Here is a 56,488-nt window from a genome sequence, read left to right as displayed (position 1 = left end):
ACCGTCTCGTCCAGCTCCGTCAAAGCGGTGAAGTCGAAGGCCGGCCCCAGCATCTCGATGAGGCGGCGGCGCTCGTCCGCGTCCAGTTCCTCGATCAGGTCGCCGAGGTCCGCCTCGTGCAGGTCGCCCGTAAGGCCCTTCAGACGGTCCACGTCGCGGGCGTCGATGGCCTCCTCTACCGCGGCGCGGAACGCCTCGGAGAGATCGCCCTCTTCGTCGCGCACCGGCAGGGCCTCGCTCTCGGCGATCGCCGTATCGGCATCCTCGCGCATGGGCTCCTCCCGGACTTGGCGGCGGGGGTCGGGCACCCGGTCTTGCGTGCAAGCCGGGCGCGGGATCGGGGAATGGCGAGAGCGGGACATCCGACCGCACCGCGGCAGATCGTCGGGACCTCCGTGCTGCCTCTAGAGGGCCTTACGGCGTTTGTGAAGCCTTGCGGCCGACTTCTTTGGAATCGCTCGCAACCTTGGCCGCAGGGCGCCGACGCGGGCCTTCCTTTTGCCGCCGGTCTGGCCTAGGCGCAGAGGCCTTGAGAAGGAGCGCGAGATGGCAGGAATGGCGAGGGGCGCACACATGCGTCAGCTGGTCGCAACGGCGGGCCTCCTGCTTGCGCTCTGCGCGCCCGCTTCCGCGGCCTGCGACGGCTCGGACGCGACGCTCGGCACGACGCGCGTGCTCGAGGTCGATCCGGCAGGGCTCCGGGTGGGCACCAAATCGTTTCCCCAGACCCTGCCTCTGGCGCCGAAGGAGGTGGTGCTGACTTTCGACGACGGCCCGTGGCCTACCACCACCGCCGCCGTTCTCGATGCGCTGAAGGCGCAATGCGTGCGCGCCACCTTCTTCCTCATCGGCGACAACGCCCGGGCCCGCCCTCAGCTGGTTCGGCGGGCGCTGGCCGAAGGCCACACCATCGCCCACCATTCCATGACCCATCCCGCGGCGACGCTGGCGAAGCTGCCGTTCGATGCGGCGGTGAAAGACATCGAGCGCGGCATCGCGGCGGACGAGATGGCGGCCTATGGCGCGACCGGGCCGGTGCCGCGCGTGCCCTTCTTTCGCTTCCCCGGCTTCGCCTCGACGCCGCAGCTGCTGGAGCATCTGGAAAAGAAGGGCATCGCCGTGTTCGGCGCCGACCTGTGGGCGAGCGACTGGAACGTGATGACGCCGGAGGCGGAGCTGGAGCTGGTGATGATGCGGCTCGACGCGGCGGGCGGCGGCATCATCCTGTTCCACGACACCAAGGGCTACACGGCGGCGATGATTCCCGCCTTCCTCGCCGCGCTGAGGGCCCACGGTTACAAGGTGGTCCACATCGTGCCAAAGGGCCAGAAGGCGTCGTAAGCGCAGGGTGCCGCGAGCCGAGTGGCCGCACCAAAACGGAAAAGGCGGCCCGAAGGCCGCCCTTTTCATGCCCGCGCCGTGAGCGCCGGGCTTTCCGATCCACTGGTGCGGACGAGAGGACTCGAACCTCCACGGGTCTCCCCACTAGCACCTCAAGCTAGCGCGTCTACCAATTCCGCCACGACCGCAGTCAGGGATGGCACCGTCCGGGGATCCGCAAGGGACCGCTCCCGGCCGGGGGCCATCGTCTAACAGATCGAATGTGCCGCCACAAGTGCCCGGCGCAGGGCGCGCGCGACCGCCCGGAGGCCTGTGGATGACCGGCCCGGCTCAAGGCGGCGCCCGATCGGTGGACATGGGCTGGACCGCCGGCGCGGATGGATTAAAGCAGAACGCCATGACAGCCACCGCCACGCGCGCCAGCCTGCAAACCGCCTTCCGCTCCGTCGCCCCCGACGCCCCGCCCGTGGAATGGCGCGTCAGCGAGGGGCTCATCCCCTACCCCGAGGCGCTTGCCGCCATGGAAGCGCGCGCCGCCGCCATCGCCGAGGGCAAGGCGGCCGAATGCGTGTGGCTGCTGGAGCATCCCCCGCTCTATACCGCCGGGACCAGCGCCAAGCCCGAGGACCTGGTGGATGGGCGATTCCCGGTGTTCGAGACCGGCCGCGGCGGACAGTTCACCTATCACGGGCCGGGCCAGCGGGTGGCCTATGTGATGCTCGACCTGAAGCGCCGCTCCCCCGACGTTCGGCGCTACGTGAGCGCGCTGGAGGCGTGGATCATCGCCACCCTGTCGGCATTCAACGTCACCGGAGAGCGGCGGGAGGACCGGGTGGGCGTGTGGGTGCGCCGCAAGGGCGGCGGCCAAGACCGCGAAGACAAAATCGCCGCCATCGGTATCCGCGTGCGCCGCTGGGTGACGTTCCACGGCATCTCGCTGAACGTGGAGCCGGACCTCAGCCATTTCGGCGGCATCGTGCCCTGCGGCGTGCGCGAGCACGGCGTCACCAGCCTCGCCGACCTCGGCCTGCCGGTGAGCATGGCCGAGGTGGACGCCGTGATGCGGGTGGCGTTCGAGGAGGTGTTCGGGCCGACGGTGCCGGGAGCGCCGATGGCCTGAGGGGGCGGTCGCCTCCGCACCGCCGTCGCCGTCCGGCCCGCCGCATCGTGACACGTGGCGGGATGGGTGCTCCGGTCAAGTCGGAGCACGACGGCGGAAAGGGAGGAGGAGCCAGGTTCGAGCGGCAGCGGCGATATCGCCGCGCCTTCGGCGGACCCTTGCGCTGGGCCCCGGCTCGCATTCCGCTATCGCTACATGCGTCCGGGGCGCGTGTGGGCTTTTCCCCCTCAGATCCCGAGCTTCGCCTTCAATATCTCGTTCAGCGCCTGGGGATTCGCCTTGCCGCCGGAGGCCTTCATGGCCTGGCCGACGAACCAGCCCAGCATGGTGGGCTTGGCCTGCACCTGGGCCACCTTGTCCGGGTTGGCGGCGATGATTTCGTCCACCACCTTCTCGATGGCGCCGGAATCCGTCACCTGCTTCATGCCGCGGGCCTCGACCACGACGCGCGGGTCGCCGCCTTCGGTAAAGACGATCTCGAACAGGTCCTTGGCGATCTTGGACGAGATGGTGCCTTCCGCGATCAGATCGAGGATGGCGCCGATCTGGTGCGGCGTCACCGGGGACGAGGTGACGTCCTTGCCTTCCTTGTTCAGGCGGCCGAACACCTCGTTGATGACGAAGTTCGCGGCGGCCTTGCCATCGCGCTTCGCGCCGCCGCCGTCCACCACCTGCTCGAAGAAGTCCGCCGTCTCGCGCTCGGCCACCAGCACGCCGGCGTCGTAGGGCGACAAGCCGTAGTCGGCGATGAAGCGGGCCTTCTTCTCGTCCGGCAGCTCGGGCAGGTCGCTCTTCAGCTCCTCCACCCACTCGCTCTTGAGCACGAGGGGCAGAAGGTCGGGATCGGGGAAATAGCGGTAGTCGTGCGCCTCTTCCTTGGAGCGCATGGAGCGCGTCTCACCCCGGTTGGGGTCGAACAGGCGCGTCTCCTGGTCGATCTTGCCGCCGTCCTCCAGGATCTCGATCTGGCGCCGGGCCTCCACCTCGATGGCCTGGCCGATGAAGCGGATGGAATTGACGTTCTTGATCTCGCAGCGGGTGCCGAAGGGCTCGCCCGGACGGCGCACGGAGACGTTCACGTCGGCGCGCAGATTGCCCTTCTCCATGTCGCCGTCGCAGGTGCCGAGGTAGCGCAGGATGGTGCGCAGCTTGGTCACGTAGGCCTTGGCCTCCTCGGAGGATCGCAGGTCGGGCCGCGACACGATCTCCATCAGCGCCACGCCGGAGCGGTTGAGGTCCACGAAGGAGAGCGTGGGCGACAGATCGTGGATGGACTTGCCGGCGTCCTGCTCCAGGTGCAGGCGCTCGATGCCCACGGTGATGCTCTCGCCTTCCGGCAGATCGACGATGACTTCGCCCTCGCCCACCACCGGCTGCTTGTACTGGCTGATCTGGTAGCCCTGCGGCAGGTCTGGATAGAAATAGTTCTTCCGGTCGAACACCGAGGTCAGGTTGATCTCCGCCTTCAGCCCGAGCCCGGTGCGCACCGCCTGCGCGACGCATTCCTTGTTGATGACCGGCAGCATGCCGGGCATGGCGGCATCCACCAGCGACACATGGTCGTTGGGCGGGCCGCCAAAGGCGGTGGAGGCGCCGGAAAACAGCTTGGCATTGGAAGCGACCTGGGCGTGCACCTCCATGCCGATCACCACTTCCCAATCGCCGGTGGCGCCGGGGATGAGCTTCTTGGCCTCTGCGGGCCGCGCGTGGACGGTCATGGTCTTCCTGTGGTCATAGGCGGCGCGGCGATCCCGCAGGGCCGCGCCGCAATTCTGGGTCTCAGGTAAACCCGAGGGACGGGCTCTGGCAACCGCCAGGGCGCCGCGGGCCGGTGCCATCCGTGCGGCGCGCCTCTTCAGCGTGATGGCGCACCAAGGCCGATGCGGGCACGTCTTTCAGATCGAGCCCCACGGCGCCGATCACCTGGCGCCCAAGCGCGTGCGCTCCGCATCCGCGGTGCGCCGTCAGCGAAAACGAGGCAAGGCCCCGCTCTCGCCTGCGCGCTGATATCAGGCCTTCCACCACAGGTCGTCGACCGGGAAGCGGCCGGCCGCCTCCTCGATCACCTCTGCGAGGGAGAACAGCGTCTCCTCCTCGAACGGCCGGCCGATGAGCTGGAGGCCCAGCGGCAGGCCATCCGCCGCAAGGCCCGCGGGCACCGAGATCCCCGGCAGGCCGGCCATGTTCACCGTCACGGTGAACACGTCGTTGAGATACATCTCCACCGGGTCGGCCTTCAGCTTCTCGCCGATGCCGAAGGCGGGCGAGGGCGTCGCCGGGGTGAGCACGGCGTCCACCCCGAGCGCGAAAGCCTGGTCGAAATCGCGCTTGATGAGGCTGCGCACCTTCTGCGCCCGCAGGTAATAGGCGTCGTAATATCCGGCGGAGAGCACGTAGGTGCCGATCATGATGCGGCGCCGCACCTCCGGCCCGAAGCCGGCAGCGCGGGTGTTCTCGTACATCTCCACCACGTCCTTGCCCGGCACGCGGGTGCCGTAGCGCACCCCGTCGTAGCGGGCGAGGTTGGACGAGGCTTCGGCCGGGGCGACGATGTAATAGGCCGGCAAGGCGTATTGCGTGTGGGGCAGCGAGATGTCGACGATTTCGGCCCCCGCCTCCTCCAGCCATTTGGCGCCCTCGCGCCACAAGGTGTCGATCTCGTCGGCCATGCCGTCCATGCGGTATTCGCGCGGAATGCCGATCTTCTTGCCCTTGATGGAGGCGCCCACGGCCTCCTCGTAGTCCGGCACGGGCCGGTTGACGCTGGTGGAATCCTTGGGGTCATAGCCCGCCATGGAGCGCAGCAGGATCGCCGCGTCGTTCACCGTGCGGGCGAAGGGACCCGCCTGGTCGAGCGAGGAGGCGAAGGCGACGATGCCCCAGCGCGAGCAGCGCCCATAGGTGGGCTTGATGCCCACGGTGCCGGTGAAGGCCGCCGGCTGGCGGATGGAGCCGCCCGTATCGGTGCCGGTCGCGCCGGCGCAGAGGAAGGCCGACACCGCCGCCGCCGAGCCGCCCGAGGAGCCGCCCGGCACCAGCGGGGTGGTGTCGCCGTCCCGGCGCCAGGGCGAGACCACCGCCCCGAAGGCCGAGGTCTCGTTGGACGAGCCCATGGCGAACTCGTCGTTGTTGAGCTTGCCCAGCATCACCGCGCCGTCGCGCCAGAGGTTGGCGGTGACGGAGGATTCGTACTCGGGCACGAAACTGTCGAGGATCTTGGAGCAGGCGGTGGTCCTGACGCCCTCGGTGCAGAACATGTCCTTGATGCCGAGGGGGATGCCTTCCAGATGGCCGGTGTCGCCGGAGGCGATGCGCTTGTCGCTCTCCTTCGCCATTTCCAGGGCGATCTCCGGCGTTTCCAGCACATAGGCATTGAGCGAGCGGGCTTCCGCCATGGCCTTCAGATAGGCCTCGGTAAGCTCGACGGAGGTGAACTCGCCCTGGGCGAGACCCTCGCGCGCCTGGGTGAGGGTGAGCTTCGTGAGCTTGGTCATTCCACCACCTTCGGCACAGTGAAGAAGCCGCCTTCGGCATCGGGCGCGTTGGCGAGCACCTTCTCGGGACAATGGCCGTCGGTGACGGCATCCTCCCGCATGGGCAGTTCCACCGGGACCACCCCGGTGAGGGGCTCGACCCCCGACACATCGAGATCGGCCAGTTGCTCGACGAACTCGAGGATGGCGTTGAGCTCGTTCTGAAGGTGGCCGAGCTCCTCCTCGCGCACCGCGATGCGCGCGAGATGGGCCACCCGGCGGACTGTCGCCTGATCGACGGACATATGACGCTCCCAAAAGCTGACCGCCGCTATAGCAAGGGGTATGCCGCGGTGGAAGGGTGGGGAGGCTCAACCAGCCCCCAGAGCTTCATCTGGCAACGTTCATACGCTGATGCAAAATGCGGACGATCCGATCCCTTCCGCTAGAGGGTGCCGATAGAACAGCTCAAGGTACCAGCGGGCAACACACCCACCGCATTTGACCTGGCCCCAAAATGCTCTAGCGAGGAGGCATGTCGGATACCCCTCCCCCCGCCCCCGTCGGCCCCCTCGCCGACATTGCCGGCCTGCTGCCGCGGCGGGGGGCGCTCATAGGGCTCGATCTCGGCACCAAGACCATCGGGGTTGCCTCCTGCGATCCGGACCGGCGCATCGCCACGGTGGTGGAGACGGTCAAGCGCACCAAGTTCACCGCCGAGGCCCTGCGCCTTGTGGCCCTCGCCGACGAGCGGCGGGCGGTGGCCTTCGTCCTCGGGCTCCCGTTGAACATGGACGGGTCGGAAGGGCCCCGCGCTCAGGCGAGCCGCGCCTTTGCCCGCAACTTCGCCCGCGTGGCCGGCCGGCCCATCGCCTTGTGGGACGAGCGCCTGTCGACGGCCGCGGTGGAACGCGCGCTGATCTCTGCCGAGATGAGCCGCGCGCGTCGCGCCGAGGTGGTGGACCAGCACGCCGCCGCCTTCATTCTGGAGGGCGCGCTGGGCTTCCTCTCGCGCCTCGCGGCGAACGCAGCCGGAACCTTGCCGGACGACTGATTCGGACCCGCCCTGTTCCCGCGCCGTTCGCGGCCCGGCTGCATCCGCCCCGGCGAGCGTCCCATTTCGGCACGCCACCTTTCCTTCCTGCGCCAGCGCGCCTAAAGGGGATGCCCGAGCGGGCGTTCGGCGCGCCGGAAGCAACAATCGCCTGCCCGCGAACGGCTGGCTCCACGCGTCTGCCCATGACCCTCATCTTCACCGCCCTCGTCCCCGTGTTCCTCACCATCGCCCTCGGCGCCCTGCTGCGCCGGATCCTGCTGAAGGACCCGGCCCATTGGGCGGCGCTGGAAAAGCTCACCTATTTCGTGCTCTTCCCGGCGCTGCTGGTGGTCTCGGCGGTGAAGGCCGACCTCAGCCAGGTGAACGTGGTGGCCGTCGCGGGCGCGCTCATCGGGTCGGTGGTGGTCCTGTCCGGCCTGATCCTCATCGCGCACCGGCCGCTCATTTCAGTGCTGGCGGCGGATGGGCCGGCCTTTACCTCTCTCTTCCAGGGGGCGGTGCGCTGGAACACCTATATCGTGCTGGCGGTGGCCGGCGGGCTCTATGGCGCGGCTGGCATCACCGTCGCAGCCATCGCGCTGGTGGCGATGATCCCGGTGGTGAACGTCATCGCGGTGCTGGTGCTCGCCGCCTTCTCCGGCCGCCACCCGCCCACGTTCGCCTATGTGATCGGCCAGCTCGCGCGAAATCCCTACATCTGGGCCTGCTCGGCCGGCGCGCTGCTCAATGCCACCGGCTTTCCGGTGCCGAAGGTGGTGGTGGAATTCGGCGACATCCTCGGGAGGGCGTCCCTCGCCCTCGGCCTGCTGGTGGTGGGCGGCGGCCTCATCCTCGATCGGCTGGCGCGGCCGCGGATGATCGTCTTCGCCAGCCTTGGGCTGAAGCTGCTGGTGAAACCCGCCATCGCTGTGGGCCTCGGCCTGCTGTTCGGGCTGGCCGGCACGGAGCTGATGGTGGTGGCGATCACCGCCTCGGTACCGTCGGCGCCCAACGGTTATGTGCTCGCCCGCCAGATGGGGGGCGACGCGCCGCTGCTGGCGGAAATCCTCACCGTGCAGATCCTCGGCGCCGCGCTCACCCTGCCGCTGGTGGTGGCGGCGACCAAGCTGCTGGCCTGAAAAACAAAGGGCGGCCGAAGCCGCCCTCTTGGGAATGCCCGTTCAGCAGGGGGAGAAATAGCCCTGGCCGCCGGGTCCGGTCTGCACCCAGCAGCTGCGCGGGCGCGGCGCGGGCTCCACATAGACCCGCGGGGCGGGCTGGTAATAAACGACCGGTGGCGGCTCGTAATAGACAACCGGCGGCGGGGGCGGCGCAGCCACCGCACCGGCCACGGCGGCGGCCCCGAGGATTCCGAGCGCGACGCCCGCACCCACCGCGGCGCCGTTGCCGCAATTGTAGCAGCCGCCATACCAGCGCCCGCGATACCAGTAGCCCACCTGAGTGACGCTGGCCGCCTCGCCCGGTGCTATCGCCAGCGCGCCCGAGCCGATGGCCGCCGCATGGCCGGCGGAGGCCGCGCCGGTCACGGCCACCGCCGCGACGCTCAGCGCCAAGAGGTTCTTCCGCAGAAGGGAGGACATGACTTGAACTCCTAACGTCGCAGGGCGGCAGGCCCGATTCCGGCGGAGGTCGCCCCGCCTTCGTCACCAAGCTCGGCGAGACTTCGTGCCAAAGTGTGGCGCCGCCGAGGCTCCCTCTGGATCGTTGTTCACAAATGATGAACGAGCTCTGAACGTCCGCGGCGCGGCGTCCCTTGCCCCGTGGGAGCGGGGGGGCTATGCCTGCCGCCTGCCATGCAAGCCGCACCCGCCTTCACCCTCACCGGCCGACACCTCATCGGCATAGAAGGCCTCTCCGCCAGCGAGATCAGTGGCCTGCTCGACCTTTCCGAGGAGTTCGTCGAACTCAACCGGCAGATCGAGAAGAAGCGCACCACGTTGCGCGGCCGCACCCAGATCAACCTGTTCTTCGAGGCCTCCACCCGCACCCAGTCCTCCTTCGAGATCGCCGGAAAGCGCCTCGGGGCGGACGTGATGAACATGTCGGTCTCCTCGTCTTCGGTGAAGAAGGGCGAGACGCTGATCGACACCGCCATCACGCTCAACGCCATGCACCCGGACATCCTGGTGGTGCGCCATCACGCATCCGGTGCGGTGGCCCTGCTGGCGCGCAAGGTGGATTGCTGCGTCGTGAACGCCGGCGACGGCGCCCACGAGCATCCGACCCAGGCGCTGCTGGACGCCCTCACGATCCGCCGCAACAAGGGCCGCATCCAGGGCCTCACGGTGGCCATCTGCGGCGACGTCCTGCATTCGCGCGTCGCCCGGTCCAACATCGCGCTGCTCAACACTTTGGGCGCCAAGGTGCGGGTGGTGGCGCCTTCCACCTTGCTGCCGTCCGGCGTCGAGACGCTGGGCGTGGAGGTGTTCCGCACCATGGAAGCGGGCCTCGACGGGGCCGACATCGTGATGATGCTGCGTCTTCAGCGTGAGCGCATGGCGGGGTCCTTCATCCCCTCTGTGAAGGAATACTACCACTACTTCGGCCTCGACGAGGCCAAGCTGAAGCGCGCGGCGCCGGATGCGCTGGTGATGCATCCCGGCCCCATGAACCGCGGCGTGGAGATCGATTCGGCCATCGCCGACGGAAGCCGCTCGCTCATCCGCGAGCAGGTGGAGATGGGCGTCGCGGTGCGCATGGCGGTGCTCGACACGCTGGCCCGGAAGCTGCCCAATGCGTAACGCCCGCACATTTCCGCACGAGCCGCGCCCGCTGCTGCTCACCCACGCCCGGGTGATCGACCCTTCCCGCGGCGCCGATTTCGTCGGCGACGTGTTCCTCGCTGACGGCGTGGTGAAGGACGCCGGCTTCGGCATCGCCGCGGCCGGCATTCCCGACGGCGCAGAGGTGGTGGACTGCGCCGGGGCCATCGTCGCGCCCGGCCTCGTGGACATGCGCGCCTTCGTCGGCGAGCCGGGCGCCGAGCACCGCGAGACGCTGGCCTCCGCGAGCCTTGCGGCAGCGGCCGGCGGCGTCACCACCATCATCTGCCAGCCCGACACCGACCCGGCGGTGGACGACCCGGCCATCGTCGACTTCATCCTGCGCCGGGCGCGGGATACGGCGGTGGTGCGGGTGCATCCCATGGCGGCCATCACCAAGGGCTTCCGCGGCGAGGAGATGACCGAGATCGGCCTGCTCCAGGCCGCCGGCGCGGTGGCCTTCACTGATGGCCACAAGTCGGTGATGAACGCCCAGGTCCTGCGCCGCGCCCTCGCCTATGCCCGCGATTTCGACGCCCTTCTGGTGCATCACACCGAGGATGCGACCATGTCGCAGGGCGCCATGAACGAGGGCGCTTTCGCCACCCGTCTCGGCCTGTCGGGCAATCCAAAAGCCGCCGAGACCATCATCCTGGAGCGCGACGTGCGCCTCGTGGGAGCGGCCCGCGGGCGCTACCACGCTGCCGCCCTGACCTGCGCCGAATCGCTTGAGGTTCTGGCACGGGCCAAGCAGGCGGGCCTGCCGGTGACCGCGTCGGTCAGCATCAACCACCTGTCGTTCAACGAGCTCGACATCGGCGGCTATCGCACCTACTTCCGCCTCGCCCCGCCGCTGCGGGCCGAGGACGACCGGCAGGCGCTGATCCACGCCCTCGCCTCGGGCCTGGTGGACGTGGTGGTCTCCGACCACCTGCCGCAGGACGTGGAAGGCAAGCGCCTGCCCTTCTCGGAGGCCGAGCCCGGCGCCATCGGGCTCGAGACCCTGCTTTCCGCCGCGCTGCGCCTCGTCCATTCCGACCAGGTGGACCTCGTGAATCTGCTCGCCGCATTGTCCACCCGGCCGGCGCAGATCCTCGGGCTCGATGCCGGCACGCTGCGCCCGGGGGCGCCGGCGGACGTGATCGTCTTCGATCCCGGCATGCCCTACGTGCTCGATCCGGGCGAGCTGAAGTCGCGCTGCCGCAACACCCCGTTCGACGAGGCGCGGCTGGAAGGCCGGGTGCTGCGGACCATCGTTGCCGGCCTTACCGTCTACGAATACGTTTGAGCTGCCCGCCCCGCGTCCGCTCCCCAGACTGAGGTCGACATGCCCGATGCCCCCTCGCCCGCGCTCGTCCTTCTGGCCGCGCTGGCGTTCGGCTATCTGCTTGGCTCCATCCCGTTCGGGCTGATCCTGACGCGGCTCGCCGGCACGCGGGACATCCGTTCCATCGGCTCCGGCAACATCGGCGCCACCAACGTGCTGCGTACCGGCCGCAAGGATCTTGCCGCCGCAACCCTCCTGCTCGATGCGCTGAAGGGCACGGCGGCGGTGCTGGTGGCCGGCCATTTCGCCGGCGAGGCGGCGGCCATGGCCGCCGCGGTCGGGGCCTTCCTCGGCCATGTGGCGCCGGTCTGGCTGCGCTTTCGCGGCGGCAAGGGCGTCGCCACCTTTCTCGGGGTGACACTCGGCCTGTTCTGGCCGGCAGCGGTGGGTTTCGCCGCGGTCTGGCTCGGTGCCGCCTGGTACACCCGCTATTCATCCCTTGCGGCGCTGATGGCGTCGGTAGGCACGGTGATCGTCGCCATGGCACTCGGCCACGACAAGCTTGCGATGCTGCTGGTGGTGCTCGCCATTGTGCTGTGGGCGAAGCACCACGAGAACATCCGCCGCCTGCTGGAAGGCACCGAGGGCAAGATCGGCGCGAAGGGCTGACGCCGATGGCGCGGGGCAAGCCTCCCGGTCCCGGACCCGCCGCACCCGAGGGAGAGGGTCCGGGCCACGGCCAGCTTCTCGGCCCGGCCCAGCGCCGCGACTGGCTGCGGCTGATCCGCACCGAGAATGTGGGACCGCGCACCTTCCGCGCGCTCATCAACCAATACGGCGGAGCCGCAGGCGCGCTGGAGGCCCTGCCCTCCCTGGCGCGCCGCGGCGGACGCCTGATGCCGCCCCATACCCCCACCATCGCCGAGGCCGAGGCGGAAATGGCCGCCCACGCCCGCATCGGCGCCCGCCTTGTGGCGCTGGGCGAGCGGGACTACCCCTCGGCTCTCGCCGCGCTCGACGATGCGCCCCCGCTCCTCTCGGTGCGCGGGCGGGGCGAGGTGCTCCGGCGCCCTATGGTGGGCATCGTCGGCGCCCGCAACGCCTCCGCCGCCGGGCGCACCTTCACCGCGCGCCTGGCCCGCGATCTGTCGGCCGCCGGCTGGGTGGTGGTCTCGGGCCTGGCCCGCGGCATCGATGCCGCCGCTCATGAGGCCAGCCTCGAAGGCGGCACGGTGGGCGTTTTCGCCGGCGGCCTCACCCGGCCCTACCCGCCGGAAAACCTCGCCCTGATCGAGAAGGTGGCGCAGGACGGCGCCGTCGTCTCCGAAATGCCCATCGCCTGGGAGCCGCGGGCGCGGGACTTTCCCCGCCGCAATCGTCTGGTCTCCGGCATGGCGCTCGGCGTCGTGGTGGTGGAGGCGGCGGAGCGCTCCGGCTCCCTCATCACCGCCCGCCTCGCACTGGAGCAGGGCCGCGAGGTGTTTGCGGTGCCAGGCTCCCCCCTCGATCCGCGCGCCGGAGGGACCAACGCGCTCATCAAGCGGGGGGCGACGCTGGTGACTCAGGCCGCCGACGTGCTGGAGGTGCTGGCGCCCGTCGCCGGGCGTCCGCCCGAGGACATCGCCGGGCCCGAGGAGCCGCCCGTGCCGCCGGAGCCGGCCCAGCCCGGCGATGATGCCCGGGCCCGCATCATCGGCCTGCTCGGCCCGGTGCCGACCTTCATAGACGATCTGGTGCGCCTCTCCGGCTGCTCGGCGGCGGAGGTTCAGATCGTGCTCCTGGAGCTGGACCTCGCCGGACGGCTCGACCGCCCCGGCACGGGGCGCGTCGCGTTGAAATAGTCCGGTCCGCGGTGCCGGCTTTCCTGGCCGCCGTCGTCCCGCTGGCTCCCGCCTATCGCTGGGGCGAGCGGCCCGGGGGGCGGCTTCCGTTCGTTTCGCGGCGGTCGCGAACATCGGTGAGGCTTTTTGCCTCCTGCCGTGCCATCTCAAGGATATAGGCCAGCGTGACGAAGCCGTGCCCGCGCGCAAGCCGAGAGAGCTCCGCGGTGATCGCGGCCACGTAGGCGGCCGTTGCGGCGGCATCGAGCGCCTGTTCCGAAGACGGGTCGGTCATGGATGATCCGTCGCCTCATTGGTATCCCGTACTGGTCTTAAAGATTGAGTTTGATATTAAAACATACTCTAGGTTGTAACTTCGCCGCATAATGGCTTTGAGGCCGGTGGGGGGCACCATTTGACAGGCGACGCCCGGCTCCCCATGTTGCGGCGCTCCGGGCGTTGCGATCCCGGCCGCTGGGGGTGTCGGATCGCGATTGAACGCCGGGCACCGGGAGCGGGAGCCCACTGCTCCACTTCCGGGCGGTCACGCGGCCACCCGGGTCCCCCCTCTATCCTTAAGGCCGCGCAATGGGGCAGCGGCCCTTGAAGAGACACGGTCGTCATGCAGGTCGTCATCGTCGAATCGCCGGCCAAGGCGAAGACGATCAACAAATATCTCGGTCCCGGCTATGAGGTCATCGCCTCCTACGGCCATGTGCGAGACCTGCCGTCCAAGGACGGCTCGGTGGATCCGGACGCCGACTTCCGCATGCTCTGGGAGGTCGATCCCAAGGCGCAGAAGCGGCTGAACGAGATCGCCGCCGCCGTGAAGGGGGCCGACGGGCTCATCCTCGCCACCGACCCGGATCGCGAGGGCGAGGCAATCTCCTGGCACGTGCTCGAGGTGCTGCGGCAGAAGAAGGCGCTCAAGAGCCAGAAGGTCGAGCGCGTCGTCTTCAATGCGATAACGAAGCAGGCCGTGCTCGACGCGATGAAGGCGCCCCGCGCCATCGACGTCGCTCTGGTGGATGCCTATCTCGCCCGCCGCGCCCTCGACTATCTGGTGGGGTTCACCCTTTCGCCGGTGCTGTGGCGCAAGCTGCCGGGCGCCCGTTCGGCCGGCCGCGTGCAGTCGGTGGCGCTGCGGCTTGTCTGCGATCGTGAGCGCGAGATCGAGACCTTCGTCGCCAAGGAATACTGGTCCATCGTCGCCCGCCTCGCGACGCCCCGCGCCGAGGAGTTCGAGGCCCGCCTCAGCGGTGCCGACGGCAAGAAGATCACCCGCCTCTCGGTGGGTACCGCGGAGGAGGCCAAGGCCTTCCGCACCGCGCTGGAGAATGCCGACTTCCGCGTCCGCTCGGTGGAGGCGAAGCCGGTCAGGCGCCACCCGCAGCCGCCGTTCACCACCTCGACCCTGCAGCAGGAGGCGAGCCGAAAGCTCGGCCTCGCCCCGGCCCGCACCATGCAGATCGCCCAGCGCCTCTACGAGGGCGTGGACGTGGGCGGCGAGACGGTGGGCCTCATCACCTACATGCGGACCGACGGCGTCGACATGGCCCCCGAGGCGGTCAGCGCCACCCGCAGCGCCATCGGCAAGCAGTTCGGTCCGAAATACCTGCCCGGCGTGCCGCGCAAATACACCACCAAGGCCAAGAATGCCCAGGAGGCCCACGAGGCCATCCGCCCGACCGATCCCTCCCGCCACCCGCGCGAGATGGCCCGCCATCTCGATGGCGAACAGGCCAAGCTCTATGAGCTGATCTGGATCCGCACCGTGGCGAGCCAGATGGAATCGGCCGAGCTGGAGCGCACCACCGCCGATATCGAGGCGAAGGCGGGAGGCCGCACGCTTGATCTCACCGCCACCGGCACGGTGGTGAAGTTCGACGGCTTCCTGACGCTTTATCGCGAAGGCAAGGACGACGAGGACGACGACGAGGAGAGCCGCCGCCTCCCCGCCATGAGCGCCAACGAGAAGCTCGACCGGCGCGCCATCCTCACCGACCAGCACTTCACCGAGCCGCCGCCGCGCTATTCGGAAGCCTCGCTGGTGAAGCGCATGGAGGAGCTGGGCATCGGCCGGCCTTCCACCTATGCCGCTGTGCTCGCCGTGCTGCGCGACCGCGAATATGTGAAGCTCGACAAGAAGCGTCTCGTCCCCGAGGACAAAGGCCGGCTCGTCACCGCCTTCCTCGAAAGCTTCTTCAAGCGCTACGTGGAATACGACTTCACTGCCGATCTCGAGGAGAAGCTCGACGAGGTCTCGGCGGCGGAACTCGACTGGAAGGAGGTGCTGCGCGCCTTCTGGCAGGACTTCTCCACCGCCATCGAGGCCACCAAGGACCTGCGCGTCTCGCAGGTGCTCGATGCGCTGGACGAGATGCTCACCGCCCACATCTTCCCGCCCACGGAGGATGGCAGCGACCCGCGCCTGTGCCCCACCTGCGGCACCGGGAGGCTGTCGCTGAAGATGGGCAAGTTCGGCGCCTTCATCGGCTGCTCGAACTATCCGGAATGCCGCCATACCCGTCCGCTCACCGGCGACGCGGCGCAGGAGGGCGACGGCACCCGCGTGCTCGGCCTTGATCCGGAGAGCGGCGAGGAAGTGACCGTGCGCTCGGGTCGGTTCGGCACCTATCTCCAGCTCGGCGAGGGCAAGGACGGCGAGAAGCCCAAGCGCTCGTCTCTCCCCAAGGGTCTCGCTCCGGCCGACGTGGACCTTGAAACTGCGCTGAAGCTTCTTGCGCTGCCGCGCGAGGTGGGTCGGCATCCCGAGGACGGCGAGCCCATCCTCGCCGGCATCGGACGCTATGGTCCCTACGTCCAGCACGGGCGCATCTACGCCAATATCGAGGACGGCGACGACATCCTCGCCCTCGGCCTCAATCGCGCGGTCACGCTCATCGCCGAAAAGCAGGCCAAGGGTCGCGGCGGACGTGGCGCGGCAACGCCTGGCCGCACGCTGGGCGACCACCCGACCCTCGGCGGTGCCGTCACCGTGCGGCCCGGCCGCTTCGGGCCTTACGTGAACCATGGCAAGGTCAACGCCACCCTGCCCAAGTCGACGGATCCCGAGGCGCTGACACTGGAAGCGGCCGTCGCGCTGATCGACGCCAAGGCCGCCGCCTCCCCCGGCAAGGCGGCCAAGGCGCCGCGCAAGGCCAAGGCCGACGGCGAGGCGCCTGCCGCGAAGGCCACGGCCAAGAAGGCACCCGCCAAGAAGGCCCCGGCCAAGAAAGCGCCGGCGAAGAAGTCCGCACCCAAGACCAAGGCCGCCGAGTAGCAGTGGCGGCGGCTCGGCCGCCGCCCGCTTCAGACGAGGCCGCCGTCGCTCTCGGCGTGATGGACCGAGGCGCGCAGCGGCCGCTCCGGCAGGAAGGAGAGCGCCAGCGCGGCGAGCGCGGTCACCAGCGCAACGGTGCCGAACACCCGCTGGAAGCCGACGGCCACCGTTGCAGGATCGGCGGTGCGCGCGAGGCTCTCCGCGTCATGCGCCCCGCTGCCTGCCCCGAGCGCCGCCAGAAGCACGGCGCCGAGCACTGCCACCACGAGCGCGCCGCCGAGCTGGCGAAAAAAGGTCATCACCCCCGTGGCCGTGCCCATGCGATATGGCGGGATGGCATTCTGGATCGAGACCGTACACACCGGCAGCACCGTTCCGATGCCCGCGCCCACAAGCGCCAGCAGCGCGCATAGCACCACGAGCGGCAGCGCCGGCGCGAGGGCGAGGATGCAAAGCCCGGTGGTGGCGATGCCCAGCCCGGCGAGGGCCGGACGCTTGTAGTGCTTGATCCGCGCCATGGCGCGTCCTGACACCACCGCTCCGCAGACCACGCCGCCCATGAGCGGGATGAGGCCGAGGCCAGACTGGCTGGCGGACAAGCCACGTCCGGTCTCGAAATAGAGCGGGACGAAGATGGAGAGCCCGACCATGGCGCCCACCGCCATGAACGCGGCGGCCATGCCGCGGCCAACCACGGGATCCGCCAGTAATTCGAGGGGGAGGAACGGCTCCCGCGCCGCCCGCATCCGCCAGACGAAGAGGGCGCTGAGGACCCCCGTCGCGCCCAGCAGGCCGAGGATGACGGGCGATGTCCAAGCATAGCGCACGCCGCCCCAGCCGAGCGCGAGCAGCAGCAGCACGCTCGCCACCACCATCAGCCCGGCGCCGAGGAAATCCATCTCGTGCTTTCGATCGTGGCGCGGCAAGCGGCGCAAGGCGCGATCGGTCATCAGGAAGGCGGCAAGGCCGATGGGCAGGTTGATCCAGAAGCTCAGCGTCCAGCTGAGATACTGGGCGAAAAACCCGCCAAGCAGCGGCCCTGCGATGCTCGCCGCCGCGAACACGCCGGCGATCTGCGCCTGATAGCGCCCACGCTCCCGCGGCGAAACCACGTCGGCGATGATGGTCTGCGCCAGCGATATGAGCGCGCCCCCGCCGAGACCCTGCAGCGCGCGGGCGATGATGAGCACGAGGAGGTTGGGCGCCAGCGCGCAGGCTGCCGACGCCAGCGAAAAGATGGCGATCGCAGTCAGCAGCATCACACGCCGGCCGTGGATGTCGCTGAGCTTGCCATAGAGCGGCGTCGCCGCCGTGGAGGCCAAGAGATAGGCGGTCACCACCCAGGAAAGGTTGGTGAAGTCGCCGAAGGCTTCGCCGATGGTGGGCAAGGCGGTGGCGACGATGGTCTGGTCCAGCGCGCCCAGCAGCATGGCGAGCATCACCCCGAAGATGATGCGCTGCACGTCCGCCTGCGCCAACGCCGCGGGGACTGCGCCTTGCGCCGGAGCTTCGGAAAGGGAATCGGCTCTCAGAGCGTCTTCGGATCGGGTCATCAATGGAGAATCTGCTCGGGCGGGGACCCCATGGGCACGCCCAGAGAGCAGGAAAGCAAGGCCGGCGGCAGGGCAAACCCTGCGTCACCGGCCGCCGCCAAGCTTCACGAACGCGTGTTGGTACCGGCGGTGGCTAGGCCACCGCCGCCTCGGGACGGCCTTCCGGTGCATCTTCTTCGTTGATGCCGCGGCCGGGCGGAATCTCCTCCACCGCCTCCGGCGGGGCCACCTCGTCCTGCTCCACCTGGCGGTGGATGAGGCGGTGGATGAAGCCGAGCTTCTCGATGACGCCCGGCCCGAGGATGAAGGGATAGGCGTCCGCCATGCCGAGGCAGCGATTGAGGCTGTTCAGGGCGAAGGACATGGGCAGCCACGAATCCACCATCTGCTGCACGGGGCAGGCCTGATAGGGATTGAAGTTCACTTCCGCTTCGAGATTGCCGGTGTTGTCGAGAGCCGGCTGCACATGGATGCCGAAGGCCGCCGCCATTTCCAGCGTGTCGACGATGTGGATGTAGTGCTTGAAAGTCTCGGCGAAATCCTCCCACGGATGGGCGGTGGCATAGGCCGACACGAAGTCCGACTGCCAGTCCGGCCGCGGCCCCGCGTCGTAATAGGCCTTCAGCGCCTCGCCATAATCCTCCCGCTCATCTCCGAACACGGCGCGATAGGCTTCCAGACGGCCGGCGTCGCGGACCAGACGGTTCCAGTAATAGTGGCCGACCTCATGGCGGAAATGGCCCAGCAGCGTGCGATAGAGCTCGCCGAGCTCGTTACGGCGCTGCTCGCGTTCGGCGTCGTCGGCCTCCACCAACGCGAGGGTGATGAGGCCTTCGTCATGGCCGGTCATCACGCGCGGTGCGGAGCCGTCAGGGGCATCGGCCAGGAACTCGAAGCACAGGCCGCCATCGCGATCCTGGACATTCTCGAGCGGCAGGTTGAGGCGGATGAGTGAATAGATCAGCCGGTGCTTGGCCACCTCCACCTTGCGCCACTTGCGCAGATTGTCGGAGAGCGTGAGGTCCGGCACCGTGCGATTGTGCCGGCAGGCGAGGCAAAACTCCTCGCTGTCCTGCTCCGGAACCAGCCAGTTGCAGGCATCGTGAACCGCATTGGCGCAGAAGCGGTAGCGTCCGCCGGTGTCGCCGATCGCGCGCCACACGCCGTCCTGCGCGTCGCCTTCGGGCTCCAGGGCGGCGAGTTCGTTGGTCTCGGGAATGTAGCCAAGGTCATGGCCGCACTTCTCGCACCGGCGATTCTCGAAATACAGAAGCTGGTCGCAGGCGGCGCAGCGGAAAAGTCGCATTTGGGTCTCCCCCGGTCGGCATGGTCTGGCCGCGTCATTGGCCGTGCATCGGCAGGTACGCGCACCCGGGCGGCTCATGAACCCTCGGGGCGCCTCAAGGTTCCCGCCCAGCCGCAAACCAGCATTCCTCTCGAGAAAATTAGCCGATGTTCGACTTAAGTCTATTGCCCTATGGGCATGCCGTAGCGTCTTCTCTTTGGGTGAGGTGGTTGACGGTGCGCCAACACCGGTCAGGCGAAAAATCGCCGGCCTGCCACCCAGGGAGGAAATCGTGAGCCAAGATTCGCACAAGCAAGACCGCGTCACCCCCGCATCCGCCGGTCCCGCCGAGGACATCCATGCGACTGCCGCGGAAAGCCGCCGGCCCAGCCGCCGTTCCATTCTGGCCGGTGTCGCCGTGGCCGGCGCTGCGGCCGTCGCAGCCCCCGCCGTCCATGCCCAGGCCTCGGTAAAGCTGAAGTTCCAGTCCACCTGGCCCAACAAGGACATCTTCCACGAATTCGCCGGCGACTTCGTCAAGACGGTGAATGCCATGTCCGGCGGCCGGGTGGAGCTGGAGCTGCTCGCCGCGGGTGCGGTGGTCCCGGCCTTCCAGGTGGCGGACGCGGTCTCCGCTGGCATCATCGACGGCGGCCACGGCGTCTCCGCTTACTGGTACGGGAAGAACAAGGCCTTCTCCCTGTTCGGCACGGCTCCAGCCTTCGGCTGGGACGCGGACGAGCTCCTGGGCTGGATCCGGTATGGCGGCGGCCAGCAGCTCTATGACGAGCTGGTGCAGAACATTCTCAAGCTGAACGTGGTCGGCCTCCTCACCGGCCCCATGCCGGGTCAGCCGCTGGGCTGGTTCAAGAGCGAGATCTCCAGCCCGGACCAGTTGAAGAACCTGAAGTACCGCACCGTGGGCCTCGCGGCCGACCTCAACAAGGAGCTGGGCGTCGCCGTCACCATCCTTCCGGGCGGCGAGATCGTGCCGGCCATGGACCGCGGGCTGATCGACGGCGCCGAGTTCAACAACCCCTCCTCCGACACGGTGCTGGGCTTCCCGGACGTATCGAAGGTCTACATGGTGAAGAGCTATCACCAGGCCCTCGAATGCTTCGAGGTGCTGTTCAACAAGACCAAGTTCGACGGCCTGCCGAAGGACGTGCAGGCGATCATCCGCGGCGCGGCGGATGCCGCCTCCTCGGACATGATGTGGAAGGCGCAGGACCGCTATTCCAAGGATCTGGAGGCGCTCAAGGCACGTGGCGTCAAGGTCATCCAGACGCCGGCGGCGGTGCTCCAGGCCCAGCTGAATGCCTGGGACAAGGTCATCGCCAACCTCTCCAGCGATCCGTTTTTCAAGAAGGTCGTGGACAGCCAGATGGCGTGGGCGAAGCGCGTGGTCGGCTTCCGTCTCGAGTACGAGCCGGACAGCGCCATGGCTTACAACCACTTCTTCAAGAAGGCCTGACGCGAGCCCAGAACCGCGCCCAAACCGGCCGCCCGGCATTGCGCCGGGCGGCCGCATGGCGCGCGACTTTTTAGGTACGACGACGCACCGGGGCAAACCCGGGCTGAAAACAACAAGACCTTCCTCAGGATTTCCCGCCCATGCAACGGTTCCTTTTGGCCGTGGACGCGGTCAATACCTTCATCGGCAAGCTGTTCGCGTGGTCGATTGTCATCCTCACGGTGGCGATCTGCTACGAGGTCTTCTGCCGCTACGTCCTGCGCGCGCCCACCTCCTGGGCCTATGACGTGTCCTACATGCTCTACGGCACGCTATTCATGATGGCGGGAGCCTACACCCTGTCGCGCAACGGCCATGTGCGGGGCGATTTCCTCTATCGCAACTGGCCGGTGAAGCGCCAGGCGACCGTGGATCTGGTGCTTTACTTCCTGTTCTTCTTCCCCGGCATCCTCGCCCTCATCTATTCCGGCTGGGGCTATTTCCGCCTCTCGTGGCTGCTCAACGAGCATTCCTCCTTCTCCCCGGACGGGCCCATCATCTGGCCGTTCAAGGGTCTGATCCCCCTCACGGGGGTATTGATGCTGCTGCAGGGCATCGTGGAGGTCATCCGCTGCACCATCGCCATCCGCACCGGCGAATGGCCGCCACGACTGAACGATGTGGAGGAGATGGAGAAGCTCATCCTGGAGCAGGCCGCCAACAAGGCGGATGCCGAGGCCATCGGTCGGGGGGCGCTGTGATGTTTCTGTCCGATCCCGCCCTCGGCATCCTGATGCTGGTGCTGTTCCTCGTGTTCCTGATGCTCGGCTTCCCCATCGCCTTCACCTTGATGGCGCTGGGCGTCGGCTTCGGCTACTTCACGCGCGGCGACACCGTCTTCCAGCTCTTCGTCCAGCGCACCTATTCGGTGATGGCGAACGACGTGCTCATCTCCATCCCGCTGTTCCTGTTCATGGGCTACGTGGTGGAGCGGGCGAACATCCTCGACCGGCTGTTCCGCGCCATCCAGCTGGCGGCGGGATGGGTGCCCGGCTCGCTGGCGGTCGCCACCCTCATCACCTGCGCCATGTTCGCCACCGCGACGGGCATCGTCGGTGCCGTGGTGACGCTCATGGGGCTTCTCGCCTTCCCCGCCATGCTGCGGGCCGGCTACGACACCCGGCTCGCCGCTGGCGTGGTCTGCGCCGGCGGCTGCCTCGGCATTCTCATCCCGCCGAGCGTGATGCTCATCCTGTACGGCGCGACGGCCGGCGTGTCGGTGGTGAAGCTCTATGCAGCGGCGTTCCTGCCCGGGCTCATGCTGGCTGGCCTCTACATGGTCTATGTGATCGTGCGGGCGACGCTCAACCCGGCCATGGCGCCAAAGCTGCCGCCGCAGATGCGCGCGAGCTCCACCGCCGAGGTCGTGTGGGCGCTGGCGTCCTCCTTCCTGCCGCTGGCGCTGCTCATCTCCGGCGTGCTCGGAGCCATCGTGTTCGGCCTGGCGACGCCCTCGGAGGCGGCAGCCGTGGGCGCGGCGGGATCGGTCATCCTCGCCCTCGCCTATCGCAGCTTCTCCATGAACAAGCTCAAGGAAAGCGTCTTCCTCACCGCCCGCGCGTCAGCCATGGTGTGCTGGCTGTTCGTGGGCTCGGCGGTCTTCTCGGCCGTGTTCGCACTGCTCGGCGGCCAGCAGGTGGTGGAGAATTTCGTGCTCTCCCTCAACCTCGGGCCCATCGGCTTCCTGCTGCTCACGCAGGCCATCATCTTCGTTCTGGGCTGGCCGCTGGAATGGACGGAGATCATCGTGATCTTCCTGCCCATCTTCCTGCCGCTTCTGGATAATTTCGGCGTCGACCCGATCTTCTTCGGGGTGCTGGTGGCGCTCAACCTGCAAACCTCCTTCCTGTCGCCGCCCGTGGCCATGGCGCCGTTCTATCTGAAGGGGGTGGCGCCAAAGCACGTCTCCATCGACGAGATCTTCTCGGGAGTCATGCCGTTCCTGTGGATCGTCATTTTCTCCATGGTGATGCTCTACGTCTTCCCGGGCATCGCGCTGTGGCTGCCGAAGGCGCTCTATGGCTAGCGGGGCGAGGAGTGGCGGGGCATGATCGGCGCATGAGCGAAGATCGTGCAGCCACCTCCCTCTTCACCATCGGCTACGAGCAGTCGACCCCGTCCGCCTTCCAGTCGGCCCTAAGCGAGGCGAAGGTGGATCTGGTGGTGGACGTGCGCGCGGTCGCGGCCTCGCGCCGTCCCGGCTTCTCGAAGACGGCGCTGGCTGCCGGCATCGCCGAGCATTCCATCGCTTACGTGCACCTGCGCGCGCTCGGCACGCCGAAGGAGGGGCGCCTTGCCGCGCGCAGCGGTGATCACGACGCACTCATGCGCATCTACGATGCCCACCTCGCCACCGCCCCGGCGCAGGCGGCGCTGGAGGAGCTCGCCGATCTCGCCAAGGGCCGCCGGCTGTGCCTTCTATGCTACGAGCGGCATGTGGAGGGCTGCCACCGCCTGCGCCTCGCCGCATGGATGTGCGAGCGGTTGGACATCGGCGTCACCCACCTGATCCCCGCGCCGTTCTGAGATCACTTAACCGGGGCGGGCGCGATGTCCTCCTCCGTCGCCGGCCCGGCGACGGCCGCGCGGGCGGCGGCAAGGAGATGGGGGGTGTCCACGTCCAGGAAGGCACCGTCACCGTCTGCCGCCACCTCGGCCACCACGTCCGCATTGGCGGCAAGGACGTGCCGCGCGCCGACGTCGCCCTCCAGTGCCGACAGATCGGCGAAATAACGCCGGGACCACAGCACCGGATGACCCCGCTGCCCGCCGTCCACCGGCACGGCGATGAGCCGGCCGGCTTCGGGGGCGTGGGCCGCCATCAGCCGGTCCAGCAATTGCGGCGCGACCAACGGCATGTCGCCCAGCACCACCAGCGCCCCGGCCGCTGTCTCCGGCACCGCGCCGATGCCCTTGCGCAGGGATGAGGCCATACCGCTGGCATAGGCGGCGTTGTGGACCAGCGTCACCTCCAGCCCTTCCAGCGCCGCGGCGACCCGCGCCGCTTCATGTCCGGTGACGACGATGACCGGCCGTGCCGCCGATTGCAGCGCCGCCTCGGCGACACGGCGGATCACCGGCCGTCCGCCCACCTCGGCAAGCAGCTTGTTGATGCCCTTGCCCATGCGCGACGACCGCCCGGCGGCGAGGATGACGGCGGCGAAGCCATCCTCCGGCGCTTCGGTCTCGGCGCGAGGCTGGGGCCGTGTCGCGATCTCGGTGAGGAGCCCGCCGGCGCCCAGCCCGGCGATCTCGCCCGCCGTCACCTCAAGTCCCGCCAGCAGCCGATTGAGGATCCAGTCGAAGCCGTTCTCCTTGGGGCTGCGGGCACAGCCCGGCGCGCCCAGCACCGGCACAGCGCCCAGATGACCGAGCATGAGGAGGTTGCCCGGGTCCACCGGCATGCCGAGACGCAGGACCGTGCCCCCGGCGGCCACCAGCGCGGCGGGGATCACGTCGTTGCGGTCGGCGATGGCGGAGGCGCCGAACACGATGACGAGCTCGGCCCCCGCCTCCACAGCTCGGCCCAGCGCTGCGCACAGGCTGGCGGAGGCGTGGGGCAGCGTCTCGTGGCGGATCACCTCGGCCCCCGCCGGGGCAAGGCGTGCGCGGGTGATCGCCAGGGTCTTCGCCACCACCTTGTCCGCAAGCCCGGGCAGGAGGGTGGAAAGGACCGCTACCCGCCGCAGGCGAAACGGCGCGATTTCAATGGCGCCACGCCCCGCCGCCGCGGCCGCCTCCACGAGCGCGGCGGGGACGGCGTAGGGAATGATCTTCACCGTGCCGACCATATCGCCGGCCGCGACGGCGCTGTAGTCGCGCAGGGTGGCGAGGGTAATGGCCTCGTGCACCCCGTTGAACGCATCGAGACCGTTGCCGGGAAGGCGCAGCACGCCGGCGGCCTGCGCATGCAGATTGGCGCGGCCAGTGAACGCCGCCTCGGCCCGCACATGGGCGCCGGCCACCGCCGCGGCGAGGCGCCGGGCAGCTTCGTCCTCGTGTATTTCGCCCGGCTCAGGCTGTGCCGCCACCACCTCGCGGATGCCGGCGGCACCGAGGCGCGCGATCTCGGCAGCACCAAGGCGGGTACCCTTCTTCAAAGTGCCCCCGGGCAGCCGCACCGAATGGGCGGCGATGGCGCCCTCGGCATCCGCCAGCGGCAGCGGGCCGAATTTCACGCCGCGGCTCCCTCGGCCGAACCGGCCGCTGCGCCGCCGAGGCGCAGCGCCCGGATCACTTCGCCGAGCACGGCCACGGCGATCTCCGCCGGGCTCGCGGCGCCGATGTCGAGGCCGATGGGGGCATGGATGCGGCCGATGGCGGCCTGGGACAGCCCCGCCCCGGCGAGGCGCTCCACCCTCCGGGCATGGGTGCGGCGCGAGCCGAGTGCGCCCACGTAGAAGCAGCCGGCGGTGAGGGCGGCCGCGATCGCCGGCTCGTCGATCTTGGGATCGTGGGTCAACGCCGCCACGGCGGTGAAGGGATCGAGCCCGTAAGCCGGGAGCGCCTCCTCGGGCCATTCGGCGATCACCGGCACATCGGGAAACCGCTCGGGCGTGGCGAAGGCGGTGCGCGGGTCGAGTATCGTGATGTCGAAGCCGGCAAGCCGCGCCATGGGCGCAAGCGCCTGTGAGATATGCACCGCGCCGACCACCAGAAGACGCGGCGGCGGAACGTCCACCGCCAGGAAGGCCCGCCCTGCGCCCTCCCCCACCATGCCGCTGCGGCCGGATGCCAGGGCCGCGCCGATGTCCCGCGCCAGCGGATCGGACGCCTGCCCGGCGGCGGTGACGAGGCGCTGGGCGCCGCTGTCCAGCTCCGTCACCACCACGGCGGCGCGGCGGGCGGCACGCTCGGCATTCAGGGCTTCAAGCAGGTCGAGACGCATGGCGGTCCTCCCTCAGGGAGCTGTCCGATCATCTTCCCCAATGAATATAACGCCGAGGGCCTGCCGTCACCGGGCGCGGCGCATTCAGTCCACGCGCTCCACATAGACGGCGATCTTGCCGCCGCAGGAGAGGCCCACCTTCCAGGCCGTCTCGTCGGCGACGCCGAACTCCAGCGTGCGCGGGGCGCCGCTGGCGATGACCTCCGCCGCCTCGCTCACCACCGCACCCTCGACGCAGCCGCCAGAGACGGAGCCGAGGAAATTGCCGTCGGCGTCGATGACGAGGCGGCTGCCCACCGGGCGCGGGGCCGAGCCCCAGGTCTCCAGTACGGTGGCGAGCGCCACGCTGCGCCCTTCGCGGCGCCAGCGCTCGGCGGCGGCCAGAACATCGCTCTCGGTTACGTCCATCGCCGGTCTCCTTCCCTTGAGGGATATTTGGCAAGGCCCCTGCGATCCCATATAGGTGTCCGGCCCGAAGATGCCCAACCTCCTGTCGAAAAACCTGGCGCGCCCCGTGCCCGAGCTTGTGTCCCGCGCCGCCCGCGATCAAGGGACCCTGCGCACCGCGGACGATCTCGTCGCCGCCGGCCTCCTCGCGCCCGAGGCGCGCACGGCGGCGGACGAGGTGGCCGCCCGCTATGCGGTGGCGCTGACGCCGACGCTGGCCCACGCCATCGACCGTGCCGATCCAGACGATCCGATCGCCCGCCAGTTCGTTCCCGATCCGTCCGAGCTCAAGATCCGGCCCGAGGAGCGGGCCGACCCCATCGGCGACGATGCGCACAGCCCCGTTCCGGGCGTCGTGCACCGCTATCCCGACAGGGTCCTGCTCAAGATCGTGGGCGTCTGCGCCGTCTATTGCCGCTTCTGCTTCCGCCGCGAGATGGTGGGGCCGGGCACCGGGTCCATGCTGTCCGCCGACGCGCTGGAGGCGGCCTTCGCCTATATCGCGCGCCGGCCGGAAATCTGGGAGGTCATCCTCACCGGCGGCGACCCCTTCATGCTGGCCCCCCGGCGCATGGCGGCGGTGGTGGAACGCCTCGCCGCCGTGCCCCATGTGCGGATCGTGCGCCATCACACCCGCGTGCCTGTTGCCGCGCCGGAGCGGGTGGACGCGGCTTTCGTGGCGGCGCTCAAGGCGCCCGGCATCACCCCCTATGTGGCCGTCCATGTGAATCACGCCCGCGAGCTGACCGCGCCCGCCCGCGCCGCGCTGGCACGCCTGGCGGATGCGGGCATCCCGCTCGTCTCCCAGTCGGTGCTGCTGAAGGGGGTGAATGACGATGCCGTCACGCTCGCGGAGCTGTTCCGCACCCTCGTGGAGTGCCGGGTGAAACCCTATTACCTTCACCACCCGGACCTCGCCCCCGGGACCGGTCATTTCCGACTGACGGTGGCGGAGGGGCAGGCGCTGATGCGCGCGCTGCGCGGCCGCCTGTCCGGCCTTGCCCTGCCGACCTACGTGCTCGACATTCCCGGCGGGGCGGGCAAGGTGCCCCTCACCCCCGGCCATCTCGCCGAGGCCGGCGACGGGCTCGCCGTCACCGACAATTGCGGCGGGGTGCATCTGTATCCGCCGGGCGCGTGAAGCCCGCGCCACATGGAGGACGACATGGGGGAGCCGCGCCGCGTGGCCCAGCCGGGGCCGGAAGCGATCGAGCGCGTGGAGAGCGCCGTCGGCACGCTGACGGTGCTGGATTTCGAGCTGGAGGCGGGCCTCACCCTGAACGAAGCGGTCTGCGGGCCGCTGCTCAGGGCCAGCATGGGCGCCGCGCAGGTGGAGCTCTCCGGCGGTGCGCTCGGTCCTTTTACCTATGTCATGCCCGCCGCGGCCACCGATGCGTTGCACGCCGCATGGTACAGCGCCGCCTTCACGCCGCCCGGCGAGACCCGCTTCGAGCGCGGCAACGTCACCTTCGGCCGCAAGGAGGGCGCTCCTTTCATCCACTGCCACGCCTTCTGGACCGAGGCCGACGGCAGCCGTCACGGCGGCCACATCATGCCCCACGACACCGTCGTTGCCGCCCCCATTCGCGCCCGCGCCTACGCCGCAGCGGAGGTGGAGACCACGGCCGATTTCGATCCCGAGACGAATTTCCCCCTCTTCACCCCCCATGCCGCCATGGCGCCGCAGGGCGCGCCCCGCATTGCCTTCGCGCGGGTGCGGCCGAACACCGACCTCTTCACCGCGGTGGAGGACATCTGCCGACGCCACGGCTTCGCGGCGGGACGGCTGCGCGGCGGGGTGGGCAGCATCATCGGCGCCCGCTTCGAGACCGCGCCGCCGGTGGATGACTACGCCACCGAGGTCTTCATCACCGACGGAACGGTGGCGAAGGATGCCGAAGGCGTACTGGTGGCGGACATCTCCCTGTCCCTGGTGGGGCTGAGCGGCGTGACGGCGGAGGGCCGGCTCGTGCGCGGCGACAATCCGGTGCTCATCACCTTCGAGCTGGCGGTGGAGGAAGCCGCCGGCTGACCGGGCCGGAGAGCGCCGAGACCAGGCTCTCCAGGCTGGCGAGATCGTGGACGGGGCGCATCTCGTCCACATGCGGGAGCATGGCCGCGACGCCGCGCGCCTTCGGTTCGAAACCGGCATAGCGCAGCAGCGGATTGAGCCAGACGAGGCGCCGGCAGGAGCGCTGCAGCCGCGCCATTTCCTCTGCGAGGCCCGCGTCCACCTCGCGCTCTAGCCCGTCGGTGAAGAGCAGGACGACAGGGTTCTGCGCCGTCACCCGGCGTGACCATAAGCGATTGAAGGCGCGCAGGGACGGCGCGATGCGGGTGCCGCCCGCCCAATCCTGCGCCGCTCGTGCCACCGCCTGCAACGCCGCATCGGGATCGCGCCGGGCGAGGGCTCGGGTGGCGTTGGTGAGCCGCGTGCCGAACAGGAAGACGGACACGCGCCGCCGGCGCGACATCGCATGGAGAAAGGCGAGGATGGGGCGCGAATAATCCGCCATCGATCCGGAGATATCCAGAAGCGCCACCACGGGTGGCGGCCGCAGCTGCGGGCCGCGCCGCTTCAGGGTGAGAAGATCGCCGCCGGTGGAGAGCGCAGCGCGCAATGAGGCGCGCAGGTCGAGGCGGCGGCCCCTCGGATCGAGCTTCAGCCTGCGGATCCGCGCTCGGTCGTCGGGCATGGCGAGCCGCGCGATGCGGCGGCGCGCGTCGGCGAGCTCGGCCGCCGACATCTGGGCGAAATCCCGCGTGCGCAGCACGTCCTCGGCGGAGGCGGCGCGGCGGGCCTCCACCTCGACGCGCTTGGGGTCCGCCGGCCGCTCGGTGCCGATGCCGGCAAACAGCGCCTCCTCCACCCGCCGCAGCACGCTCTCCCGCCGCTGCTCGCGCTCCGGCACGGCGACGGGGGAGAGCATGGCGATGAGCTTTTCCTGATGCGCCCGCCGGCGCCAGAACAGGCGGAAGGCCTGGTCGAACACCACGCTGTCTTCGTGGCGGGAAACGAAGAGGGCGTGGAGGGTCCAGTAGAATTCTTCCCGCGCGCCGATGCCGGTGGCCTCCACCGCCGCCACCGCATCGAGCACGCGGCCCGGCCCCACTGGCAGCCCGGCAGCCCGCAACGCGCGGCCGAACCAGGCGATGTTCTCGGGCAAGCGTCCGTCAGTCATGGTGAAGCAGCCTGCACGCGCACTCGGCTCGGCCATGGGCCCTCCGGTCGAGCCAGAGGGCGAAGGCGGTGAGGCGGGGGTCGGACGAAGGAGGCTGGCGAAGGCGAAAGCGAACGCGGGGCGGCATCAGAAAGCGCTCCGGCGGCGGTCTTTGCCACCACCGTCGTGCTCCGGCTTGACCGGAGCACCCATCTCTCCGCCCGCACTGCTGCCTGACCCGGCCATGGGCCCTCCGGTCGAGCCGGAGGGCGACGGCGGTTGAGAGCCCGTCGCCTCACTCCGCTGCGCGCGCGGCGTGGCGCGCCTCCTCCACGAGGCGGGCGATGCGGGGGGCGTCGGTACGGGCGATGTCGTCCTGATACTTCAGCAGCACGCCAAGCGTGTCACCCACCATCGCCGGATCGAGGGCTGCGGCGTCGAGCTCGATCAGTGCCGAAGCCCAGTCGAGGGTCTCCGCCACGCCCGGCACCTTGAACAGATCCTCCCGCCGCAACGCCTGCACGAAGGCGACGACTTCGGCCGACAGCCGCGCCGGGGCGTTCGGCAGGCGCGCCTTGAGGATGGACATCTCGCGCGCCGCGTCGGGATAGTCGACCCAGTGGTAGAGGCAGCGCCGCTTGAGCGCGTCGTGAATCTCGCGGGTGCGATTGGAGGTGAGAACGATGATGGGCGGCGCCGGTGCCCTCACGGTGCCGAGTTCCGGGATCGTCACCTGATGGTCAGCCAGCACTTCCAGCAGGAACGCCTCGAACGCCTCGTCGGTGCGGTCGAGTTCATCCACCAGCAGAACGGGAGGGCCCTCGGGCTGAGGCTCCAGCGCCTCCAGCAGCGGGCGGCGCAGCAGATAGCGTTCGGAAAAGACATCGGCGGCGATGGCCGCCTTGTCGCTCTCGCCCGCGGCTTCCGCGAGGCGGATGGCGATCATCTGCGCCGCGTGATTCCACTCGTAGACCGCGGCGGCGAGGTCCAGCCCTTCGTAGCACTGCAGGCGGATGAGACGCCGGCCAAGGGCAGCCGCGAGGGCCTTCGCCACTTCGGTCTTGCCCACCCCGGCCTCACCTTCCAGGAGAAGGGGCCGGCCCATGCGCAGGGCGAGATGGAGCACGGTGGACAGCGCCCGGTCGGCCACGTAGCCCTGGCCTTCAAGCAGGCGCTGCGTGGCGTCGATGGAGCCGGGCAAGCCGCCGTGATGTGCATCCGCGCTCATGGCGTGAGTAGAGCATGAGGGCAGCCCGCGGCCAAGGCGGGTGAGGGCAACCGGCGCGGGCAGCCCTAGTCTCCGTCCGGCTCACATGGCGCGGGCGCGCTCCACCGCGCGCTTCAGCATGACCTTGGCCAGCTGGGCGCGATACTCCGCGCTGCCGTGCAGGTCGCTCATGAGGTTGGTGGGGTCGAGCACGAGGTCCGCCACCGCTTGAGGAGAGAAGTCCGACGCCAGCACCGCGCCCGCCTCGGTCCACAGGAACACGCCGGACTGGCCCGCCCCCGTCACCGCCACCCGCACCTCAGCCGCCGTCTTGCTCACGAACACGCCGGCCATTGCGTAGCGGGAGGCAGGGTTGCGGAACTTGGCGTAGCCTGCTGCCGCGACCCGGGGGAAATCCACCCGGGTGATGATCTCGCCCTCCTCCAGCGCGGTCTCGAACAGGCCGCGGAAATAGTCGGCGGCGGCGATGGAGCGCCGGTCGGTGACCACGGTGGCGTTGAGGCCGAGCACGGCGGCAGGGTAGTCCGCTGTGGGATCGTCATTGGCGAGCGAGCCGCCGATGGTGCCCCGATTGCGCACCGCCGCGTCACCGATCACGCTCGCGAGCTCGGCAAGGGCGGGAATGGTCTCGCGCACCAGTGCGGAAGCGGCCACCTCGGCGTGGCGCGCCATCGCGCCGATGGAGACCCCCTCCGGGATCGCGGAGATGCCCGAGAGGCCGGGAATGCGCGAAAGGTCCACCAGAGCGGTCGGCTGGGCGAGCCGCTGCTTCAGGGTCGGCAGCAGGGTCTGGCCGCCGGCGAGGGCCTTCGCCTCGGGATCGGCGGACAGCGCCGCGCCGGCATCCGAAAGGGCGGTGGGGCGCTGATAGTCGAAGGCGTACATGGCGTCCTCCTATTCCGCGGCCTGCCGGGCGGCGCGCGCCTGGCAGATGGCCCAGACCTTGGCCGGAGTGGCCGGCATGGGCACATCCTCCGTGCCCAGAGCGTCGGTGAGCGCGTTGATGACGGCCGGCGGCGCGCCGATGGCGCCCGCCTCGCCGCAGCCCTTAATGCCAAGCGGGTTGGAGGGGCAGCGGGTCTGCGTGAGCCCCACGGTGAAGGACGGCAGGTCGCCCGCCCGGGGCATGGTGTAGTCCATGTAGGAGCCGGTCACGAGCTGACCGTCCGAATCGTAGGTGACACCCTCCATCAGCGCCTGCCCGATGCCCTGCCCGATGCCGCCGTGGACCTGGCCTTCCACGATCATCGGATTGATGATCATGCCGAAATCGTCGATGGCCACGAATTGCTTGATCTCGACGACGCCGGTCTCCGGGTCCACCTCGAGCTCGCAGATGTGGCAGCCGGCGGGGAAGGTGAAGTTGGTGGGGTCGTAGAACGCCCCCTCCTTCAGTCCCGGCTCGATCTCCGAGGTGGGGAATTTGTGCGCCACATAGGCGTTCAGCGCCACCTCGGCGAAGGCAAGGGAACGGTCGGTGCCGGCGACGGTGAACTTGCCGTCCTTGAACTCGATATCGCCCTCGGAGGCCTCCAGCATGTGGGCGGCGATCTTCTTCGCCTTGGCCTCCACCTTGTCGAGCGCCTTGACGATGGCGGACATGCCCACCGCGCCGGAGCGCGAGCCATAAGTGCCCATGCCGAACTGCACCTTGTCGGTGTCGCCATGGACCACGGTGATCTGGTCGATGGGGATGCCGAGCCGGGAGGAAACCAGCTGCGCAAATGTGGTCTCGTGACCCTGCCCGTGGCTGTGGGAGCCGGTGAGGACTTCCACATTGCCGGTGGGATTGACGCGCACCTCGGCGCTCTCCCACAGGCCGACACCAGCCCCGAGCGAGCCCACCGCAGCGGATGGGGCGATGCCGCAGGCCTCGATATAAGCGGAGAGGCCGATGCCCCGCAGCTTGCCGCGCGCCTCGGATTCCGCGCGGCGAGCCGGGAAGCCCTTGTAGTCCGCCACCTCCAGCGCCTTGTCGAGGGAGGCGACATAGTCGCCCGCGTCGTAGCACATGATGACGGGGGTCTGGTGGGGGAAGGCAGTGATGAAGTTGCGCCGGCGGAACTCCGCCGGGTCTTCGCCGCGCTCGCGCGCCGCCTTCTCCACGATGCGCTCGAGGAGGAAGGTCGCCTCCGGCCGCCCTGCGCCGCGATAGGCATCCACCGGTGCCGTGGTGGTGTAGATGGCATCCACCGCGCAATGGATCGCCGGGATGTCATACTGGCCCGACAGCAGCGTCGCGTAGAGATAGGTCGGGATGGAGGAGGCGAAGGTGGAGAGATAGGCGCCCATGTTGGCGCGGGTCTTCACCCGCAGCGCCAGGATCCGGCCATCGGCATCCTGCGCCAGCTCGGCATGGGAGATGTGATCGCGGCCATGGGCGTCGGAAAGGAAGGCCTCCGATCGGTCCGCCGTCCACTTCACCGGCCGGCCCACCTTCTTGGCCGCCCAAGCACAGACCGTCTCCTCCGCATAGATGAAGATCTTGGAGCCGAAGCCCCCGCCCACGTCCGGGGCGATGACGCGCAGCTTGTGCTCGGGCGCGATGCCGACGAAGGCGGAGAGCACCAGGCGCGCCACATGCGGGTTCTGGCTCGTCGTCCACAGGGTGAAGGCCTCGTCGCCGGCGTCATATTCGCCGATGGCGGCGCGCGGCTCGATGGCATTGGGCGCGAGGCGGTTGTTGACGAGGTCGAGGGTCGTCACCTTCGCGGCGCGAGCGAAGGCGGCGTCCGTGGCGGCCTTGTCGCCCAGCTCCCACTCGAAGGCGGTGTTGCGCGGCGCGCAGTCGTGGATCTGCTCGCCCTCCGTCGCCGTTGCGAGGTCGGCAACCGCCGGCAGGAGCTCGTACTCCACCTCCACCGCCAAGGCGGCATCCTTGGCAATGTTGAGCGTCTCTGCGATAACGACGGCCACGTGGTCGCCCACGTAGCGCACCTTCTCCTTAGCCAGCGCCGGATGAGAGCCCATCTTCATGGGACTGCCATCGGTGGAATGGATCATCCAGCCGCAGATGAGATCGCCGACGCCATCGGCGGCGAGGTCCGCGCCGGTCAGCACGTCCACCACGCCCGGGATCGCCTTGGCGGCGGTGGCGTCGAGATGGCGGATGCGGGCGTGGGCATAAGGCGAGCGGACGAAATAGGCATAGGCCTGACCGGGCCGGTCGAGATCGTCCGTATAGCGGCCCTTGCCGGTGATGAAGCGGAAGTCTTCCTTGCGCCTGACGGCGGCGCCGATGGGCGTGACGGAGCTGGAAACGCTGGCGTTCATGGGTGTCCTCCCACGGGGACGGCCTGAAGGTCTTGCAGGGTCCGGCGCAGCCGGGGCGCGGAGCCTATTCGGCGGCGCGGGGCGCCTCGGCCATATGCGCCTCGCCCATGGCCCGGGCGCCGGCGGCCACCGCCTTGACGATGTTGTGGTAGCCGGTGCAGCGGCAGAGGTTGCCGTCGAGATTCTCGCGGATGGTCGCCTCATCCAGGCCCGGACCGTAGCGGGCGACGAGGTCCACCGCGCTCATGATCATGCCCGGCGTGCAGAAGCCGCACTGGAGGCCGTGGTTCTCGCGGAAGGCCTCCTGCATGGGATGCAGCACCCCGCCCTTTGCGAGCCCCTCGATGGTGGTGACGGCCGCCCCATCCGCCTGGACGGCGAGCATGGTGCAGGATTTCACCGCCCCGCCGTCGAGATGGACCACACAGGCGCCGCACTGGCTGGTGTCGCAGCCCACATGCGTGCCGGTGAGGTCGAGCGCCTCGCGCAGGAAGCTGACCAGCAGCATGCGCGGATCGACCTCGGCGGAGACCGCCTTGCCGTTGACGGTCATGCTGATGGGGATACGGACGACGGTGGCGCCGGCAACCGCAACGCGGGCGGCGTTCAAGGCCTCGGACATGCCTTCCTCCCTGAGCCGGCCCGGTCGCGGCGCGGAGTTGGCCTCCACGTCCGCCCCATCATGAGGGGTCGGCATTTATCATTGGTCCAATCTGAGACCCTGCGGGCGACGCGGTCAAGATACCGTTGGCCTGCGCGTGCCCTTCGACGTCCGACGGACGACTCAGCCCTGGGCCTTCTGGCGCTCCTCCTCCACCAGCTCCTTCTTGGAAAGCTTGCCCACCACGCTCTTCGGGAGGCTCTCGCGGATCTCGATGCCCTTGGGCATCTCGATCTTGGAGATTTGCGCGGCGAGGAAGGCCATCAGTTCCTCGGGCGTCGCCTCGGCATCCTTGCGCAGGGTTACGAAGGCTTTGGGCGCCTGGCCGCGGTAGCTGTCGGGAACGCCGATGGCCACAGCCTCCGCCACTGCGGGATGCAGGTACAAAGCCTCCTCGATGGCGCGGGGGTAGACATTGTAGCCGCCGCACAGGATCACGTCCTTGATGCGGTCCACAAGGAACAGGTAGCCGTCGGCGTCGAGATAGCCCACGTCGCCGGTGCGCAGCGCGCCGTCGATGAAAGCGTTGGCGGTCTCCTCGGGCCGGTTCCAATAGCCCGACATCACCTGCGGCCCGCGCACGCAGACCTCGCCCTTCTCGCCCACCGGCATCAGCCGCCGGGGATCGGCGAGATCGCGGATCTCGATCACCGTCTGCGGCAGCGCCAGCCCGACCGAGCCGTCCTTCACCAGGCCGAGGGGCGGGTTGGCGCTGACCACCGGCGAGGTCTCGCTGAGGCCATAGCCTTCCACTAGCCGGCAGCCGGTGAGCTGCTGGAAGCGCTCGCGCACATCCTGCGGCAGCGGCGCTCCGCCCGAAATGCACAAAGTGAGCGAGGACAGGTCGCGCTGCTCGATGCCCTCCACATTGTTGATGGCACCGTAAATGGTGGGCACGCCCGGAAACATGGTGGGCTTTTCGCGCTCGATGTCGTCGAGCAGGCCCATCAGGTTGAAGCGCGGCACCAGCACGATCTCGGCACCGAGGCAGATGGGGATAAGCATCACCGTCTGCATGGCGAACACGTGGAATAGCGGCAGGACGCCAAGCACCCGCGTGACGCCGATCCGCTCGCAATCGGCGTGCAGGATGAGCTGGCGGACGTTGGCGGAAACGTTGGCGTGGGTGAGCATGGCACCCTTGGGCACGCCGGTGGTGCCCCCGGTATATTGCAGTACGGCAAGATCGGTCTGAGGATCCACCGGCACGGGGCGAGGCCGGGCGCCGTGCTTCAACAGCCGGTCATAGTTGAGGTGCAGCCCGTCGCCGGTGCTGTAGTCCGCCTTTTCCTTGCGCTTGAAGAGGTTGAAGAGAAGGCCCTTGGGAAAGGGCAGGATGCCGGCCATGGGGCAGACGATGATGCTCTTCAGCCCCGATTCCTGCGCCACCGCCGCGACCCGCGCGTGGATCAGCTTGAGGTCGGGCACCACCATGATGGAGGTGCCGGAATCACGGATCTGGTGCCGCAGCTCGCGCTCCACATAGAGCGGCGAGAAGTTCACCACCGTGCCGCCCGCCTTCATCACAGCGAAGAAGAAGATGACGGAATAGGGCGTGTTGGGCAGGCACAGGCCGACCCGCGTGCCCTTGCCCACCCCTTGGGCCTGAAGGCCGGCCGCGACCCGGTCCACGGCCGCACCGAGCTCGGCATAGGTCCATTTGCGTCCGAGGAAACTCAGCGCCGTGTGTGGGCCGTGTTCCGCGACGCTGATATCGAGAAGCTCGGGAACGGGCGACAGGGCGAGGGCCCCGGCATCGGTGCGATGGAGCATGACGTCCCTCCTCCCGCCGGCGCCATTTTCATTGTCTTGCCATGGCCGGCGGTTCCAGTCACTGACGTTGGGTCACACACGCCTGCGTTCAAGACGTCCGCGCGCCGCCCGTTGATGCGCGCACACGCAGGACATTTGGCAAACCACCGTGCGCGGCGATTGCGTCGGTCTCGCGATGGCCCGCGTTGGCCCCGCCGCAAGGCGGGGCCAACGGCACCTTACTTGGTGATGAGCGCAGGGGCAGCCGGCGCGTTGAACTTGTAGCGCAGGCCCACCGAGACGATGTCGGCATAGCTGTCGTTGACCTGCGCCACCAGCGTGCCGCGCAGTGCGTTCGCCGGATCGGCAGGGGTGAGGAAGATCGAGCTCGTCTCGCCGAACAGGTGGGTGTAGGCAAAATCGGCCGAGAATTGCGGCGTGAAATTGTAGGTGAAGCCGCCGGAGAGCCAGAAGCGGTTGCTGTCGGGCAGGCGCGGCGAGCGCGTGGAGTCCGGCACCGGCGACAGCTCGTAGCCGAGGCCGGCGCGCAGGGCGAGCTTGGCGTCCCACTGGTATTCGACGCCGCCCGAGAACAGCCAGCCGTCCTCCCACTGCAGGTCGAGGGTGCTGACGGGGATATTGTGGGACTTCACCACCAGCTCCTGCACCGTGGACCAGTTGGTCCACTCCACGGTGCCCAACACCGTCCATTGCGAGGTGAGCTGGGAGCGGAAAGAGGCCGTGATCTGGTCGGGCAGCGTCAGGCCGGCGGTCGCCTGCATCTGGGTGACGGGGATGAGATTGGCGACCGACAGCTGGAGATCGCCGCTGAGGGTGTGGGTGATCTGGGACTTGTAGCCCACGCCGAGGGTCGTGCCGGGCGCCAGCGTGAACAGCACGCCGAGATTGACGCCGTAGCTGATGTCGTCGCCGTTCACCTGGGCATAGAGATTATTGGTGGGCGGGACGATGCCGGCGAACTGGGCATTGGTCAGCTTGGCGTCGATGTAATTGACGTTCAGGCCCGCGCCCAGGGTCAGCCAATCCGTCACCTTGTAGGCGACAGAGGCCTGCGCGTTCATGTCGAAGATGCGGCTGTAGCAGCCGTAATAGCGGCCCGACCAGTTGCACGGCGCATCGGTGACGAGGCCGAAGGGCGAAGTCACGCCGAAGCCGATCGCCCACCTCTCCCAGGCGTAGGTGGCAAAGAAGGTCGGCAGCGTGCCGTTGTCGGTCATGTCGCTGACGCCGAGATTGCCGAGCGACGCGCCGGTGAGAGGCGCGGTCGCGGAAATCACGTCGATGCTGGCGTGGGGCGCGATGTAGGTGATGTTGCCTTCGACATTCAGGCCGGGCGAGAAGCTGATGGCCGCCGGGTTCCAGAACATGGACCCGAGACCCGCCCCGCCGGCGGCCGTGCCGGCAAACGATGTACCCTGATAATAGGAGCTCTGCTCCCTGAGGCCGAAGCCGCCGGCCTGCGCAGCGCTGCCCGCAAGGACCGCGACCGGAACCGCAAGCACCGGACCCACCCGCAAGGCCCATCTGTGCATCGTCATGGAGACCCCTCCTAGGCTTGTTCCTCCGGGCCCGGCACGCTGCGGTGCACTTTACGTTTTTACGGTGCCCTATACGTCACCCAGCATGCCTATTCGCCCCGGATCGTCAACCAGCTTTCCCGGCGCTACGCGCTGCAACCCTGGCGAAGTCCGCCAGCGTGGCACGCCGGCAACAGTGCAGGTGCGGGCGGCCCGGTGTCCATCGCCGACAGGATCGGCGACCCCCGTCATCCACCGCCATTCGTCTTCGCGGCCGCAGCAGACGCCTGTTGTGAACCTCCCCCGGATGTGAAGCCGTTGCCGTGATGTCATCCGGTATTCGGGGCTTGCGCCCAAGGTCAAAGCATGTATCTTCAGGTCTGACAGATGACGTATAGGTGAACCTGTGGCATCGACTGGCAAACGCAGCGGCGCCGGCGCGCTGACCGACACCTTCTTCACGGTCACCGAGCTTGCGCGCGACCTCTCCGTCACGCCCCGCACCATCCGCTTCTACGAGGACAAGGGGCTCATCGCCCCCCGCCGCGCCGGAACCATGCGCGTCTACACCAAGCGCGATCGGGCGCGGATGGTGCTGATCCTGCGCGGCAAGCGGCTCGGGTTCTCGCTGCGCGAGATCAAGGACTATCTCGACCTCTACGACATGGACCCGAGCCAGGCCGAGCAGATCCGCCTGCTGCTCAAGAAGGTGCAGAACCGCCTGGAGATGCTGGAGGACCAGCGGCTCGCGCTGGAAGAGACCATCGTAGAGCTGAAGGAGATCGAGGAGCAGGCCAACTCTGCCCTCGCTCAGGAGGCCGCGGACAAGAAGGCGGCCGGCTAGCCGCCTCGCGACAGCCGCCCTCGGGCGGGATGACCACCAGCCCCGCCCCCAAGCGGCGGGGAAAACAAACAGACAGACAGGCAGGAGAGCCCCATGAGCGCCTCTACGCGCGCCCCCACGCAGAACGTCGTGATCGCGGGCTACGCCCGCTCGCCCTTCACCCTTGCCAAAAAGGGCGACTTGGCCCGCGTGCGTCCCGATGATCTGGCCGCCCAGGTGGTGGCCGAGCTCGTGGCCCGCACCGGCGTGAAGGCCGAGGACATCGAGGATCTCATCGTCGGCTGTGCCTTTCCCGAGGCCGAGCAGGGCTTCAACATTGCCCGCCTCATCGGCATGATCGCGGGACTCCCGCAATCGGTGGCCGGCACCACGGTGAACCGCTTCTGCGGCTCGTCCATGCAGTCGGTCCATATGGCGGCGGGGCAGATCCAGCTCGGTGCCGGCGACGCCTTCATCTGCGCCGGAATCGAGAGCATGAGCCGCGTGCCCATGACCGGCTTCAACCCCATGCCCAACCCGGCGCTCTACAAGTCCATGCCGGCCGCCTACATGGGCATGGGCGACACGGCCGAGAACGTGGCGCACAAGTGGCAGATCACCCGCGCGGACCAGGATGCCTTTGCGCTGAAGAGCCAGCAGAAGGCTGCCGCCGCCCAGGCTGACGGGCGCTTCAAGGACGAGATCGTCCCCATCAAAGCCAACGGGAAGGTCAACGCCACCGTGACCGAGGACGGCTGCATCCGCCCCGAGTCGACGATGGAAGGTCTCGCCGGCCTCAAGCCCTCCTTCGACGAGAACGGCACGGTGACGGCCGGCACCTCCTCCCCCCTCACCGATGGCGCGTCCGCGGTGCTGGTCTGTTCCGAGGCCTATGCCGAGAAGCACGGTCTCACCCCCCTCGCCCGGCTGACGAGCGTGGCGGTAGCCGGCTGTGCGCCGGAGATCATGGGCATCGGCCCCGTCGCCGCGACCAAGAAGGCCCTTGCCCGCGCCGGCATCGACATCTCCGAGATCGACGTGGTGGAGCTGAACGAGGCGTTTGCCTCCCAGGCCCTCGCCTGCCAGCGCGAGCTGGGCATCAAGGACGAAAAGCTGAATCTCGACGGCGGCGCCATCGCGCTCGGCCATCCCCTCGGCGCCACCGGGGCGCGTATCGTCGGCAAGGCCGCCTCCCTGCTCAAGCGCGAGGGCGGCAAATATGCCCTCGCCACCCAGTGCATCGGCGGCGGTCAGGGCATCGCCACCGTCCTCGAGCGCGTCTGAGGGAGGCTCTCATGGCGTTCGAGATCAAGAAGGTCGCCGTCATCGGCGCTGGCGTCATGGGCGCGGGCATCGCCGCCCATGTGGCCAATGCGGGCGTGGAGGTGCTGCTCCTCGATATCGTTCCGGAGGGCGCGGCCAACCGCAACGTCATCGCCGAGACGGCCGTGGAGAAGCTGCTGAAGGCCGATCCCGCCCCCTTCATGTCCAAGGCGGCGGCGAAGCTGGTGAAGTCCGGCAACATCGAGGACGATCTTTCCGGCCTCGCGGACTGTGACCTCATCATCGAGGCCATCATCGAGCGGCTCGATCTGAAGCAGGCGCTGTACGCGAAGATCGAGGCGGCGCGCCGGCCGGGCTCGGCGGTGTCGTCCAACACCTCGACCATTCCGCTCGCCGACCTCACGGCCGGACTGCCGGAGAGCTTCCGGCGCGATTTCCTCATCACCCATTTCTTCAATCCGCCCCGCTACATGCGGCTGCTGGAGATCGTCTGCGGGGCGGAGACGAATCCTGACACGGTGGCGGCCGTCGCCCGCTTCGCCGACGTGAAGCTCGGCAAGACGGTGGTGATGTGCAAGGACACGCCCGGCTTCATCGCCAACCGGCTCGGCACCTACTGGCTGCAGCTGGCGGTGGGCGAGGCCTTTGGGCTGGGCATGAAGGTGGAGGATGCCGACGCCGTGATGGGCCGCCCCTTCGGCTTTCCCAAGACCGGCGTGTTCGGCCTCATCGACCTGGTGGGCCTCGATCTGATGCCCCATGTGCAGGGCTCGCTGAAGCGGGCGCTTCCGGCCACGGACCCTTTCCACGCAACGCTTCGCGACGAGCCGCTGATCGAGAAGATGATCTCGACCGGCTACACCGGCCGCAAGGGCAAGGGCGGCTTCTACCGGCTGAACCGCGACGGCGGCCAGAAGCTCAAGGAAGCCATAGACTTGTCCACGGGCGATTATCGCCCGCAGGGCAAAGCAAACGTCGCCGAGCTGGAAGACGGCGGCGGCAGGGACCTCTTCGCCCTCCTCTCCTCCCCGGGCGAAGGCGGGCGCTATGCCCGCGCGGTGATGGTGCGCACGCTCGCCTACGCGGCCCGACTGGTGCCCGAGGCGGCGGACGACATCGTCGCCATCGATGATGCCATGCGCTTGGGATATAACTGGAAATTCGGCCCGTTCGAGCTCATCGACACCATCGGCGCGGCCCGCCTCATCGCGCTGCTGAAGGCCGATGGGGAAGAGGTGCCGCCGCTGCTGGCGCTTGCCGCCGACACCCCGTTCTACCGGGTGGAAAACGGCCGGCGTCAATACCTTGCGCTGGATGGCACCTACCGCGACATCGTCCGCCCCGAGGGCGTGCTGCTGCTCGCCGACATCAAGCTGCGCTCCGAACCGCTGATGAAGAACAGCTCGGCCGCGCTGTGGGATATCGGCGATGGGGTCGTGTGCCTCGAATTCACCTCCAAGAGCAATTCGCTGGACGAGGGCATCATCACGCTGCTCGCCAAGGCGCTGAAGCTGGTGAAGGACAAGTACAAGGCGCTCGTCATCTACAACGAGGGCTCGAACTTCTCCGTCGGCGCCAATCTCGGCCTCGCTCTGTTTGCCTGCAACATCGGCGCCTTCGGCGAGGTCGAGAAACTCGTCGCCACCGGCCAGAAGACCTATCAGGACGTGAAGTACGCCCCCTTCCCGGTGGTGGCCGCGCCGTCCGGCATGGCGCTGGGCGGCGGGTGCGAGATTCTGCTGCATGTCGGTGCGGTTCAGGCCCATGCCGAGAGCTATATCGGGCTCGTCGAATGCGGAGTCGGCGTTCTGCCGGCCTGGGGCGGCTGCACCGCCATGCTGGAGCGCTGGGCGAGCGACCCGAAATTCCCCAAGGGACCCATGCCGGCCCCCTCGAAGGTGTTCGAGACGGTCTCCACCGCCACCGTCGCCAAGTCCGCCGCCGAGGCGAAGGAGCTGAAGTTCCTGCGCGAGAGCGACGGCATCACCATGAACCGCGACCGGCTCCTGGCCGACGCGAAGGCCAAGGCCCTGTCCATGGTGGATGGGTACACGCCGCCCAAGCCCGTGGAGTTCTTCCTGCCCGGCCCGTCGGGCAAGGTGGCCATGGACATGGCGGTGGAAGGCTTCGCCAAAAGGGGCATGGCGACGAAGCACGACAAGGTGGTCTCCGCGGCCCTCGCCGAGGTGCTCACGGGCGGGGATGCCGACCACATCGCCCCGGTACCGGCGGCGCGGGTGCTGGAGCTGGAGCGGGAAGGCTTCATGAAGCTCATCCGCACCGAGGCCACGCTGGACCGCATCGAGCATATCCTCGAGACCGGCCGGCCGTTGAGGAATTGAGGGATAGAGCGCCGTCGCCCTCCGGCTTGACCGGAGGGCCCATGGTCGGGCCGGGACAAAACAACGGCGGCGGCCGAACGACGCGATAGACCCTCCGGTCAAGCCGGAGGGTGACGGCGTCGAAGGAAATCAATCGCTTCCCTTCCTGAGGAAGGACGACGCGAAGCACGACACGGGAGCCCAACGCCATGCAGGTCTATACCCCCCCGCTGCGCGACATGCGCTTCGTCCTCCACGAGCTGCACGGCAGCGAGGAGCTGAGCAAACTCAAGGGGCTGGAGGAGCTTTCGCCCGACCTCATCGATGCGGTGCTGGAGGAGGCGGGCAAGTTCGTCACCGAGGTGCTCGCGCCGCTCAACCAGTCCGGCGACCTTGAGGGCTGCACCTATGAGAACGGCGTGGTGCGCACGCCGAAGGGCTTCAAGGAGGCCTACACCGCCTTCCGTGAGGGCGGCTGGAACGGCATCGCCTGCGATCCGCAATATGGCGGACAGGGTCTGCCGGCGAGCGTGAACAAGCTGGTGGAAGAGATGCTGTGCTCGGGCAACCTTGCCTTCGGCATCTGCCCCGGCCTCACCCACGGCGCCTATCAGGCGCTGAAGGCCTATGCCTCGCAGGAGCTGAAGGACCGCTTCCTGCCCAAGATGGTGGATGGCGTGTGGTCCGGCTCCATGTGCCTCACCGAGCCGCAGTGCGGCACCGATCTCGGTCTCGTGCGCACCAAGGCGGAGCCGCAGCCGGATGGGTCCTACAAGGTCACCGGCAACAAGATCTTCATCTCCGCCGGCGAGCAGGACATGACGGAGAACATCGTCCACCTGGTGCTCGCCCGCCTGCCGGACGCGCCCAAGGGAATCAAGGGCATCTCCCTGTTCCTCGTCCCGAAGTTCCTGCCGAAGGAGGATGGCTCCGTCGGCCCGCGCAACGGCGTGCTGTGCACCGGTATCGAGCACAAGATGGGCATCCACGGCTCGTCCACCTGCCAGATGTCGTTCGACGAGGCCACCGGATGGCTCGTGGGCGAGCCCCACAAGGGCATGCGCGCCATGTTCGCCATGATGAATTCGGAGCGCCTCTCCGTGGGCACGCAGGGCCTCGGCCTCGGCGAGGCCGCCTATCAGGCCGCCGTCGTCTACGCCAAGGAGCGCCTGCAGGGCCGCGCCCTCTCCGGTGCCAAGCATCCGGACAAGCCGGCGGACCCCATCATCGTGCATCCCGACGTGCGCCGCACCCTGATGACCATGCGGGCCTATAACGAGGGCTGCCGGGCGCTCGCCGGCTGGGTGGCGCGCGCCCTCGATCTGATGGAGCGGGCGGAAGACCCGGAAGAGCGCAAGCGCGCCGAGGACTTCACGGCGCTGATGACGCCCATCGTGAAAGCGCTGTTCACGGATCTGGGCTTTGAGGCCACCTCCATGGGCATGCAGGTCTATGGCGGGCACGGCTACATCCGCGACCACGGCATGGAGCAATATGTGCGCGATGCCCGCATCGCCATGATCTACGAGGGCACCAACGGCGTGCAGGCGCTGGATCTCGTGGGCCGCAAGCTGCCGGCGCACATGGGCCGCTACCTGCGCTCCTTCTTCCATCCCGTGCTCAACTACATGGATGCGAAGCTGGACGACGAGAATCTCGGCCCCCTCATCACCCCTCTCTCCAAGGCCTTCGGCGCGCTCCAGCTCGCCACCGCCCATATCGCCGAGAAGGGCCTGAAGGACCCGGAAGAGGCCGGCGCCGCCGCGACGCAGTACCTGCGGCTGTTCGGACTCGTGGCGCTGGGCTACATGTGGGTGCGCATGGCGGAAGTGGCCTACGAGAAGCGCGTCTCCAACCCGGACGACGCCGCCTTCTACGATGCCAAGATCGTCACCGCGCGCTTCTTCATGGAGAAGATCCTGCCGGACGTGGCGGCCCTGTGGGGCTCCATCAAGGCCGGCAAGGGCGCCATGATGGCTCTGGACGAGGCGATGTTCTGAGGGGGCACTGGAGGGGCGAAGGTTTTCCCCGCCTGCCCACACCACCGTCATGCTCCGGCTCGACCGGGGCATCCCTCTCTCCGCCCGGCGCCATGCCCGGGCCTGCCATGGGCCCTCCGGTCAAGCCGGAGGGCGACGGGGGATAGTTAAACCGCCGTCATGCTCCGGCTTGACCGGAGCATCCATCTCTCCACCCGCCCGGTGCCCGGCCGTGCCATGGGCCCTCCGGTCAAGCCGGAGGGCGACGGAGGAAGCACACCGCCGGAACCACCGCCACCCGCCGGCGCGCACGCCCCGCTTCGGCCTGCTATCATTCCCCGCCCGCCCTCTCGGCGGCTTGCTCAAGAGGTAAATCCCCGATGGCCGATCTCTCATCCCTCGTCGAAGCCATGCGCGAGCGCGCGGGCGCCCTCTCCGAGCTCGGCTACAAGGTGCGCTTCGATCTCACGGATACGGGCGAGGCCATCCTGCTGGATGCCACCGGCGGCGGCGTGGAGGTGGGCGAGGGCTCGGGCGAGGCGGACGCGGTGCTGAAGCTCTCCACCGATACGCTCGACAAGCTCATCACCGGACGCATCGGGCCGATGATGGCCTTCTCCACCGGCCGGCTGAAGGTGGAGGGCTCGCAGGGCGTCGCCCTCAAGCTCGCCGGCCTGCTCGACCCGGGCTGAGGCGCGCGGCAAGCCAACCGCCGCAGGGCGACCCCCTAAGGCTTCAGCGCGGCGCTGCCGGAAAAGCCGGCGGAAAGCGCCGCCGCGAGGGTCCGGCGCAGGGCCGCATCCTCGAAGGCGTGGCGCGATCCGGTGGCCGAGAGATGGTCGCCGTCCACATAATAGAAGCTGAGCCCCTCCCCCGCCGTGCAGCGATCGTCGCGGCAGAACACATCGGACATCAGGACGGCGGACACGCCCGGATGGCGCTCGGTCGCGGCGGAGAGCACCGCATTGCCGGGACCGATGGCCTTCAGCGCCTCGGCACGGCTCTGGCCCATGCAGGTCGCCGCGCCGCCCTGACGGTTGAACTCGCGAGCGGCAATGCAGCGCGCCGGGGCCGGCGCATATTCCGGCGGCTGGCCCAGCAGCACCACCTGCGGTCCCATGCGCCGCAGCTCGGCGACGGTGCGCTCCACCATGTGCGCGAATACGCGCTGGCTGTTCTGGCGGCTGGGCGCGTTGCCGCCCGGCAGTTCGTCGGTGACGAGGGTGAAGGCGGGACCGGCCATGGTGGTCCACAGGGACCAGCGGGCCACCAGAACCACCACCTTGGGCTTCACCCGGGCGATCTCCTCCAGCACGGCCACGTTGAAGCCCGCGCACACGCGGCCCGACATCTGGTCGCGCCGCGCCGTGCCGCCGATAAGCGGCGGACAGCCCGCCATGGTCAGCAGGCGGGTGGTGGCCCCGAGTGTCGCCGCCTGCTCGGCGGCGCCGATGAAGGTCGCGCCGGCATGGGAATCGCCCCACACCAGCACGTCGTAGCTGCCGCGCTCGGCACCTGCGCCGAGGGCGCATCGGGCGATGGATTTCATCTGGTCCGGCTGCCAGAAGCGGGCATGGTTGTTGCACTCGCGCTGGAAGGGGCTCTTGTCGTCCATGGCCGCCTCGGCGGCGGCACCGAGGGGCGAGATGGAGAAGAAGCCCCGCCCCGCCTGCGCCAGAGCGAGGGCGACGCCGGAGGTGAGGAGAATGGCGACTGCACCGGCCCCGATGCGGGAGAGCCGACGGCCGCCGAAACGCTCTCCCCGGCGCATGGGCGCCTCCACATATCTCAGCGAGAGGGCCGAGAGCAGGACGGCGAGCGCGATCACCCCGGCGGACTGGAAGTGGGTGAGGTTCCGGCCCTTCCACAGGGCGGCCAGAACCAGCAGCGGCCAGTGCCACAGATAGAGCGCGTAGGAGATGCGGCCCACATAGACCATGGCCGGCAGGCTCAGCACGCGCGCGACGATGTTGCCCGGCGCGAAGCCGCCCCCGTAGATCACGGCCGCGGCGCCCAGAACGGGAGGAAGCGCGGCAAGGCCGGGAAAGGGGGTGTTCTGCCCGTAGAGGAAGACCGGCACGAGGATGCCGGCCGCGCCGGCGATGGCGATCCCCGCCGCGACCAGCCGGGACGCGCGCGGCCACGCCACCAGCGCGAGGAGTGCGCCCACCATCAGCTCCCAGGCGCGGCTGGTGAGGAGGAAGAAAGAGGCCGGCTGGTCGGTCTCGACGATGCTCTGGCCGTAGGCGAGCGAGGCGAGGGCGACGAGCGCCAGCGCCCCCGCCGCGAGGTGCCGCCCGCCCGCCTTCATCAGCACGAAGAGCAGCAGAGGGAATAAGATGTAGAACTGCTCCTCCACCGCCAGCGACCACAGGTGCAGGAGCGGCGTCTCGTCCGCCTTGGGGCCGAAATAATTGATGAGCTCGGCGAAATGGATGTTGGCGTAGAACAGCGCCGAGGGGATCAGCGTGTCCACATAGGTGCCCATCTGCCGCGGCATCAGCACCAGCGCGGCGAGCAGCGTCGTCGCCGCCAGCACCACGAACAGCGCCGGGAAGATGCGCCGGATCCGGCGGTCGTAGAAATCCACCAGCGAATAGGTGCCGGCCGCCATCTCGCGAGAAAGGATGGAGGTGATGAGGAAGCCGGAGATGACGAAGAACACGTCGACGCCGATGAAGCCGCCGTCGAACGGGGGAATGCGGGCGTGGAACAGCACCACGCTGCCGACCGCCACCGCCCTCAGGCCGTCGATGTCGGACCGGTAGGTCAGACTCATCCCGCGTCCCTTGATCTGCGCTTATGCGGCGCACCACCCGCCGGGCGAGGATTTAGCCGCACAACCGGCCGCCCGCAATTGTGCCTCCTGGCAGGCTGGCCCGGCTCAGGCGGACGTGCGGCGCAGCGGCCCCCGCGCGCGGGCGGCTCCGGGCACGCGCGCATTCACCGACGCGTCGTGCACCTGTCATGGCTTCGTCGTGCTAGCCTCGCATCACCACGGGTACGGACGCGGGGCACGGCTCCGCTTCAAGGAGCACGCCATGGCCTCCCTCTGCTCGTTCCTTTCCCTTCGACCCCGCGCGGCCGGCGCTCTCGCGCGGACCGCGGCCGCCTGCACGCTCGCCGCGCTCCTCGCCGCACCGGCGGCGGCGCAGACCCAGATCCAGTGGTGGCACGCCATGTCGGGCCCGCTGGGCGAGAAGCTGGAGAAGCTCGCCAACGACTTCAACGCCTCGCAGGGCGATTACAAGGTGGTGCCGGTGTTCAAGGGCACTTATCCCGAGACCATGACGGGGGCCATCGCCGCCTTCCGGGCGCGCCAGCATCCCGCGATCGTGCAGGTGTTCGAGGTGGGCACCGCCACCATGATGGCGGCCCGCGGCGCGGTCTATCCCACCTACAAGCTCATGGCCGATGCCGGCGAGCCCTTCGATCCCAAGGTGTATCTGCCGGCGGTGACCGGCTATTACACCGATACCGCCGGCAATATGCTGTCGTTCCCGTTCAATTCCTCGACGCCGATCCTCTATATCAACAAGACCCTGTTCAAGCAGGCGGGCCTTGATCCCGAGCAGCCGCCGAAGACGTGGCCGCAGATGGCGACCGCGGCGAAAGCGCTGCAGGCGGCGGGCGTCGCCTGCGGCTTTACCAGCCAGTGGCCGTCCTGGGTCCACCTGGAAAACCTCTCGGCCTGGCACAACGTGGCCATCGGCACCCATGAGAACGGGCTGGGCGGCACCGCCGCGCGCCTTACCATCGCCAATCCGCTGGCGCGCAAGCACTGGGCGATGCTCGCCGAATGGCAGAAGACGCGCGTCTTCGACTACGGCGGCCGCCAGTCGAAGGCGGATCCCAAGTTCTTCACCGGCGAATGCGCCATGAGCATCGGCTCCTCGGCGGCGCGGGCCGGCATCCTCGCCAATTCCAAGTTCGAGCTGGGCTACGGCATGATGCCCTATTGGCCCGACGAGAAGGGCGCGCCGCAGAACTCCATCATCGGCGGGGCGACGCTCTGGGTCCTCACCGGCCGGCCGCAGGCGGAATACAAGGGCGTGGCGAAGTTCTTCACCTATCTGTCCAAGCCCGACGTGCAGGCGTGGTGGCACCAGAACACGGGATACCTGCCCATCACCCAGGCCTCCTACGACCTGACCCGCGCGCAGGGCTTCTATGAGCGCAATCCCGGCACCGACGTCTCCATCCGCCAGATGACGCTCAATCCCCCCACCCCCAATTCCAAGGGGCTCCGCTTCGGCAATTTCGTGCAGATCCGCGACATGATCGAGGAGGAGCTGGAGGCGACCCTGGCGGGGCAGAAGACCGCCGAGGCGGCGCTGGAGGCGGCGCAGAAGCGCGGCAACGCGCTGCTCGAAGCCTTCGAGCAGGCCAACCCGTGAGGCGCCCCGCGCCGGCCCACGCCTGACGCCATGCAGGCGAAGCGCGTCACCTTCCCCGGCCGCCTCGTACCCTACCTGCTGCTCGCGCCGCAGGTGGGGGTGACGCTCGTCTTCTTCCTCTGGCCGGCCGGGCGGGCGCTGCTGTCCTCGCTCTATGCGCAGGATGCCTTCGGGCTGAGCGAGACCTTCGTCGGCCTCGCCAATTTCGCCGCGCTGTTCCGCGATCCCGCCTATCTGGAGGCGGTGGGGGTCTCCTTCGTCTTCGCCGCCTGCGTCACCTTCCTTGCCATGGGCCTCGGCCTCGTGTTCGCCGCGGCGGCGGACGCCGTGGGCAAGGCATCGGGCCTCTACCAGCTGCTGCTGGTGTGGCCCTATGCGGTGGCGCCGGCGGTAGCGGGCGTGCTGTGGCTCTTCATGTTCGATCCCTCCATGGGCATTGTCGCCCGGGCGCTCAAGGCCGCCGGCATTCCCTGGAACCACTTCCTCGACGGCGGACAGGCCCTCGCCTTGGTCATCGTCGCCGCCGCGTGGAAGCAGGTGAGCTACAATTTCCTGTTCTTCTATGCCGGCCTGCGATCCATCCCCACCGGAGCCATCGAGGCGGCGGCCCTCGACGGGGCGGGGCCGCTCCAGCGCTTCCGCCACATCGTGCTGCCGCTGCTGGCTCCCACCACCTTCTTCCTGCTGGTGGTGAACCTCACCTACGCCTTCTTCGACACCTTCGGCATCATCCACGCCACCACCGGCGGCGGGCCGGGGCGGGCCACCACCATCCTGGTCTACAAGGTGTTCCGCGACGGCTTCGAGGGATTGGATCTCGGCGGCTCGGCGGCCCAGTCGGTGGTGCTGCTGGCCATCGTGGTGGCGCTCACCGCCCTCCAGTTCCGCCACATCGAGCGGCGGGTGAACTACTGAGATGGCCGGCCGCTCGCGCCTCGCGCTCCTCCTCGCCCATCTGGTGCTTCTCGCCGGCGTCGCCATCATGGTCCTGCCGGTCTATGTGGCGTTCGTGGCCTCGACGCACCCCGGCGCAGACTTCCTCTCCGGCGGCGTCGGCCTCATCCCCGGCACCCGGTTCATGGAGAACTACCGTCTCGCCTTGCTGGACGGCTCCAGCACGGCGGGCATCCCGCCGGTCGGGCCCATGCTGTGGAACTCGCTGGTGATGGCGCTCGTCATCGCGCTCGGCAAGATCGCCATCTCGCTGCTCTCGGCCTTCGCGGTCTGCTACTTCCGCTTTCCCTTCCGCGCGGCGGCGTTCTGGCTGATCTTCATCACCTTGATGCTGCCGGTGGAGGTGCGCATCCTGCCCACCTTCGAGGTGGTGGCCCATCTCGGCCTGCTGAACAGCTATGCCGGCCTCACCGTGCCGCTGATCGCCAGCGCGACGGCCACCTTCCTGTTCCGCCAGGTGTTCATGACCATCCCGGACGAGCTGACCGAGGCGGCACTGGTGGACGGGGCCGGGCCGCTCACCTTCTTCTGGACGATCCTGCTGCCCCTGTCGCGCACCAACATCGCGGCGCTGTTCGTGATCTTGTTCCTCTACGGCTGGAACCAGTATCTGTGGCCTTTGCTCGTCACCACGGACACATCCTACTACACGGTGGTGATGGGGCTGCGCCGGCTTGTGTCGGCGGCGGGCGAGGCCGACCCGGTGTGGCATCTGGTGATGGCGACCGCCATCCTCGCCATGCTGCCGCCGGTGCTGGTGATCGCCCTAATGCAGCGCCTGTTCGTCCGCGGACTGACCGAGACCGAGAAATAGCGCGCCGCCTCACTCCGGCAGCCTCATTCGGCGGCGACGCGCTCCGGCAGCGGCGGGGCCCCGTGGGGCTTGTCGTGGGCCTCCTCGTGACGGCCGGACACCGCGTGATGCACGATGGCGTCGAGCCGGTCGAGATAGAGATAGATCACCGGCGTGATGAAGAGCGTCAGCATCTGCGACACCAGAAGCCCGCCCACCACGGCGACACCGAGCGGCTGGCGCAGCTCGGAGCCGGCGCCGGCGCCGAGCGCGATGGGCAGCACGCCGAAGATGGCGGCGAGCGTCGTCATCATGATGGGCCGGAACCGCAGCAGCGCCGCCTCGCGGATGGCGTCCTGCGCCGGCACGCCGGCACGCCGTCGTTCCAGCGCCACGTCGATCATCATGATGGCGTTCTTCTTCACGATGCCCACCAGCATGATGATGCCGATGATGGCGATCACCGACAGCTCCATCCCCGCCGCCATCAGCGTCAGCAGCGCCCCGATGCCGGCCGACGGCAGGCCCGAGAGGATGGTCAGGGGGTGGATGAAGCTCTCATAGAGGATGCCGAGCACGATGTAGATCACCACCACCGCCGCAAGGATCAGCAGCGGCTGGTTGGACAGCGAATCCTGGAACACCTGGGCGGTGCCCTGGAAGCCGGTGGTGATGCTCACCGGCACCTGGGCGGCGCGGGCGGTGGCGTTGATCTCCTCCACGGCCTGGCCGAGGGCGACGCCGGGCGCGAGGTTGAAGGAGATGGTCACGGCCGGCTGCTGCTGCTGGTGCTGCACCGAGAGCGGACCGATGGTGCGCTTGATGTTGGCCACGGTCTCCAGCGGCACCACATTGCCCGATCCGGTGCGCAGATAGACCCGGCCGAGGTCGTTGGGGTCGCGCTGGAAGCGGGGCTGCACCTCGGCGATGATGGAGAACTGGTTGGTGTCGGTATAGAGCGTGCCGACCTGACGCGTGCCGAACTGGGTATAGAGGGCGTCGCGCAGCTGCTGCTCGTTGATGCCGAGGGCTGCCGCCTTGTCCCGGTCGAGCTCGATGGTGAGCTGCGGATTGGAGATCTGCAGGTCCGAGGTCACGTCCCTGAGCCCCGGCAGGGCGGCGAGGCGCTGCTCCATGTCCTTTGCGACGGCATAGAGCGTCTCGGAATCCGAGCTCTGGAGCGTGTACTGGTACTGGCTCTTGGAGGCGACGCCGCCGACGTTGATGTTCTGCACCGGCTGGAAGAAGGCGTTGACGCCCGGCACCTGGGACACCCGCCGCCGCAAATTCTGGATGACCTCGTTGGCGGTGAGCGTGCGCTCACCCTCCTTGGTGCCGCGCGGCTTGAGGGCGATGAACAGGCGGCCGGTGTTGGTGGTGCGGCTGATGCCGGTGGCGCCGGCGGTGGAGACGAGATAGTCCACGTCCGGATCGGCGCGGACCACGTCCGCCACCTGCTTCTGCCGCTCCACCATGGCGGCGAACGAGCTGTCCGTCGCGGCCTCCACCGTGCCGGTGATGAAGCCGTTATCCTCCTGCGGGAAGAAGCCCTTGGGGATGATGACGTAGAGATAGACCGACAGGCCGACGGTCGCGAGCGTCACCACCAGCATGAAGGGCCGGTGGCGCAGCACGAAGTCGAGGCTCACGCGGTAGGCCGCGAGCCATACATCGAACATGCTCTCGGTGACGCGGAAGAACCAGCCGGGCTTCTTGGAATGGTCCACCGGCTTCATTATCCGCGCGCACAGCATGGGCGTGAGGGTGAGCGAGACGAAGCCGGACACGAGGATGGCGACCGAGATGGTCACGGCGAACTCGCGGAACACCCGGCCCACCACGCCGCCCATGAACAGCACGGGGATGAACACCGCCACCAGCGACAGCGTCATGGAGATGATGGTGAAGCCGATCTCGCGCGAGCCGCGCAGCGCGGCGCGGAACGGCTTCTCGCCGTTCTCCACGTGGCGGTAGATGTTCTCCAGCACGACGATGGCATCGTCCACCACGAAGCCGACGCACAGGGTGAGCGCCAGCAGCGTCATGTTGTTGATGGAATAGCCCAGCACCCACATGGCGGCGAAGGTGGCGATGATGGAGAGCGGCAGCGCCAGCGACGGGATGAGGGTGGCGCGCACGTTGCGCAGGAACAGGAAGATCACCATCACCACGAGGACGACCGCCTCGAACAGGGTCTTCTGCACGTCCGCCACGGCGTCGCGCACGGAGACGGAGCGGTCGTTGAGCACCTCGATGTTCACGGCGCCGGGCAGCTGGGCGCGGAATTCCGGCAGGCGTCCGCGCACCTCGTCCACCACCTGCACGGTGTTGGCGTCCGGCTGGCGGACCACGGCGAGCACCACGGCGCGGCGGTCGTTGAACCAGCTCGCCACCCGCTCGTTCTCCACGCCGTCCGAGACGGTGGCGATCTCTTCAAGGCGCACCACCGATCCGTCCCGCGCCTTCACCACGATGCGGCGGAACTGGCCGGCGTCGGCCTTGGGGGTGCCCATGTCGATGGTCTGGGCCTGCTTGGGGCCGGAGACGATGCCGAGCGGGGTATTGGAGGCCGCCGCCTCCACCGCGCGCTGGATGTCGTCCGACGAGATGTTGCGGGCGCCGGCGGCGGCGGGATCGACGCGGATGCGCACCGCATATTTCTGCGAGCCGTAGATCTGCACCTGCGCCACGCCGGGCAGCTGGGAGATCTGCTGGCCGATGAGCGTGTCGGCATATTCGTTGACCGCCGACAGGGGCAAAGTGTCGGAGGAGATGGCGAGCAGGATCACCGGCGCGTCGGCGGGATTGACCTTCCGATAGCTCGGCGGCGTGGTCATCTCGTCGGGCAGCTGGCGCTGCGCCACCGAGAGGGCCGACTGCACGTCCAGAGCCGCCGCGTCGATGTTGCGGTTGAGGTCGAACTGCACCGTGATGGAGGTGGAGCCCTGGGTGGACGAGGAGGTGAGCGAGGAGATGCCGGCGATGGTGGCGAGCTGGCGCTCGATGGGCGTCGCCACCGACGTCGCCATGGTCTCGGGGCTGGCGCCGGGCAGCGACGCGCTGATGTTGATGGTGGGAAAATCGACGCGGGGCAGCGCCGCCACCGGCAGCTGGCGATAGGCGAACAGGCCCGCCACCACCAGCGACAGCATCAGCAGCGTGGTCATGACCGGACGGCGGATGCACAGCTCCGAGAACATGGGCTCAGCTCCCCGCCACCGGCGCGGGCCGGGTTCGCACGTTCACCCGGATGCCGTCGCGCAGCGAAAGCTGGCCGTCGGTGACCACCGTCTCGCTGCCATCCAGACCCTTGGAGATGACGCTGCGCCCGTCCACCGTCCGCGCGACGGTGACAGGGCGAACCTTGGCGATGCCGTCGTCCACCACGAAGACGAAATTGCCGTCCTGGCCGTTCTGCACCGACTCGCTCGGCACCGCGACCACGTTGTTCTCCACCCTGAGCGTCACCGTGACGGCCCCGAGAGTGCCCGGCCACAGCCGGTCGTCGGTGTTGGGGAAGATGGCGCGGGCGGTCAGCGTGCCGGTCTGCGGGTCCACCGTATTGTCGATCACCGCCACGGAGCCGCCGGAGATGACCTCGCCCGAGCCCTGCAGGGTGATGGAGACGGTGGCATCCTTCGCGGCGCGAAGCCCGGAGATGTACCGCTCGGGCAGGCCGAAGGCGACGTAGATGGGATTGATCTGGCGCACGGTGGCAAGGGTGTCGTCCACCCGGATCACGGTGCCCGGGCGGACGGCGGAGACGCCGACCCGGCCTGAGACGGGGGAGCGGATCTCGTAATAGCCGCGCTGGACCTTGAGGGAGTCGAGATTGGCCTGGTCCTGCGCCACCGTCGCCTTCTGCACGTCTGCGGTGGTGCGGGCGTCGTCCACCTGCACCTGCGACACCGCATTGCGGGAGGCAAGGCCGGAATAGCGCTCCACGTCCCGCAGGCTCTTGTCGAGCTGGACCTTGTCGCGGGCGAGCGTCGCCTCGGCCTGCTGGATCTGGGCGTCGATGACGCGGGCATCAAGCGAATAGAGGAGATCTCCCTCCTTCACCGTCGCGCCGTCGGAGAAGCCGACCTTCTCCACCGCGGCCGCAACGCGCGAGCGGATCGGCACGGTAACCATGGATTCCACCGTGCCCAGCGCCTCGACCCGCACCGGCAGGGAGGTACGCTCGGCCTTGCCGGCGAGCACCGAAATGATCCTTTGCTGCGGACTGGGCGTAGGCCGCTGTGCGGCGGCGCTCATCCACGGCTTCTTGTCCCAGACCCACGCGCCGGCGCCCAGGAGCGCGAGACAGAAGATGGCGAGGACGATCCGTCGTCCCGCACTACGCGATCGCTTTTGGGCGTCCATGCAATCCTCGATTGGGGCGCGGTCCCGGACCCTGCGCGGCAATGCAACAATAAAACGATTGCAGGGTCCAATTAAGGTTTGGTCAGGTAGCCCAATGCGGTCAAGCAGAGCAATGACAGCTTCGTGATCGACGGGCCGCAGCCCGCGTCATCTTGAGCTGCGCCGTCCTCAGAGCGCCCGGCGCAGCGCCGCGAGCTGCTCCAGCGCCCGGTCGATGGTGGCGTCGTGCTTCGCGAAGCAGAAGCGCACCACGCTCTTCACCGCATCCTGCGCATAGAAGGCCGACACCGGAATGGTCGCCACCTTGTGGCTGCGCACCAGGTCGAGGCAGAAGGCCTCGTCGTCCAACGCGTCGGCGTGCGCCGCGAGTTCGATGGACAGGAAATAGGTGCCGCGCGAGGGCAGCACCGAGAAGCCGAGCCCGGCGAGCCCCTGCGCCAGCCGGTCGCGTGAGCGCTGGAGCGCCGCACGCATCTCGATGAAATAGCTGTCGGGCTTGCCGAGGCCGTAGGCCACCGCGGCCTGGAGGTTCGGCGGCGTGGTGAAGGTGAGGAACTGGTGGGCCTTGGACAGGACCTTCATGACCGCCGGCGCCGCGAAGACCAGCCCCACCTTCCAGCCGGTCATGCCGAAGATCTTGCCCGCGGACGAGATCTTCACGGTGCGCTCGCGCATGCCGGGCAGCGCCATCATGGAGCAGAACTCGACGTCGTCGAAGATCACGTGCTCCCACACCTCGTCGCACACCGCGTAGCTGTTGAAGCGCACGCAATACTCCGCCAGCAGCGCCAGCTCGGCACGCTCATAGACGACGCCGGTGGGGTTCTGCGGATTGTTGAAGAGCACCAGCTTGGTGCGCTCGGAGAACACCGCGTCCAGCTTCTCGCGGGTGATGCTCCACGCCGGCGGCTCAAGGCGCACCAGCCTGGGAATGCCGCCGGCCCGCTTCACCAGGGGCAGGTAGGCGTCATAGAGCGGCTGGAACAGCACCACCTCGTCGCCCGGCTCGATGAGGGCCATGAGCGCGCCGGCCAGCGCCTCGGTCGCGCCTGAGGTCACCATCACCTCGCTGTCGGGATCGAGCTCCAGCCCCTGCCAGCGGCGGAAATGCGCGGCTGCGGCGCGGCGCAGTTCCGGCAGGCCCATCATGGGCGGATACTGGTTCCAGCCGTCCACCACCGCCTCGGCGGCCCGGCGGCGGACATCCTCCGGGCCCGGATCATCCGGGAAGCCCTGGCCGAGATTGACCGCCTCATGGGTCCGCGCGAGCTGGGACATCACCTCGAAGATGGTGGTGGGCAGCTCGGCATAGATGGGATTGAGCGGCCGGGCGGGCACGGCGATCACGCCGGGAGAACCGGCACGGGATTTGGTGTGGGCTTCAGACGTCATGGCTTGGTCGCGGCGTGGAGGAGGCCCGCACCGTTTAGACCCTTCCGCCGCCATGGGAAAGCCCGGCCGAGACCGGCGCCTCGCCCGCCATCAGCGGACCGAGGGCGGCGATCAGCGCCTGGGGCGTCACCTGGGCCATGGGCATCAGCACCTTGGCGGCCTCGGTGCGCCGGCCGGGGCGCATGACGAGAACCACCGTCTCCGCGCCGCCGCAGGCGGGATCGCCGCAGGAGATTTCCGAGACCGAGACGGTCGCCGCCTCGTCCAGCGCCAGCGTGTCGCGCACCAAATCGGCAAGGACGCGGGCGGCGTCGCGTGTCGCATCCGCCTCGCCGCGCCGGCGCATGAACAGTCGCATTCCCCGGTCTCCTCTGCTGCTCCTGTTTCACCCACGCTCGCGGCAGGAGCGTGACGGCTTCCCCTATCGGCGCCGTCAGTCCAGATCGCCGTTGCCCTCCGGCTCCATGCGCAGCATGCGCCGCGCCCAGGCGATTGAGCGGCGGATGCGCCCGGGCTCCAGCCGCAGCACCGCCCAGGCCACGCGGCCCTCCACCACCTCGCGCACCTCGATCACCGCATGACCGAAGATGATGCGCATGCCCGGCGCCGGCTTGTCATCGGAGCGGTCGGCGAAGGCGTCCGCGATGGTGAGGCCGAGCTCGTTGGTGGGCACCGCAAGGCCGTAGAAGCTGGCGAGGTCGCCGAGCCTGACCTCGCCGACGAAGGGAAAGGCGGCGCTGTCGTTGAGGGGCGTCGCC

At 68.7% G+C, this 56,488-nt stretch carries 47 protein-coding genes and 1 tRNA gene (2 of these 48 only partly in view); 23 read left to right on the top strand and 25 right to left on the bottom strand.

The genetic code is table 11. The annotated features are described in order from the left end of the window. Window positions 1-272 carry the 5' portion of a magnesium transporter gene (gene mgtE, locus ABLE93_RS06115; protein WP_348838676.1) on the bottom strand. The gene continues 1,138 nt to the left of window position 1, outside the view, so the window shows 272 of its 1,410 coding nt (coding positions 1-272); the start codon lies at window positions 270-272; its stop codon lies beyond the left edge, outside the window. A gap of 301 nt (window positions 273-573) precedes the next feature. On the opposite strand from mgtE, the gene ABLE93_RS06110 reads away from it, so the two are divergent. Continuing rightward, complete coding sequence (locus ABLE93_RS06110; RefSeq protein WP_348838674.1) at window positions 574-1,341, top strand: polysaccharide deacetylase family protein; 768 nt, start codon at window positions 574-576, stop codon at window positions 1,339-1,341. A gap of 103 nt (window positions 1,342-1,444) precedes the next feature. On the opposite strand, the gene ABLE93_RS06105 is transcribed toward ABLE93_RS06110, so the two are convergent. Next, a tRNA-Leu gene (locus tag ABLE93_RS06105) sits at window positions 1,445-1,529 on the bottom strand. A 209-nt stretch (window positions 1,530-1,738) separates the two neighbouring features. Here ABLE93_RS06105 and lipB point away from each other — a divergent pair. Further along, window positions 1,739-2,461 (top strand): lipoyl(octanoyl) transferase LipB, encoded by a 723-nt coding sequence (gene lipB / locus ABLE93_RS06100; RefSeq protein ID WP_348839330.1) that lies wholly within the window; start codon window positions 1,739-1,741, stop codon window positions 2,459-2,461. Between the two features lie 227 nt (window positions 2,462-2,688). On the opposite strand, the gene gatB is transcribed toward lipB, so the two are convergent. The 3 genes from gatB to gatC form a co-directional block, all read right to left on the bottom strand. Continuing rightward, window positions 2,689-4,179: an Asp-tRNA(Asn)/Glu-tRNA(Gln) amidotransferase subunit GatB gene (gatB, locus tag ABLE93_RS06095; protein WP_348838673.1), complete on the bottom strand. Its 1,491-nt coding sequence runs from the start codon at window positions 4,177-4,179 to the stop codon at window positions 2,689-2,691. 291 nt (window positions 4,180-4,470) lie between these two features. Next, window positions 4,471-5,955 (bottom strand): Asp-tRNA(Asn)/Glu-tRNA(Gln) amidotransferase subunit GatA, encoded by a 1,485-nt coding sequence (gene gatA / locus ABLE93_RS06090; RefSeq protein ID WP_348838672.1) that lies wholly within the window; start codon window positions 5,953-5,955, stop codon window positions 4,471-4,473. Next, window positions 5,952-6,239, bottom strand: coding sequence for an Asp-tRNA(Asn)/Glu-tRNA(Gln) amidotransferase subunit GatC (gatC, locus tag ABLE93_RS06085; RefSeq protein ID WP_348838671.1), 288 nt, complete (start codon window positions 6,237-6,239; stop codon window positions 5,952-5,954). Before gatC ends, gatA begins: the two co-directional genes overlap by 4 nt. 230 nt (window positions 6,240-6,469) lie before the next feature. Here gatC and ruvX point away from each other — a divergent pair, with 230 nt between their 5' ends. Further along, complete coding sequence (gene ruvX, locus ABLE93_RS06080) at window positions 6,470-6,988, top strand: Holliday junction resolvase RuvX (protein WP_348838670.1); 519 nt, start codon at window positions 6,470-6,472, stop codon at window positions 6,986-6,988. Between the two features lie 185 nt (window positions 6,989-7,173). Further along, window positions 7,174-8,109: an AEC family transporter gene (locus ABLE93_RS06075; RefSeq protein WP_348838668.1), complete on the top strand. Its 936-nt coding sequence runs from the start codon at window positions 7,174-7,176 to the stop codon at window positions 8,107-8,109. A gap of 42 nt (window positions 8,110-8,151) precedes the next feature. Here ABLE93_RS06075 and ABLE93_RS06070 read toward each other — a convergent pair whose 3' ends face one another. Next, a complete protein-coding gene (locus ABLE93_RS06070; RefSeq protein ID WP_348838667.1) occupies window positions 8,152-8,571 on the bottom strand; it encodes a hypothetical protein in 420 nt (139 codons plus the stop codon). Window positions 8,572-8,784: 213 nt separating this feature from the next. On the opposite strand from ABLE93_RS06070, the gene ABLE93_RS06065 reads away from it, so the two are divergent. The 4 genes from ABLE93_RS06065 to dprA are packed head-to-tail and all read left to right on the top strand — an operon-like array spanning window position 8,785 to window position 12,861. Then, a complete protein-coding gene (locus ABLE93_RS06065) occupies window positions 8,785-9,732 on the top strand; it encodes an aspartate carbamoyltransferase catalytic subunit (protein WP_348838666.1) in 948 nt (315 codons plus the stop codon). Beyond that, window positions 9,725-11,041, top strand: coding sequence for a dihydroorotase (locus ABLE93_RS06060; protein ID WP_348838665.1), 1,317 nt, complete (start codon window positions 9,725-9,727; stop codon window positions 11,039-11,041). The genes ABLE93_RS06065 and ABLE93_RS06060 overlap by 8 nt, the downstream gene beginning before the upstream one ends. A gap of 39 nt (window positions 11,042-11,080) precedes the next feature. Next, window positions 11,081-11,689, top strand: a complete 609-nt coding sequence (plsY, locus tag ABLE93_RS06055; RefSeq protein ID WP_348838664.1) for a glycerol-3-phosphate 1-O-acyltransferase PlsY — start codon at window positions 11,081-11,083, stop codon at window positions 11,687-11,689. Between the two features lie 5 nt (window positions 11,690-11,694). Continuing rightward, complete coding sequence (gene dprA / locus ABLE93_RS06050) at window positions 11,695-12,861, top strand: DNA-processing protein DprA (protein WP_348838663.1); 1,167 nt, start codon at window positions 11,695-11,697, stop codon at window positions 12,859-12,861. Window positions 12,862-12,913: 52 nt separating this feature from the next. Here dprA and ABLE93_RS06045 read toward each other — a convergent pair whose 3' ends face one another. Then, a complete protein-coding gene (locus ABLE93_RS06045) occupies window positions 12,914-13,135 on the bottom strand; it encodes a hypothetical protein (protein ID WP_348838662.1) in 222 nt (73 codons plus the stop codon). 327 nt (window positions 13,136-13,462) lie between these two features. On the opposite strand from ABLE93_RS06045, the gene topA reads away from it, so the two are divergent. Next, the gene (gene topA / locus ABLE93_RS06040) at window positions 13,463-16,123 is read left to right on the top strand and encodes a type I DNA topoisomerase (protein ID WP_348838660.1); all 2,661 of its coding nucleotides are present in this window, start codon (window positions 13,463-13,465) and stop codon (window positions 16,121-16,123) included. A 29-nt stretch (window positions 16,124-16,152) separates the two neighbouring features. Here topA and ABLE93_RS06035 read toward each other — a convergent pair whose 3' ends face one another. Continuing rightward, complete coding sequence (locus ABLE93_RS06035) at window positions 16,153-17,586, bottom strand: MDR family MFS transporter (protein ID WP_348838659.1); 1,434 nt, start codon at window positions 17,584-17,586, stop codon at window positions 16,153-16,155. A gap of 223 nt (window positions 17,587-17,809) precedes the next feature. Next, a complete protein-coding gene (locus ABLE93_RS06030) occupies window positions 17,810-18,982 on the bottom strand; it encodes a zinc-binding metallopeptidase family protein (RefSeq protein WP_348838658.1) in 1,173 nt (390 codons plus the stop codon). A gap of 334 nt (window positions 18,983-19,316) precedes the next feature. Between ABLE93_RS06030 and ABLE93_RS06025 the strand changes: the two genes are divergently transcribed. The 4 genes from ABLE93_RS06025 (at window position 19,317) to ABLE93_RS06010 (ending at window position 23,000) form a co-directional block, all read left to right on the top strand. Next, complete coding sequence (locus ABLE93_RS06025) at window positions 19,317-20,435, top strand: TRAP transporter substrate-binding protein (protein WP_510182993.1); 1,119 nt, start codon at window positions 19,317-19,319, stop codon at window positions 20,433-20,435. 140 nt (window positions 20,436-20,575) lie between these two features. Next, window positions 20,576-21,175 carry a TRAP transporter small permease subunit gene (locus tag ABLE93_RS06020; protein ID WP_348838657.1) on the top strand — a complete coding sequence of 200 codons (600 nt, stop codon included), beginning with the start codon at window positions 20,576-20,578 and terminating at the stop codon, window positions 21,173-21,175. Beyond that, window positions 21,175-22,500, top strand: a complete 1,326-nt coding sequence (locus tag ABLE93_RS06015; protein WP_348838656.1) for a TRAP transporter large permease — start codon at window positions 21,175-21,177, stop codon at window positions 22,498-22,500. Before ABLE93_RS06020 ends, ABLE93_RS06015 begins: the two co-directional genes overlap by 1 nt. A 32-nt stretch (window positions 22,501-22,532) precedes the next feature. Next, window positions 22,533-23,000: a DUF488 domain-containing protein gene (locus tag ABLE93_RS06010; RefSeq protein ID WP_348838655.1), complete on the top strand. Its 468-nt coding sequence runs from the start codon at window positions 22,533-22,535 to the stop codon at window positions 22,998-23,000. A 2-nt stretch (window positions 23,001-23,002) separates the two neighbouring features. On the opposite strand, the gene ABLE93_RS06005 is transcribed toward ABLE93_RS06010, so the two are convergent. The 3 genes from ABLE93_RS06005 to ABLE93_RS05995 all read right to left on the bottom strand — a co-directional run bounded on the left by ABLE93_RS06005 (window position 23,003) and on the right by ABLE93_RS05995 (window position 25,770). After that, window positions 23,003-24,652, bottom strand: a complete 1,650-nt coding sequence (locus tag ABLE93_RS06005) for an NTP transferase domain-containing protein (protein WP_348838653.1) — start codon at window positions 24,650-24,652, stop codon at window positions 23,003-23,005. Continuing rightward, window positions 24,649-25,362: an XdhC family protein gene (locus ABLE93_RS06000; protein WP_348838651.1), complete on the bottom strand. Its 714-nt coding sequence runs from the start codon at window positions 25,360-25,362 to the stop codon at window positions 24,649-24,651. The genes ABLE93_RS06005 and ABLE93_RS06000 overlap by 4 nt, the downstream gene beginning before the upstream one ends. Window positions 25,363-25,446: 84 nt before the next feature. Then, on the bottom strand, window positions 25,447-25,770 hold the full coding sequence (locus ABLE93_RS05995; RefSeq protein ID WP_348838650.1) for an XdhC family protein: 324 nt from the start codon (window positions 25,768-25,770) through the stop codon (window positions 25,447-25,449). A 106-nt stretch (window positions 25,771-25,876) separates the two neighbouring features. Here ABLE93_RS05995 and ABLE93_RS05990 point away from each other — a divergent pair, with 106 nt between their 5' ends. Then, a complete protein-coding gene (locus ABLE93_RS05990; RefSeq protein WP_348838648.1) occupies window positions 25,877-26,950 on the top strand; it encodes a lysine-2,3-aminomutase-like protein in 1,074 nt (357 codons plus the stop codon). A gap of 24 nt (window positions 26,951-26,974) precedes the next feature. Next, entirely contained in the window at window positions 26,975-27,841 is an 867-nt protein-coding gene (locus ABLE93_RS05985; RefSeq protein WP_348838646.1) for a PPC domain-containing DNA-binding protein, read from the top strand. Here the strand turns inward: ABLE93_RS05985 and ABLE93_RS05980 are convergent. The 7 genes from ABLE93_RS05980 to ABLE93_RS05950 form a co-directional block, all read right to left on the bottom strand. Then, entirely contained in the window at window positions 27,804-28,991 is a 1,188-nt protein-coding gene (locus ABLE93_RS05980; RefSeq protein ID WP_348838643.1) for a vWA domain-containing protein, read from the bottom strand. The genes ABLE93_RS05985 and ABLE93_RS05980 overlap by 38 nt on opposite strands. A gap of 274 nt (window positions 28,992-29,265) precedes the next feature. Continuing rightward, on the bottom strand, window positions 29,266-30,198 hold the full coding sequence (locus tag ABLE93_RS05975) for an AAA family ATPase (protein WP_348838642.1): 933 nt from the start codon (window positions 30,196-30,198) through the stop codon (window positions 29,266-29,268). 81 nt (window positions 30,199-30,279) lie between these two features. Beyond that, window positions 30,280-31,083 carry an FAD binding domain-containing protein gene (locus tag ABLE93_RS05970; protein WP_348838641.1) on the bottom strand — a complete coding sequence of 268 codons (804 nt, stop codon included), beginning with the start codon at window positions 31,081-31,083 and terminating at the stop codon, window positions 30,280-30,282. A 9-nt stretch (window positions 31,084-31,092) separates the two neighbouring features. Next, window positions 31,093-33,471 carry a xanthine dehydrogenase family protein molybdopterin-binding subunit gene (locus tag ABLE93_RS05965; RefSeq protein ID WP_348838640.1) on the bottom strand — a complete coding sequence of 793 codons (2,379 nt, stop codon included), beginning with the start codon at window positions 33,469-33,471 and terminating at the stop codon, window positions 31,093-31,095. A 64-nt stretch (window positions 33,472-33,535) separates the two neighbouring features. Beyond that, the gene (locus tag ABLE93_RS05960) at window positions 33,536-34,024 is read right to left on the bottom strand and encodes a (2Fe-2S)-binding protein (protein WP_348839328.1); all 489 of its coding nucleotides are present in this window, start codon (window positions 34,022-34,024) and stop codon (window positions 33,536-33,538) included. A 231-nt stretch (window positions 34,025-34,255) separates the two neighbouring features. Further along, a complete protein-coding gene (locus tag ABLE93_RS05955) occupies window positions 34,256-35,905 on the bottom strand; it encodes a long-chain-fatty-acid--CoA ligase (RefSeq protein WP_348838639.1) in 1,650 nt (549 codons plus the stop codon). Window positions 35,906-36,123: 218 nt separating this feature from the next. Next, a complete protein-coding gene (locus tag ABLE93_RS05950; protein ID WP_348838638.1) occupies window positions 36,124-37,443 on the bottom strand; it encodes an OmpP1/FadL family transporter in 1,320 nt (439 codons plus the stop codon). 385 nt (window positions 37,444-37,828) lie between these two features. Here ABLE93_RS05950 and ABLE93_RS05945 point away from each other — a divergent pair, with 385 nt between their 5' ends. From ABLE93_RS05945 to ABLE93_RS05925, 5 genes are all read left to right on the top strand, one after another. Continuing rightward, the gene (locus tag ABLE93_RS05945) at window positions 37,829-38,266 is read left to right on the top strand and encodes a MerR family transcriptional regulator (protein WP_348838635.1); all 438 of its coding nucleotides are present in this window, start codon (window positions 37,829-37,831) and stop codon (window positions 38,264-38,266) included. A gap of 93 nt (window positions 38,267-38,359) precedes the next feature. Next, window positions 38,360-39,529 carry a thiolase family protein gene (locus tag ABLE93_RS05940; RefSeq protein WP_348838633.1) on the top strand — a complete coding sequence of 390 codons (1,170 nt, stop codon included), beginning with the start codon at window positions 38,360-38,362 and terminating at the stop codon, window positions 39,527-39,529. Between the two features lie 11 nt (window positions 39,530-39,540). Continuing rightward, window positions 39,541-41,871 (top strand): 3-hydroxyacyl-CoA dehydrogenase/enoyl-CoA hydratase family protein, encoded by a 2,331-nt coding sequence (locus tag ABLE93_RS05935; protein ID WP_348838632.1) that lies wholly within the window; start codon window positions 39,541-39,543, stop codon window positions 41,869-41,871. Window positions 41,872-42,059: 188 nt separating this feature from the next. After that, entirely contained in the window at window positions 42,060-43,850 is a 1,791-nt protein-coding gene (locus ABLE93_RS05930) for an acyl-CoA dehydrogenase C-terminal domain-containing protein (RefSeq protein ID WP_348838631.1), read from the top strand. Window positions 43,851-44,209: 359 nt separating this feature from the next. Beyond that, entirely contained in the window at window positions 44,210-44,521 is a 312-nt protein-coding gene (locus ABLE93_RS05925; RefSeq protein ID WP_348838630.1) for an SCP2 sterol-binding domain-containing protein, read from the top strand. A 35-nt stretch (window positions 44,522-44,556) separates the two neighbouring features. Here ABLE93_RS05925 and ABLE93_RS05920 read toward each other — a convergent pair whose 3' ends face one another. Continuing rightward, complete coding sequence (locus ABLE93_RS05920) at window positions 44,557-46,608, bottom strand: acyltransferase family protein (protein WP_348838629.1); 2,052 nt, start codon at window positions 46,606-46,608, stop codon at window positions 44,557-44,559. 262 nt (window positions 46,609-46,870) lie between these two features. On the opposite strand from ABLE93_RS05920, the gene ugpB reads away from it, so the two are divergent. From ugpB to ugpE, 3 genes are read left to right on the top strand one after another with little or no spacing between them, the layout of a single operon-like run. After that, window positions 46,871-48,226: a sn-glycerol-3-phosphate ABC transporter substrate-binding protein UgpB gene (ugpB, locus tag ABLE93_RS05915; protein WP_348838627.1), complete on the top strand. Its 1,356-nt coding sequence runs from the start codon at window positions 46,871-46,873 to the stop codon at window positions 48,224-48,226. A 30-nt stretch (window positions 48,227-48,256) separates the two neighbouring features. Beyond that, window positions 48,257-49,141 carry a sn-glycerol-3-phosphate ABC transporter permease UgpA gene (ugpA, locus tag ABLE93_RS05910; protein WP_348838625.1) on the top strand — a complete coding sequence of 295 codons (885 nt, stop codon included), beginning with the start codon at window positions 48,257-48,259 and terminating at the stop codon, window positions 49,139-49,141. Window position 49,142: 1 nt separating this feature from the next. After that, window positions 49,143-49,994, top strand: a complete 852-nt coding sequence (gene ugpE, locus ABLE93_RS05905; RefSeq protein ID WP_348838624.1) for a sn-glycerol-3-phosphate ABC transporter permease UgpE — start codon at window positions 49,143-49,145, stop codon at window positions 49,992-49,994. A gap of 23 nt (window positions 49,995-50,017) precedes the next feature. Here the strand turns inward: ugpE and ABLE93_RS05900 are convergent, their stop codons facing one another. The 5 genes from ABLE93_RS05900 to ABLE93_RS05880 form a co-directional block, all read right to left on the bottom strand. Next, window positions 50,018-53,173 (bottom strand): efflux RND transporter permease subunit, encoded by a 3,156-nt coding sequence (locus ABLE93_RS05900; protein WP_348838622.1) that lies wholly within the window; start codon window positions 53,171-53,173, stop codon window positions 50,018-50,020. 4 nt (window positions 53,174-53,177) lie between these two features. Then, window positions 53,178-54,338, bottom strand: coding sequence for an efflux RND transporter periplasmic adaptor subunit (locus ABLE93_RS05895; RefSeq protein WP_348838621.1), 1,161 nt, complete (start codon window positions 54,336-54,338; stop codon window positions 53,178-53,180). 168 nt (window positions 54,339-54,506) lie between these two features. Further along, complete coding sequence (locus ABLE93_RS05890; protein WP_348838620.1) at window positions 54,507-55,730, bottom strand: aminotransferase; 1,224 nt, start codon at window positions 55,728-55,730, stop codon at window positions 54,507-54,509. 34 nt (window positions 55,731-55,764) lie between these two features. After that, window positions 55,765-56,088: a hypothetical protein gene (locus ABLE93_RS05885; protein WP_348838619.1), complete on the bottom strand. Its 324-nt coding sequence runs from the start codon at window positions 56,086-56,088 to the stop codon at window positions 55,765-55,767. A gap of 75 nt (window positions 56,089-56,163) precedes the next feature. After that, window positions 56,164-56,488 carry the 3' end of a potassium/proton antiporter gene (locus tag ABLE93_RS05880; RefSeq protein WP_348838618.1) on the bottom strand. 1,454 nt of this gene lie beyond the right edge of the window, so only the last 325 of its 1,779 coding nucleotides appear in the window; its start codon lies off the right edge, out of view; it ends in the stop codon at window positions 56,164-56,166.

The sequence above is a fragment of the Xanthobacter pollutisoli genome (assembly GCF_040044995.1).
Lineage (GTDB): Bacteria > Pseudomonadota > Alphaproteobacteria > Rhizobiales > Xanthobacteraceae > Xanthobacter.
This window is presented reverse-complemented; position numbering and strand designations above follow the sequence as displayed.

What these genes read in the sequence shown, in the direction of transcription:
- ABLE93_RS06110 (WP_348838674.1), top strand. Translation starts at nt 574, where the DNA reads ATGCGTCAGCTGGTCGCAACGGCGGGCCTCCTGCTTGCGCTCTGCGCG.
- lipB (WP_348839330.1), top strand. Translation starts at nt 1,739, where the DNA reads ATGACAGCCACCGCCACGCGCGCCAGCCTGCAAACCGCCTTCCGCTCC.
- gatB (WP_348838673.1), bottom strand. Translation starts at nt 4,179, where the DNA reads ATGACCGTCCACGCGCGGCCCGCAGAGGCCAAGAAGCTCATCCCCGGC.
- gatA (WP_348838672.1), bottom strand. Translation starts at nt 5,955, where the DNA reads ATGACCAAGCTCACGAAGCTCACCCTCACCCAGGCGCGCGAGGGTCTC.
- gatC (WP_348838671.1), bottom strand. Translation starts at nt 6,239, where the DNA reads ATGTCCGTCGATCAGGCGACAGTCCGCCGGGTGGCCCATCTCGCGCGC.
- ruvX (WP_348838670.1), top strand. Translation starts at nt 6,470, where the DNA reads ATGTCGGATACCCCTCCCCCCGCCCCCGTCGGCCCCCTCGCCGACATT.
- ABLE93_RS06075 (WP_348838668.1), top strand. Translation starts at nt 7,174, where the DNA reads ATGACCCTCATCTTCACCGCCCTCGTCCCCGTGTTCCTCACCATCGCC.
- ABLE93_RS06070 (WP_348838667.1), bottom strand. Translation starts at nt 8,571, where the DNA reads ATGTCCTCCCTTCTGCGGAAGAACCTCTTGGCGCTGAGCGTCGCGGCG.
- ABLE93_RS06065 (WP_348838666.1), top strand. Translation starts at nt 8,785, where the DNA reads ATGCAAGCCGCACCCGCCTTCACCCTCACCGGCCGACACCTCATCGGC.
- ABLE93_RS06060 (WP_348838665.1), top strand. Translation starts at nt 9,725, where the DNA reads ATGCGTAACGCCCGCACATTTCCGCACGAGCCGCGCCCGCTGCTGCTC.
- plsY (WP_348838664.1), top strand. Translation starts at nt 11,081, where the DNA reads ATGCCCGATGCCCCCTCGCCCGCGCTCGTCCTTCTGGCCGCGCTGGCG.
- dprA (WP_348838663.1), top strand. Translation starts at nt 11,695, where the DNA reads ATGGCGCGGGGCAAGCCTCCCGGTCCCGGACCCGCCGCACCCGAGGGA.
- ABLE93_RS06045 (WP_348838662.1), bottom strand. Translation starts at nt 13,135, where the DNA reads ATGACCGACCCGTCTTCGGAACAGGCGCTCGATGCCGCCGCAACGGCC.
- topA (WP_348838660.1), top strand. Translation starts at nt 13,463, where the DNA reads ATGCAGGTCGTCATCGTCGAATCGCCGGCCAAGGCGAAGACGATCAAC.
- ABLE93_RS06030 (WP_348838658.1), bottom strand. Translation starts at nt 18,982, where the DNA reads ATGCGACTTTTCCGCTGCGCCGCCTGCGACCAGCTTCTGTATTTCGAG.
- ABLE93_RS06020 (WP_348838657.1), top strand. Translation starts at nt 20,576, where the DNA reads ATGCAACGGTTCCTTTTGGCCGTGGACGCGGTCAATACCTTCATCGGC.
- ABLE93_RS06015 (WP_348838656.1), top strand. Translation starts at nt 21,175, where the DNA reads ATGTTTCTGTCCGATCCCGCCCTCGGCATCCTGATGCTGGTGCTGTTC.
- ABLE93_RS06010 (WP_348838655.1), top strand. Translation starts at nt 22,533, where the DNA reads ATGAGCGAAGATCGTGCAGCCACCTCCCTCTTCACCATCGGCTACGAG.
- ABLE93_RS06000 (WP_348838651.1), bottom strand. Translation starts at nt 25,362, where the DNA reads ATGCGTCTCGACCTGCTTGAAGCCCTGAATGCCGAGCGTGCCGCCCGC.
- ABLE93_RS05995 (WP_348838650.1), bottom strand. Translation starts at nt 25,770, where the DNA reads ATGGACGTAACCGAGAGCGATGTTCTGGCCGCCGCCGAGCGCTGGCGC.
- ABLE93_RS05985 (WP_348838646.1), top strand. Translation starts at nt 26,975, where the DNA reads ATGGGGGAGCCGCGCCGCGTGGCCCAGCCGGGGCCGGAAGCGATCGAG.
- ABLE93_RS05980 (WP_348838643.1), bottom strand. Translation starts at nt 28,991, where the DNA reads ATGACTGACGGACGCTTGCCCGAGAACATCGCCTGGTTCGGCCGCGCG.
- ABLE93_RS05975 (WP_348838642.1), bottom strand. Translation starts at nt 30,198, where the DNA reads ATGAGCGCGGATGCACATCACGGCGGCTTGCCCGGCTCCATCGACGCC.
- ABLE93_RS05970 (WP_348838641.1), bottom strand. Translation starts at nt 31,083, where the DNA reads ATGTACGCCTTCGACTATCAGCGCCCCACCGCCCTTTCGGATGCCGGC.
- ABLE93_RS05965 (WP_348838640.1), bottom strand. Translation starts at nt 33,471, where the DNA reads ATGAACGCCAGCGTTTCCAGCTCCGTCACGCCCATCGGCGCCGCCGTC.
- ABLE93_RS05960 (WP_348839328.1), bottom strand. Translation starts at nt 34,024, where the DNA reads ATGACCGTCAACGGCAAGGCGGTCTCCGCCGAGGTCGATCCGCGCATG.
- ABLE93_RS05955 (WP_348838639.1), bottom strand. Translation starts at nt 35,905, where the DNA reads ATGCTCCATCGCACCGATGCCGGGGCCCTCGCCCTGTCGCCCGTTCCC.
- ABLE93_RS05950 (WP_348838638.1), bottom strand. Translation starts at nt 37,443, where the DNA reads ATGACGATGCACAGATGGGCCTTGCGGGTGGGTCCGGTGCTTGCGGTT.
- ABLE93_RS05940 (WP_348838633.1), top strand. Translation starts at nt 38,360, where the DNA reads ATGAGCGCCTCTACGCGCGCCCCCACGCAGAACGTCGTGATCGCGGGC.
- ABLE93_RS05935 (WP_348838632.1), top strand. Translation starts at nt 39,541, where the DNA reads ATGGCGTTCGAGATCAAGAAGGTCGCCGTCATCGGCGCTGGCGTCATG.
- ABLE93_RS05930 (WP_348838631.1), top strand. Translation starts at nt 42,060, where the DNA reads ATGCAGGTCTATACCCCCCCGCTGCGCGACATGCGCTTCGTCCTCCAC.
- ABLE93_RS05925 (WP_348838630.1), top strand. Translation starts at nt 44,210, where the DNA reads ATGGCCGATCTCTCATCCCTCGTCGAAGCCATGCGCGAGCGCGCGGGC.
- ABLE93_RS05920 (WP_348838629.1), bottom strand. Translation starts at nt 46,608, where the DNA reads ATGAGTCTGACCTACCGGTCCGACATCGACGGCCTGAGGGCGGTGGCG.
- ugpB (WP_348838627.1), top strand. Translation starts at nt 46,871, where the DNA reads ATGGCCTCCCTCTGCTCGTTCCTTTCCCTTCGACCCCGCGCGGCCGGC.
- ugpA (WP_348838625.1), top strand. Translation starts at nt 48,257, where the DNA reads ATGCAGGCGAAGCGCGTCACCTTCCCCGGCCGCCTCGTACCCTACCTG.
- ugpE (WP_348838624.1), top strand. Translation starts at nt 49,143, where the DNA reads ATGGCCGGCCGCTCGCGCCTCGCGCTCCTCCTCGCCCATCTGGTGCTT.
- ABLE93_RS05900 (WP_348838622.1), bottom strand. Translation starts at nt 53,173, where the DNA reads ATGTTCTCGGAGCTGTGCATCCGCCGTCCGGTCATGACCACGCTGCTG.
- ABLE93_RS05895 (WP_348838621.1), bottom strand. Translation starts at nt 54,338, where the DNA reads ATGGACGCCCAAAAGCGATCGCGTAGTGCGGGACGACGGATCGTCCTC.
- ABLE93_RS05890 (WP_348838620.1), bottom strand. Translation starts at nt 55,730, where the DNA reads ATGACGTCTGAAGCCCACACCAAATCCCGTGCCGGTTCTCCCGGCGTG.
- ABLE93_RS05885 (WP_348838619.1), bottom strand. Translation starts at nt 56,088, where the DNA reads ATGCGACTGTTCATGCGCCGGCGCGGCGAGGCGGATGCGACACGCGAC.